Raw genomic sequence first — 56,941 nt, forward strand, 5'->3', positions numbered from 1 at the left:
CGATTGTTTTTGTTGAAACAGGTGGCATCCAGAAGGTCCGCCAGCCGCACCGCGCGGCTCGTCAAGGCAACCAGCCTTCACTTCGCCACGCAGCACGACCGGCGAACCTTCTGAATGCCATGACGGTTGCGCCACTTGATCAGCGTTGCCCTGGATTGCGGCAAGTGTGTCAGCCCGTTAACGTGAGCCGATGAGCGCAACACCCACAGTGGACGCAGGATGAATCTCGCCGAAAGTTCGGGCGTCAGCGTAGGCCGTTTTCGCGCCGCATTGCGGGAATCACCACCTCTACTTTGGGCATTTCTTTACTTTTTCTGCCTGCTCAGCGGCTACTACGTGCTGCGGCCCGTTCGCGAAGCCATGGGGGCATCTGCCGATGTGCAGGCGGTGTTTCCGGCCTGGATGATCGAACTGTTCACGCGGAATGGCCTGTCGATGGGTGCGTTCACCCTGCAGGTCCTGTTCACCTGCACATTTCTGATCATGCTCCTGCTCCAGCCTGCCTATGGCGCACTGGTCAGTCGCTATCCACGCCGCGTATTCCTGCCCGCCGTTTACGGGTTCTTCATCGTCACCCTGCTGCTTTTCTACCTCGCTTTCGACAGCGGCATGCCCGGACGTGGCATGGCCTTCTTTTTATGGATTGCGGTGTTCAATCTGTTTGCCGTCGCCGTGTTCTGGAGCTTCATGGCCGACGTGTTCGACAACGTCGAAGCACGCGCCTACTACGGCTACATTGGCGCGGCCGGAACCCTGGGTGCGTTCCTCGGTCCCCTGCTGACACGCATGCTGGTGGAGCGAATCGGCATCGCCAACCTGATGCTGGTCGCCGCCTCGTTTCTGCTCGTGTGCCTGGGTTGTCAGATGCGCCTGCGGCACTGGGCGGTAGCCCGCGAGCAGGCGCGTGGCAAACGCAACGGCGAGACACCGATGGGTGGTGGAGTGCTTGCCGGATTGACCCTGATCATGCGCGAACCGCTGTTGCGCTGGATGGCTGCGACTGTCGTTCTCGGTGTCGGCGTCGGCACGCTGCTATACAACGAGCAGGCAGCGATCGTGCGCAAGTTCTATCCGGATGCGCAGGCCGCGACCGCCTACTACGCCAACATCGATCTGGCGATCAATGCGCTGACCTTGTTCGTGCAGATGTTTGTGACGCGATGGCTATTGTCGCGATTCGGAATCAGGCCCGCCCTGCTGCTGCCACCGCTGGCGATTTTCCTGGGATATGCCGTCCTCGCCGCACTTCCGCTGCCGGTTCTCGTCGCCATCGTGCAGATTGTCACGCGCAGCAGCGAGTTCAGCCTCAACAAGCCGGCACGGGAGACGATCTACACCCAGGTTGAACGGGAGTGGCGGTACAAGGCAGGTGCGGCAATCGACACGGTGGTCTATCGCGGCGGCGATCTGACGTTCGTGTGGGCGCACAAGTTTGTGTCGGCATTTGGCAGTGCCGCCGTGTTCGGTGCCGGCATGGTGATCGCCTGCGGCTTCGGCTTCAGTGCCCTCAACTTATGGCGCGAACAACGCAAGCTGCCGGCCGCACGCACAATCGCAGAGCCTTGAGCACGCCGGTCATTTCGGCGCGTTCGCGGGGGGTGTCTCGATATAATGCGTCGATGCCAACGCTGTCAGCCGCTTACATCTACCCGATCAAGTCCTGCGCACCACTGGCGTCGGATCAGGCATTTGTCGAAGCACGCGGTCTGCGCGGTGACCGTCGCTGGATGATTGTCGACGCCGACGGCCAGTTCATCACTGCGCGCAAGCATCCGCGGCTGGTCTTGATCCATGCGGTTCCACGCGACGACGGGCTGGCACTCGATGCGCCCGGCATGCCGGCACTGCGCCTGACGCCGCCAGTGCATTCGGCGCAAACATCGGTCGCGATCTGGAAGGATCAGGTCAGTGCACGGGCGGCGGAAGCGCAGGCGGATACCTGGATCAGCAACTATCTCGGCATACCGGCGCGCTTCGTCTACATGGCCGATGAATGCGTACGCCCGGTCGATCCTGACTATGCGCAAGCGGGCGACCAGGTCAGTTTTGCCGATGGTTTTCCGATACTGCTGATTTCGCAAGCGGCGCTGGATGAGCTCAATGGCCGCCTTGATGCGCCGGTGCCGATGCTGCGCTTTCGGCCAAGTCTGGTCGTCAGCAACACGTCCGCTCATGCCGAAGATACCTGGCGTTCAATCCGGATCGGCGCGGTTCGTTTCGATGTGGTCAAGCCCTGCGCGCGCTGCGTGCTGACATTGGTGGACCCCGAGACCGGAATCCCTGATTCCGCCGGTGAGCCGTTGCGCACACTGATTTCCTATCGACGCACGGACAAGGGCGTCATGTTTGGCCAGAACCTGATTCCGCGCGGTACCGGCATGCTCCGAATCGGCGACGAGGTTTCGATCATCGACTGAGGGAGAGAGCTGCTGTTGGAGCATGTGCTCTATTTCTGCCGTTTAGGGTCATGGACCGTTCTCGCGAGTGTTGCAAGCAATGACCTACGATTACGTGATTGTCGGCGCCGGGTCTGCCGGCTGCGTGCTGGCCAACCGGCTTAGCGCGAATCCGGCAACTCGTGTGCTGCTGCTCGAAGCCGGCGGTCGCGACTGGCATCCGTTCATCCACATGCCAGCCGGTATCGGCAAGCTCGCTGAAAGTCCGCGCCACAACTGGAACTACACCACCGAACCGGAGCCGAATCTCGACGGACGTCGACTGTGGTGGCCACGCGGCAAGGTGCTTGGCGGTTCCAGCTCGATCAATGCGATGTGCTACATCCGTGGCGTCGCCGCCGACTACGACGACTGGGCGCGCAAGACCGACGATCCACGCTGGGCCTGGGACAACGTGCTGGGCTATTTCAAGCGATCGGAAAACAACACACGCGGTGCCGATGCCCTGCACGGCGACCAGGGCCCCTTGAGCGTATCGGATCTGAAGCATCGCAATCCGCTCTCACAAGTCTTCCTCGATGCATCGGTAGCGGCCGGCTACACGCTGAACGATGATTTCAACGGATCCGGACAGGAAGGTTTCGGCTTTTATCAGGTCACCCAGAAAGACGGCGCGCGCTGCTCGACCGCAGCCTCGTTCCTGCGTCAGGCGCGGGATCGATCGAATCTCACCATCCGCACTCGTGCCGAGGTCCAGCACCTGCTGTTTTCCGGGTCGCGAGTGATCGGCGTCGACTATCGTCACCACGGCCAACTCAAGCGCGCCGAAGCGGGTGAAGTCATCCTTTCGGGTGGCGCGCTCAACTCGCCACAACTCCTGATGGTGTCCGGGATCGGTCCGGCTGATCACCTGCGCGAACACGATATCGGCGTGCGCCAGGATCTGGCCGGCGTCGGCGCCAACTTGCAGGATCATCTGGATATCTGCACGCTGACCCATTGCACCGAGGCGATCACCTACGACAAGGTCAACGATATCGCGGTCGGTCTTGAATTCCTGTTCAAGCGCAGCGGCATCGGCACCTCGAACATCGCCGAATCCGGCGGCTTCCTGCGCTCGACGCATGCCGAAGACGAGCGCTGCGATCTGCAGTTTCATTTCGTCCCGGCGCTGCTCGACGATCACGGCCGCCACCGCCTCGAAGGCAACGGTTACACCTTGCACGCCTGCGTGCTGCATCCGAAATCACGCGGCTCGCTGCGGCTCAAGTCGAATGACGCCCGGCAACCGGTGGCGATCCATGCGAACTATCTCAGCGATACCGAGGGCCATGATCTGAAGATGATGATCGAGGCTGCGCGTGTGTCGCACAGGATTCTCGGCCAGGCTCCCTTCGACCAATATCGTGGTGCGGAAATATTCCCCGGCACCGACATCAATGATGATGCGGCCGTCGAAGCTTTCATCCGACGCAAGGCGGAAACCGTCTACCACCCGGTCGGCACCTGCCGCATGGGCGGCGATGACGACGCGGTTGTCGACAGCGAACTCAAGGTACACGGAATTGCCGGGCTGCGCGTCGTCGATGCTTCGGTGATGCCGGATCTGCCCAGCGGCAACACCAATGCGCCGACTATCATGATCGCCGAGCGCGCAGCGGACCTGATTCTCGGCAAGGTGTGACCGACGGCGGATTCGAAGCTTTCTGAGTTCCACCCGGATCGCGTACACTTTGTGCGCGCTGGCGTTGCGGTCAGCAAGGGAATCACATGGAAGAACAACTTGTCGCGGTGCCGGCCGTATTGCCGCCGCCGGAGCCCCCTGTCCCGGACGGGTCGCGACCCGCGAGTGCGCCGCCAGTCTTCGAGCATCGTTTCATTTTTGATGGCCGCGCCGGCGAATATTTCCGCATCTGGATCGTCAACCTTGCCCTGACCATCCTCAGCCTCGGCATCTTCTCGGCCTGGGCCAAGGTGCGCACCCAACGGTATTTCTACGCCAGCACCCGGCTCGCCGGCATGCCGTTCGAATACACCGCCAAGCCGCTGCCGATCCTGAAAGGCCGGATCATCGCAGTCACCCTGTTTTCCGCCTACATCCTGGCCGGTCAGTACAGCATTGGCCTGCAACTGGGTCTGGCCCTGTTCATCGCTGTGTTGACCCCCTGGTTGATCGTCCGTGGCGCCGCCTTTCGTGCGCGCTACTCGTCGTGGCGTGGCCTCAATTTTCGCTTTATTCCGGATTACGGCGAAGCCTATATCCGCTTTCTGATTCTCGGTATCCCGCTGATTCTCACACTCGGCTTGCTCTATCCCTGGGTCAAAGGCAAACAAAAGGCCTTCATCGTCGAAAACCACCGCTTTGGTGGAAACTGGTTCAAGTTTCTGCTCAATCCGGGCCAGTTCTATCCGCCCTACCTGATTGCCTGGGGTGCCATTACGGCGTGGATGTTCGTGTTCAGCATGCTCATGTTTGGCGTAATCATGGCCAGTGCTTCGGTGCGCAGTGGTGAGGCGCCTGCCGACTGGCTCGTCATTGGCATGACGGCATTCATGTATCTCGGCTATTTCATCGTCCTCGCCTTTCTCGCCGCCGCCATTGCCAACCTGATCTACCGGCATATCGAAATTGATGGCCGCCGCTTCCACTCGACACTGAAGGGCCAGAAGCTGCTCTGGATCTACGCCAGCAACACCATCGCCATCCTGCTCAGTGTCGGCTTGCTGATCCCCTGGGCGATGGTGCGCCTGGCCCAGTACCGCGCCGATTGCCTGAGCCTGCTGGCCAGCGATGACTTCAACAACATGGTCGCCGAGCGCTCGTTCGGCGTTGATGCAACCGCTGCGGAGGTGGATGGTCTGTTCGACATCGACATCGGCTGGTGAATGCGTTCAAGGCTAGCTATTTCGACGGCCTGACCAGCCGCCAGCATGATGTCGAAGTGCAGCGCGTCGATGCATCGACTGTTCGCGTCATCGGCGACAATATTGATCGCAGTGACCCAATCTCGTCGCTGCGCATCTCATCGCGTCTCGCCCGGACCACGCGCACGATCGCATTCAGCGATGGCGCACGCATCTTCGCCAGCGATCACGAATTGCTCGACCGCTGGTTTCCGGCCGAGGATCGATTGCAGCGCATCGTCGATCGCCTCGAGCGTCACGCCCATGCGGTCGCTGCGTCGATCGTGGTCTGTCTGGCCATGGCCATTTTCACCTTTGCCTGGGGCGTGCCGTGGCTCGCTGACCGCATTGCCGCGCAGGTTCCGCCAAGTGTCGAAACGCGCCTCGGCGACGAAGTACTTGGTCAACTGGATCGCTTTTTCGGATTTTCCCCCAGCACGCTGGATCCCTCGCGCAAAACCGGGCTATCGGCACGCTTCGCCAGACTCTCATCCGAATTGCCTGGCAACGAAAACTATCGACTGGCCTTTCGCAACGCGCCCGGCATCGGGCCGAACGCACTGGCCATTCCCGGCGGCACGATCGTCATCACCGACCAACTGGTCACCTTGTTCGACGATGACCGCGAGTTCGATGCCGTAGTCGCCCATGAACTCGGCCACCAACAACATCGCCATGCGCTGCGGCAGACCCTGCGCAGCTCATTCGTATTGGTTATCGCAGCATTGTTCACCGGCGACGTCAGCTCGGCCAGCGCGATCGTCATCGGTATCCCGACCTTCCTGCTGCAAAGCCATTATTCGCGCGGCTTCGAAGAAGAGGCCGATCAATTCGCTTTCAGCACCCTCGCCGCACACAACACTTCGCCTGCCTGGTTTGCCGCCGCCATGCGCAATCTTGATGAGCATCACGGCGCTGCAAAATCAGGTGACCGCGATATTGCCTACCTGTCCAGCCACCCGAGCACGCCCTCGCGCATCGCCGCCGCCGAAGCATCCGGCGAACAATTCATCGCCAGCCATCCCGAGCTGATCCGGGAAACACCCGGCTACGACGCCTGCGAAGAAGAAGGCATCTGCGCCGAAGACGACCTTGAAGACTGCGACAACGACGATTGCCTCTATCCCGCCGAATCCTTCGAATGGCAAAGCAGCGAAGTCCCCGGCACAGTCGATGACAAGGCCGTGATCGATAGCATTCAGAAGGAATAGCCGCTGCGACCTGGTCGCGAACCCGGAGATTGCGTCTGCGACGCATCCATGATCACGAATTTGCAGCAAATGGTGCCGGCACCCGGATTCGAACTGGGGACCTACCGCTTACAAGGCGGTTGCTCTACCAACTGAGCTATGCCGGCGTTGGGGCGCGCATTCTAGTTCAGTCGGCATGAAATACCAATGCAAGGAACTTTCCGGGTGCCGCACTGCCGCGGCACGTATCGGGTCTGGTCGTCCGAGCGGGGCTCAGAAACAATCAACCGTGCGCTGTTCAAGACCATTGGCGTTGGCAACGTGGGAGCGCCAGTCGAACGTGCTCGCGGAATCGCTGGCGTAGTCGATCCAGTAGACCGGCAGTTCCTCGGTACGCTGGATCAGTTGCGGCTCAAAACCCATCGCGGCGATGTCGGCGAGGCGTCGCTCCGCATTGGATTTCTCCCGGAACAACCCCAGTGAAATCGTGTTGAGCTGCTCGCCAGCGGTGACTACGTAGTAATCGCGAACACCTTGCGCCGACAGACGCCGGGCAACGCCAAGCGCTTCCTCGCGTGAGTTCAGGGCGGCCAGAAATACCCAGTAACCGCGTGATTGCGTGGCGCGTTCATCGCGATACTGGATGCGCCGAACCAGCGGCGTTAGAGAATTGAGTGTTGCGCGCATGTCCGACTGGGTCTGGAATGGGCCGATCGAGTGACAAACATCGCCAGTGTTGGATCGCGTGCCACTTTCATTGCTCTGCGCCGACTTGCTTGCGGCGGTGTGCAATCCATCACGTTCGGACAGCAGGACCAGCTCGGCCACACCCGGATCGCTGGCCGGACGCACATCCTCGACAGCCTGGGGTGCGAAAGCAATCCAGCAGGCGCCGCCGATATTCAGGGCCAGCAGCAGCAGGAACAGAACTCTGGGGAACATCCGGGCTCGGTGTGGATAGCGGGAAAGGGCTCGCGGGGCGCTAATTCTAGCCCAAGCCCGCAAGCGCGACGTCGTTCACGGTGAACTATCGCCCGCCACTCTCCGACCAGAGGGCCAAGCCGCGCACGACCAGATCCCGGCCACGCTCGATATTCGGCAGCAAATGCATCCACTCTTCGAGGCCGCCACCATCCCCGACCACGGCGACGGGCGCGCCAAGCCTGGCAACCACCGTGGCGTGGAATCGTTCAATCAAGGCGACCGCGGAAAGCACACTGCCAGACCAGACCGCATCAGCGGTACAGGTGGCGATCTCGACCAGCTCTCCGTGCTCCTCACCGACTCGCGCCGTGCCGCTGCCGACGGCGCTGCGCATCAAGGCCGGCGACGGTGCGATCAGGCCACCGAGATGACGGCCTTCAGCGTCGATGGCATCGAGTGTGAGTGCGGTCCCGCAACTGACCAGGATCTGCGCGCGCTGCGCTGATGCGTGCAGGGCAGCAAGGCCGAGAAACCGATCGACACCGAGCCGCGCCGGTTCGGCGTAGGCGTTGCGGATGCCGATCGCCGCGGCCGGACTGCGAACGAATTCGGCCTCGCAGTCAAAGTGGACCTTGATCAGTTCGCTCAACTGCTGCTCGAGTTCGGCATTGACCACGCTTGCGACAAGGATCGCTTCGGGCTGGCCCAGGGCCGCCCAGTTGCTGCTCAACGCGGCTTCAAGCGATGTATCGGCGTGGGCGAATACGCCACCCATGCTGTGCTTGGCATCTTTCCAGATCGCCCATTTCAGTCGCGTATTGCCAAAATCGACAAGCAATTTCATGCCGACGCTCCATCGGTCGCGCGCACACTGACTTCACCACTATCCACCAGAAACTCCCCGTCCGCTGCGCATGCGCGCAAATTTCCAACCTGGTCTACCCCTGCTGCCACGGCCGCGCGCCGCTCTCGTCCGTCGAAGATGCTGATCGGGCGCCCGTGCAACACATCGTAGCGGGAATATTCGCTGGCAAACGAAGGAAAGCCGTGGCTGGCGAATTCATCGAGCACGTCAAGCACACGACACAACACGTTTGCGGCGATCTGATTGCGGGGCGGAAGCGGTCCGTCAGACAGTGATGTCAAATCGGTCCAGGGCTGATTGATATGGTCGTCGGAATGCGCATCCAGCCGGACGTTGAGGCCAATGCCGATCACCGCGTGACAAGGCCCGAGGGCATCGCCACCAAGTTCGATCAGGATGCCTGCGAGTTTGCTCCCGTCGATCTGGATATCGTTGGGCCACTTCAGGCCGGGCCCGGCAAAGCCAAGGTCGGCAAGTGCACGCACGACGCCCACACCGACAGCCAGACTCAACCCCGCCAACGACGCCATGCTCGAATTGAAGCGATGCAGAATGGAGAATGCGAGTCCGCCGCCCAGTGGCGTATGCCAGCCGCGACCGCGACGGCCGCGACCCGCACTCTGCATTTCGGCGAAGCAGGCTGCCGTTTGAGTATCGCCCGCCTGGGCGCGGCGCAGCAGTGCGCTATTGGTCGAATCAATCTGCCAGTGCACTTCAAGCGGACAGATTTTCCGTGCCGAATGCATGTTCGCGCTGAGCCGAATCGCATCGGCATCGAGCAAATCGAGCGGAGCACTCAGCCGGTAGCCTTGCCGCCCTTGAGCGACGATCGGCGCACCGAATGCACGCAGGTTTTCCACCTGCTTCCAGATTGCGGCACGGGTTACGCCGAATTGTCGAGCCAGATCATTGCCTGATATGGCCGGTCCTGCGGCCAGCGCCATCAGCAATTCACGCGCAGCGATGCTCACGTCCTTTCACCCATTCGGATACGTGGCTCCTGATGATGCCAGAGACGCTTGAGATTGCTGCGATGGGTAAACACGATGAGGGCGGCGACGGCCAAGGAGAAAGCCAGCAGAGGCCACGAAAACGGAACACCAAACCAGCCCGCACCGAGCACGCACATCGGAAAGCTGATGGCGGCCAGCACGGTTGCCAGGCCGACGTAGCGGGTGATCGAAACGACGAGCAACCAGACTGCGAACATCAACAACGCCAGCAGCGGCGCCAGAACCAGTACCGCACCGACGACCGTGGCGGCACCCTTGCCACCACGGAAACCGAAAAACACCGGCCAGCAATGACCGATCACGGCGGCGAACGAACAGGCGACGGCCTGGATCTGCGCATCGACAGCGAGCGGCGGCGCCGCGAAAACAGCGGGTGACCACAGGCCGAGCAACGCCGCGAGTACGCCTTTGCCAACATCGATCAGAACCACGAGCAAGGCAAATCGCCAGCCAGCGACTCGCAAGGCGTTGGTGCCGCCGGCATTGCCACTACCGGACTGGCGAATATCGAGGCCACGCAGTCGACCGAGCAGAAGACTGCCCGACAATGAGCCTAGCAACCAGCCAATCACCACCTTGACCAACAGGATCGCCATCATCTTCCCCAAAAATCGCGTCGTTCGCGCTCAGCGGATGATGGCATCAGGGGCACGTTTCGGCATTATTGCAACCACGATGGCACCGGGTCCGGCATGGGCTCCGATCGCACTGCCGGCCTCAAGCAGTTCGGAACAGGCAATTTCCGGCCGTTGATCGAGCAAGGCCTGACGCACGGCAGCACCTTCCCGAGGATTGTCGCAATGCATGACCTGGGCTCGCCAGGTTGACTCGCGGTCAAAGGAACGCAGGATCCTGGTCACGAAGCGGTTGGCAAATTCGCGATGATCGCGACCGACGCCAACGATGTGCATGCGTCCATCGCCACCACCTATCCGGACCATGGGCACGAGACTGAGCCACCGCGTGATCGGTAACGCCCAGGCCGGGATTCGGCCGCCGCGCACAGCCGAGGTCAGATCGCGCGCATAGGCGAATGTGCGGGTGTGTTCGCGCAGCTCGATCAATTCAGTCGTGATCGTCGCAGCGTCCGCACCTTCAAATGCGCGCTCGGCAGCGTGCAAGGCCAGCAAGCCCTGACCACCTGAAACATTTTGCGAATCGATGACGCGGACGCGACCACCGAGTGCAGCGCTGGCCGCTTCGCCGGCCTGCAAGGTGCCCGAGATTGCCCGCGACACACCGACATAGACGACCTCTTCATGATGACTGAGAAGAAACTCAAACAAGCGCCGGAAATCGCCTGCTGGCGGCTGCGAAGTGCGCACCGGATGTTCGCTGGTGCGCAACAGCTCGTAGAACGCATCGGCTGATAGCGAAACCTTGTCGAGGAAATCGCGTGGCCCGACATTGATACGCACCGGAACCACATGCAGGGGCAGCGTTTCCAGCGCATCGGCGGGAATGTCGGCCGCCGAATCGATCACCACAACCACCTCGCCCTGCGTATGCGCAGCGCGCTGCTGGGCCTGCATGTCGTCGGCCTTGCATGAGCGCACATCGCCGAATTGCGCCAGGGTATCGAACAACAACGCCGGTTCATCGACATGCATGTGCACGCGCAGCTTTTCCCGGGTGCCGGCAATGACCAGACTCGACCCATCGAGCCGATCGAGCGCCTCGCGCACTGCGGCGCGATCGATCGATCGCGCCGACAGAACGCATTCGCTGCACCAGCGATGCGTCGCGTCCGCCTCGATCTCCGCGCTGACCATCACGCCGTCGAGCGCGGCATGCGCTTCTGTCGTGCCCTGCATTGCCGAGCGCCCGCGCACGATGTAATCGTCAATGCCCTCCAGCAAGTTCAGAAACCCCTGCGCACCGGCATCAACCACGCCGGCCCTGCGCAACACGGGCAGTTGATTGGGTGTATTCGCCAGCGCTTCCCGACTGGCCGCGAGCGCGCGCGAAAAGGCGACCCGCAAATCTTCGGCGCCCTGATCGCAGGCCAGCCGCAGGGCACTGGCGAACGCGCTGATCACTGAAAGCATCGTGCCCTCGCGCGGCTCGGCAATCGCCAGCCGGGCCTGGCTGGCACCGAGGCTCGCGGCATCGGCCAGAGTACCAACCGCAAGCCGGGAATGGCCCACCAGATGCTCACTCAACCCTTGCAGGAACTGGGCAAGAATCGCCCCTGAATTGCCGCGCGCAGCGTCGATGGCCTCGCTGGCCAGGCGTTCGAACAAACTGCCGACGTGGCGTCCTCGCAAGGATTTCAAGCCGTCGCGAACCGTGATCAAGGTAAAACCGAGATTGCTGCCGGTATCACCATCAGGCACCGGAAACACGTTGATCCGGTTGAGCAGGTCACGCTCGGCAAGAACCCGGTTTATGCCGGCCATGAGCGCGTGCTTGAGCACCCGAGCGTCGATATGCACGTGGTTTCTGGATTTCATCCGTGGATTGGCTATGGCGGGGTGAGTTGGAGTCTAGCCAGCAACAGTCAATCTGGTCGCGCTGCGCTGCAGCGCAACGCTGACTTGTTTCAACCGCCGACAGCCCCATCCCTGTTTACGGACACATGACTGTCCGCGACTGTCCGCAAGCGTCCATCGGACAGTCAAACCATATAACAGAAAATTATCAATTCATTGATTCCAATGGGTTTTCTTGATGTGGCATGATAGCTGCTATGACTTTCGGGCCAGTAGCGCATTCCTCGTCCGGGACAACCCCGGACAAGCGGCTGCTGGACTTCGCAAGCGGATCAACGAATGATTCGTTCTTCGCAGAAACCGAACTGCGCAACAATCCGAAGATGTCGATATGAGCCCACGAATTACCAGCCTTGGCGTGATCGGTCTTGTTGCCCTGCTGTTTGCAGTCGCCGCGCAAGCTGGCGAAGTCTCCATGGACGCTCGTGGCTACTCGGCTGAAAACGAACAAGCCGCCGACAGCAGCCAGACGCGCGCCGACGAACCGCTGACGGCAGAAGCTGATATCGCCAGTGTTGAAACCCGGACAAGGATTCGGCCGAAATGGCGCAATGTAACGACCAGCCAGGATCAACCCTTGCTGAGCGACACACTTGATACCGATTCCGCAAAGCCGGAAGAGTCCGCAGGCGGATCTTCGAGCAGCAACATTTCCGTGCCGGCCAAACCGCGCAACCGCTGGCAATCGCTGGTTCCCGGTGCGATCAAGTAAGTCGCCAAGGGACTGATCCTGGCGCAAGATTTCCTGGCGCCTGGCAAAAGAAAAAGGCAGGCTCGAAAGCCTGCCTTTTTTCATTCAAACGACAGCCGATTGGTTACCGCCTGCGGATCGGCATCAATCGATCGAGTAGCTCTGCAGCGAGACCGGCGTTGTCCCGGCCATGATGCCGGCACCGCTGTCGTCGTAGCAATACTGATTGAGCGTGGCCGGGAAGCCGCCGCCACTCGTCGTTGTCAGTGATGCCCAACCGTAGTTTGTTGTCGAAGTCCCTTCGTTGTTGAAGGCAAATCCAACGTAACCGTTGGTCACGCCAACCTCAAACGCGGCTGCATTCAAGACGCCAGTCAGAACAGCCGACGACGAATCGATCATCGTCCCGGGAGCGAGCAGACTGGCCTCGCCAGCGCTTCCAACCACCGCACTTGCGTTCGCCGCACTGGTGCTCGCGAAGAACTTCATGCTTCCGCTGCTTGACCAGATATTGCTATCCCAACCTGGAACCGCGCCGCTCGTGGTTCCGCTAGTGCCGGTGACAAAATTGATATAGAGGCCGTCGAATGTATTCGGAATATCGAGCGCGGCAGGAAGATTTGAGCAGACAACCGCCGCTTCGGCCCGGATGGAACTCACGGTGACGGCGGCAATGGCCAGAAAAGTCAAAAGCGCGGCGCGACTGAAGCAGGCCAGTCTTGTGAACACGGTGCTTACATTTTTCATTGAAATTACCCCGAAATGTTGTGGTTGAGACTCAAGCAACGAGCGCTTTTGGCGGAATGCTCCTCGATTACCGCCTCCAATCATCCTTGTGCAGCCTGAAACCCCGTTCATGGCTGGAATAACTCGATTGACCGACAACTCTATCGCAAGTCGCGCGCATAGTCCCGGATATCTCGGCTTGCCACAATTGTCGGGAAAGCGCGCCACCCAACAGCCAATCAAGATTTGAAAGTACGTTGCCAACCTGCTGACTTGGCGCAGTGCCTCGCGAGAGTTCCCTTGCGCACTTGCTGCGCCATAAAATCCACTTGTTTTGACTCGGCAGGGATTCCCGTGTTTGTGAACGCTTCTGCCCATCGGCTGCGCTTGTGCGTGACATCCAAGTACACTAGCCGATTATTTTCCGGCACCTGATGATGATGTTGGTTTTGAGATCCCGCTTCCTGTTAGCCCGTTCTTGCCTGCTCTCGATCCTGCTGGTTCCCGGCTTGGCGCTCGCATGCCAGGGCAGCCTGGATATCAGGATCGAGCACTCGGGCCTCTATTCGCTGGCCCAGGCCGACATTCTTGCCCACCAGCCCGAACTCGCCAATTGCGCCAGTGCGGATCTGAGCCTGACCAACAAGGGAGTCGAGGTGCCGATTCGGGTCGTCGACGGAAATGACGGTCAATTTGGCCCGGGCGACCACATTGAATGGATCGGCCAGCAGCTTCACGGCCCGATGAGCTGGTTCAACAACTACAGCATCACCAATACTTACGTGCTTTCTGCATCGAGTGGAGCGCATGCGCGCATGCGCGATCAACTGCCTGACTCCGAGCGTGGCTCGGCGAGCCTGGTTCGCTCCCTGCATCTCGAGCAGGAAAACATGATGATCCGCCTCGACCAGAACCAGCAGAAGCCCGGTGAGGAGCCTGATGTCTGGCATTGGGTGAAATTGACCCAGGCCGACCCCGCGCCGTTTTCCACTGAATTCGATTTGCCGGAACTGGACAAGCGCGCTGCCAATGTCGCCGTGCGCATGAATTTTCGCGGCATCTCCAACCTCATCGTGCCCTACGCGGAGCGCGACAACCGGCCGGATGATCATCTTGTCGAAGTCCGCGTCAATGGACAGTTGATCCAGCAGATTTCATGGAGCGGTCGCGACGAGTTCGCGCAATCCTTGTCGATCCCGACCCGCATGCTCAAGGAGGCATCCAACCAGTTGGTGCTTTCCATACCCAAGCGCACACTGCGCTGGGACAAGACCCGGACAGCCGTCGATGTGGTCATGTTCAACTGGATCGAGATTGACTATCCGATCGACCACCGCCTCGAAGCCGGATCGCTGCCGTTCCAGACTGCCGACGACAGCAAACAATCATTCGAGATGAACTGGCTGGGCACTGGCGATGCGCCGGCACTGTATGGCGACGACGGCGTGCGCCGGGTACCAGCGACATCAAGCGCGAATCGCCCGCACTACGCATCGGCACACGCGGGCGTCACCTTGTATCCGGCAACGACATTTGCCAGTCCGCAATCGCTGAGGGCAACAAGCAACGTCAACTGGCGCTCACCTGCGCAGGGTTACGACTACCTGATCGTCAGCCATGCCAGCCTCATCGACGCCGTGCGTCCGCTGGCCGAGTTCCATGAAAAGCGCGGCATGAAAGTGGCGGTGATCGACATCGCCGATGTCTACGACGAATTCAACCACGGCATCACCCATCCCCAGGCCGTGCGCAACCTGGTCGCCAATGCGTTGGAAAACTGGCCACAACCCCATCCGCGCTTCCTGTTGCTGGTTGGCGACGCCAGCTTCGATATTCGCCATGAAACCTACAACGATCTGGCCTATGCCAAATTCGCAAACAATCCGCAGGAACTGGTGCCGGGTCATTTTTCCGGCATCCCGGCGACTTCGTATGACAGCGATGCCAAGCGCATGGGCAATCGCAACCTGATTCCGACCTGGCAATACCCATCCGCGGAAGGTCAGTCGGCCAGCGACAACTGGTTTGCTGCCGTCGATGGCGACGACTACCACCCGGTTATCGCAGTGGGTCGATTCCCCGTCGTCGAACCGGCCGAAGTCAGCGCCATCGTCAACAAGACAATCAATTACATGAGCCAACCTCGCCCCGGCAGTTGGCGTCGCGACGTCATGTTCATTACCGACGAATCGTCTTATTTCAAGAAAGCCTCGGACCAGATTGCCGGAACCATACGCAAACAGGGGTTCCTTGCGGACAAGATCTACGCAAGCCCGGAAGAGGCCGACAACCTGGCTCACCAGAGTGCCATCAAGGACGGTCTCAACAGCGGCCAGTTGCTGGTCCACTTCATCGGCCATGGCGGTCGTTACATCTGGCGCACCGGACCACCTGACCTGCGCAAGAATCACGACCTTTTCACCCTTGATGATGTCAGCGAGCTCGACAATGGCGATCACCTGCCGATGATTTTGTCGATGACCTGCTATTCGGCACCGTTCGACAATCCAACTGAAGACTCGATCGGAGAGCGCTTCCTGCGTGAAGCGGACAAGGGAGCGATCGCGGTATTTGCCGCCTCCTGGCGCAATGCGCCCTCAACCATGTTCAGCGAGAACCTGGTCAAGGAACTGCTGGTTCCGGGTGCCACGATTGGAGAAGCCATTGTGCGCGCCAAGAAGAGCATCGATGACCGCACCCTGGTGGAAATGTACAACCTGCTGGGCGATCCCGCGGTAGTGCTTGAGCGGCCGCGAGACAAGGCGCGAGCCCAGCTCAGCGCTGACCGCTGGAACCCGACCCTGCTGATTGCCCTTCCGCAGCGCGATTTCAGCGGCAATGTTGATCTGAGCTGGCTTGATGATGACGGGAACCCGCTGGACACGATGACTCTGCACGCCAACAGCTCGACTTTCGGCATCCCGATTCCCCGATTCGCCGACGGCAAGATCGCAAAATTCGTCAGCATCTATGCCAGTGATCCGATCAGCGGCCGCGATGCATTCGGTGGGCTCAAGCTCGACGTGAAGCAAGCAAAATCCGAAGGCGCCTTTGGCTGGGCAAACTGGTCACGTCCCGGCAAACGACCAGCACCAGAAGCCGCCGACACCCTTTCGCGCAATGGTTTCGAAGCACCAGCCAATTCCGGGGCCGACGAAAAGAAGCATTGAGCATGGCCCGAATCGGCAACTTCATCGAGCTGGCCAGACCCGGACAGTGGATCAAGAATGGCTTCGTGCTGTTGCCACTGTTCTTTGCCCAGGCCATGTTCGATCCGATCGCCTTCCGCGGTGCCGTGCTGGCGACAGTTGCGTTTTGCCTGGCTGCGTCGTCGGTGTACGCGTTCAACGATACGCGCGATGCGGCGCGCGACCGCCTGCACCCGGACAAGCGCACGCGCCCGGTCGCGCGCGGCGACATCGCACCCGCATCGGCGCTGGCATTCTCGGCGATTCTTTGCATCCTCGCCCTGATCCTTGCAGCAACAATCGATCTTCGGATTGCGGCCGTCTTTGTGCTTTATCTGGTTGTCCAACTCGCCTATTCACTCGGCCTCAAGCGCATTGCCTGGCTCGATGTGTCGATTGTCGCCAGCGGCTTCGCCTTGCGCATCATCGTCGGCGGCCTCGCCGCGATGGTGCCGCTGACGCCGTGGATTCTGCTGATGGGATTCGTGCTTGCGCTGATGCTCGCGCTCGGCAAGCGTCACGGCGATCTGGTCCATGTCTCGGATGCGTCCGCACGTGGCGCAGCCCGATACAGCGTGACCGGTATTGAGCGCGTTCTGGCTGGCCTTGCCGGCGCCATCCTCGTCGCCTACGTGTTCTATGCCATCTCTCCCGAGGTGATGGCCCGCCACGGAAATCGCGCCCTGGTGCTGTCAACCCCATGGGTTGTCCTCGGCATATTGCGCTACATTTTCCTGGTCTTCCGCCGCGGCGCGGGCGGTGATCCGAGCCGACTCGTGGTGCGTGATCCGGTCCTGTTGAGTGCGACGGTCGGTTGGCTGGCGACTTTGGCCTATATTCTCTACCACTGACGATCCCGTCTCGCGATGACCGCGAGCCCTGAACCAACGGAAACAACGTGCCGGCATTCGCCTACCAGGCCCTCGACAACAACGGCAAGACCCAGCGTGGCGTATTGCAAGGCGATACCGCACGTGCCGTGCGTACGATTCTGCGTGAACGCGGACTCAATCCGCTGGCGGTCGACGAGGTGGCCGAGGATCAGAAAGGCGCATCGCCGTTTTCCAGGCGCGGCCTGTCGGCAACCCAGTTGGCCATGCTGACACGACAGCTATCGACCCTGATCGGTGCCGATCTGCCAATTGATGAAGCACTTGCCGCGCTCTCGGAGCAGGATGACAACGAACGTCAGCGCACCCTGACCGTGGCGTTGCGTTCACGGGTCATGGAAGGCGCCAGTCTGGCCCAGGCCATGGCTGACTTTCCGGACAGTTTTCCGGAAATCTTTCGTGCCACGGTGGCCGCAGGTGAGCAGTCCGGTCATCTCGCTCGCGTCCTCGACAAGCTCGCCGACTACGCCGAAGCACGTGATGCCTTGCGCCAGACCCTGCTCGCCGCGCTGACCTATCCGCTGCTGCTGAGCGTTGTCGCAATTGCCGTCGTTGCCGGTCTGCTGACCTGGGTGGTACCGCAAATCATCAGCGTATTCGAGAACATGCAGCAGACCCTGCCGTTTGCAACGCGGCTGTTGATGGGGATGTCTGAATTTCTGCGCCACTGGGCCTGGCTGTTGGTCATTGCCATCGTGGTCGTGGTCCTCGGCATCCGCCTGGCCTTGCGTCGCGAGGCGATCCGCTACCGCTGGCATCGCTTGCTGCTGCGCCTGCCCTTGGTCGGCCGGCTGACACGCGCCGCGAACACGGCACGTGCCGCGCGCACCCTGGCCCTGCTCGCCGGTTCCGCCGTACCCTTGCTCGACGCCCTGGCAATCGCTGCCCAGGTAGTGCCGAACCTGCCGATGCGCGAATCACTGCGACGTGCCGCCTTCAAGGTTCGCGAAGGCAGCGGCTTTGCCCGCGCACTGGCGGAGAGCAAACAGTTTCCGCCGGTTGCGCTGCGCCTGATTGCCAGTGGCGAACGCTCCGGCGAATTGCCACGCATGCTCGAAGAAGCCGCCACCCAGCAGCAACGCGATCTCGATCGCTGGCTCGGCGTACTCTCGGCAACACTCGGCCCGGCGGTTATCCTGCTGGTCGGCGCGATGGTCCTGTTCATCGTCCTCGCCATCTTGCTGCCGATCTTTGATTTGAATCAGATGGTCAAGTAGCCGATAGCGGGAGTGGGGAGTGGGGAGCAGGAAAGGCCTGGTGGGCCGGAACACTTCCGAGTCTCTACAATCCCAGGCAACCGAACGCTCCATCAACCGCTTTTCGCTTTTCGCTTTTCCCACTTCCACTTCCCACTCCCCACTCCCGCTCCCCATGATTCAATTCGACAACGTCAGCAAGCGCTATGTCGGGGGCCATGAGGCCTTGAACGGGCTCAGTTTCGAGGTCACTGCGGGCGAGATGGTTTTCGTGACCGGGCATTCAGGGGCGGGCAAGACCACGCTGCTCAAGTTGCTTGGACTGATCGAGCGGCCGACGCGTGGCGAGATTGTGGTCAACGGTGCGCCGTTGGCGCGCGTGCGCCAGCGGGCCGTGCCGCAGGTTCGACGCGGCATCGGCATGGTCTTTCAGAATCACCGGCTGCTGATGGATCGCAGTGTCTTCGACAATGTCGCCTTGCCATTGTCGATCATCGGGGCCGGGACTGAGGAAACTGCCAGACGCGTGCGCGCCTCACTGGACAAGGTTGGCCTGCTGGACAAGGAAAAATCCGCTCCGGCCACCTTGTCGACCGGCGAACAGCAACGTGTCGGCATCGCCCGGGCCCTGGTCGGCAAACCACCGCTGATCATCGCCGACGAACCGACTGGCAATCTCGATCCGCAGCTCTCGGTCGAGATCATGAATCTGTTCGCCGAGTTCCAGCGCGTCGGCACCACGGTGCTGATCGCCAGTCACGATCTGCACCTGATCCGGCATCTTGGCAAGCGCGTGCTGGTTCTCGATCACGGTCAGTTGATCGATGACTTCAGGCCGCAGGTCAGCTGATGGCGAGGTCACGCAAGCCCTCGAACCGACTTCGCGGCGCACCTGTTGCGAACCAGAGTCTGCCGCGCGAACGACGCTCACTGGGTGCGCGCTGGAGTGCCTGGACGCGCCAGCATCGACAGAGTTTTCAGGCCAGCTTGCGCCGCCTGCTGATACGGCCCTGGTCGACCGCGTTGACGGTTTTGGTCATGGGCATCGCCCTGGCCCTGCCACTGCTGTTGTTTGTGATGCTCGACAATGCGCGCTCGCTTTCAGGCGGTTTGCGCGAGGCGCGCGATTTCACCGTCTTCCTGAAAACATCGCAGAGCATCGAAGCCGCGCAGAAGTTCTCCGAGGAACTCGGCAAGCGCGCTGATGTGGCCGCGACCAGCTTGCGCACGCCCGAACAGGGACTGACCGAATTTCGTCAGCTTTCCGGGTTTTCCGAAGCCCTGGACGTGCTCGAAGACAATCCGCTACCGAGCGTGATCGTGGTCACCCCGCAACGGCTGGAGAGCACACTCGAACCACCATTGCTGGCCGAGCTTCGATCCGACCCCCGCGTCGACATGGTCCAGTACGACGCCGAGTGGCGAAAGCGGCTTTCAGCGATCCTCGGCTTCGGTGAACGCGCCATGCTCAGCCTGACCGTGCTGCTGGGACTGGCCACCTTGCTGGTCGTCGGCAACACCGTGCGCATGGATATCCAGACCCGCGGCGAAGAGATCGCGGTTGTCCAGCTGATGGGCGCAAGTGATGGTTTCGTGCGTCGCCCGTTTCTCTATGCAGGCCTCTGGTATGGCGTGCTCGGCGGGATTCTCGCCGTCCTCGCTGTCGGTATCGTCGAACTGGTCGTGCGCGCGCCCCTGCTCGACCTGATGGCCAGCTATCAAAACCGTTTCAGCCTGCATGGTTTCGGCTGGTGTGTTGCAATGATGGTAATTTCCGCCAGTGCCTTGCTTGGCTGGCTCGGCGCCTGGATTGTCAGTACCCGCCACCTATTTGCCGGACGACCGCAACGTTGAGTAAAAAATCCACCCTGACTCACCACCTTTCCTCCGATGAACCGCGGGTGCTGGTCGTCGACGGGTCGCGCGTGGTCAGGCGACTAATCGAGCAGATGCTGAAAAGCAACTTGCCCGGAGTTACCGTGCTCGCTTGCGAATCGGGTGCCGAGGCAATGGCGCAGCTTTCCGAGGGTGTGGTCGATTTTGTCACCACGGCCTTGCGCTTGCCGGACATGGATGGTCTCGAACTCGCCCGCCAGATCCGCGAGAATTCACCGCAGGCCTACATGCCCATCGTCGTCGTTTCTGGTGATGTGCAGGAGCGACTGGTCACGCGCTCGCTGACCGAAGATGTCACCGATTATTTTGACAAGTCGCTGGGCTTCCAGGCGCTGGCCGAGTTTATCCGTGGCTATGTGCAGCCAACCGAATCGACACCCGGCGAAGTGCTCTACGTCGAGGACAGTCGCGTGGTCGCTCTGGCAACCCGGCGCATGCTCGAAAAACATGGCCTGACCGTACTCCACGTGATCAGCGTCGAAGATGCCCTGGCCATGCTCGAAACCGCTCAATCGATGGATCGGATCGGTGCTGACATCGTTCTTACCGACGTCAATCTGAAAGGTGAACTGACCGGAGGCGATCTGCTTGAACGCATCCGTCACCAACTGGGTTATGGCAAGGGTCATTTGCCGGTGATCGTCATGACCGGTGACGACAACCCGGACAATCAGGCGGCCTTGCTCGGCGCCGGCGCAAATGATCTGGTTGAAAAGCCGATCGACGAGCGCCTGCTCGTGACCAAGCTGCTGTTTCAATTGCGCGTCGGGCGGCACATGCGTGCCAGGGTCAGCGCCGCCGAGTCATGAGCGAGGATCGTTTGAAACTTGAGGCGTCGTGGAAGAGCCGCCTCGCCGGGGTATTTGAATCTGCGCAGATGCAAGAGCTTTCTGATTTCCTGCGCGCCGAGAAAGCTGCAGGCAAGCAAATCTATCCACCGGGATCGCAGATTTTCGCGGCTCTCGATACGACACCGTTCGATGAGGTCAAGGTCGTCATTCTCGGCCAGGACCCGTACCACGGTCCCGGACAGGCGCATGGCTTGTGCTTTTCGGTGGCCCCAGGCGTGGCCGTGCCACCATCACTGCTCAATATTTTCAAGGAAATCTCGCGGGATCTGGATCTGCCACGCCCCACCCATGGCTGCCTGACATTCTGGGCCCGCCAGGGCGTGCTCCTGCTCAACAATGCGCTGACGGTCGAGCACGGTCTCGCCGGTTCGCACAAGGACAAGGGTTGGGAGATCCTGACCGACGCCTGCATCGAGGCGCTCAATCGCGAACGTGAAAACCTGGTATTCCTGCTCTGGGGGAGTCACGCGCAAGCCAAGGGGCGTCTGATCGACAGCAAGCGGCATTTTGTCCTGAAAGCACCGCACCCCTCACCGTTGTCCGCTCATCGCGGCTTTCTCGGCTGCGCCCACTTTTCGAAGAGCAATCGCTACCTTGAAGAGCACGGACGGAGTCCGGTCGACTGGAGCCTGCCCTGAATCGGCTGGCCAGAAGCCCCACGAGGACCACAGCGAGGCCTGGTCCACGGATATTTCACGTCGTTTTGGTGGTCTGCTTACTGCGCGTTAATGGGATTTAGGCTACTATACCGGTCGGTTCAGTTATTTCCGGTTCCCCGATATCCATCCGGGAACTCCCGCCGCTTTTAGCACTCTTACTAGGAGAGTGCTAAAATTTGGCGCAAGTAATGAGGACATTTACATGACCAATGCCGTAATTTCCGCGAATTTTCCGGTTCCAAGCCCGTTGGGAAGTCTGGATGCGTATATTTCCGCCGTCCATCAGGTTCCGATGTTGACCCCGGAAGACGAGCAGGCTCTGGCGCGTGACTATCACGACAACGAAAATGTTGAATCCGCGCGCAAGATGGTCATGTCGCATCTGCGCTTCGTGGTTCACGTTGCACGTGGTTATTCGGGCTATGGTCTGCAGATCGCCGACCTGATCCAGGAAGGCAATATCGGCTTGATGAAGGCGGTAAAACGCTTCGATCCCGATCATGGCGTGCGTCTGGTTTCGTTCGCCGTGCACTGGATTCGCGCCGAGATGCACGAGTTCATCCTGCGCAACTGGCGCATCGTCAAGGTCGCCACGACCAAGGCCCAGCGCAAGCTGTTCTTCAATCTGCGCAAGTCGAAGAAGCGCCTCGGCTGGATGAACCATGAGGAGGTCAACACGGTCGCCCGCGAGCTGGGCGTTCCAGCCGCCACCGTGCTCGAAATGGAATCACGTCTGAGTGGCCGCGATATCGCTTTCGATGCACCAGTCAGTGATGACGAGGACGCACGCCCATCGCCAGTGATGTTCCTTGAGGATCCACAGAACGACGACCCCTACATGACCGTCGAATCCGAGTCCGAGGAAGAGGCCTCGCTGGATACGCTGCATAGTGGCCTGAGCAAGCTTGATGACCGCTCACGCGACATCATTCAGCGCCGCTGGCTGGTCGATGAAGGAAAGGCCACCTTGCAGGAACTGGCTGACGAGTACGGCGTATCCGCCGAACGCATCCGCCAGGTCGAAGCCAACGCGATGAAGAAGATGCGCGCGTTGTTTGCTTGACGGTCGGGATTCGAGATTCGGGATTCGGGATTCGTAAAAGCCAAAGCCAAGAGCAACGGTAAGGCGAAAATCTGGACGAATTTGGGGAGTCGCTCTTGCGAATCCCCGATCCCGAATCCCAAATCCCGTCGCTTTATCCCATCTCCACCGGGTCGACATCGATTGACCAGCGGACCTTTCGCGCTTCCTTGCGTTTACGCAGTTGACCGAGCCACTCGGGCAGGAAGGCCTGCATCGTGCTGCGTTCGATGGATTCGATCAGGACCTGACTGCGCTGGTAGCCGGCTCGCCGCGGCATCGGTGCGGGCAACGGACCATGGGCTGTGATGTCCGGTGCCGAGGCGCGCGCGAATTCGACGGCGATTTTCAGAAAGGCCGTGACATCGGCCTGCTCTCTGGCTTCCGCACGCAACAACGAGAATGTCGCGAACGGCGGCAATCCTGCCTGACGTCGCTCATTGAGCAAGCCACGGGCCAGCGCAGCATAGCCTCCGCCAATCAAGGCGTGTAGCAGCGGATGCTCGGGATGATGGGTCTGCAAGATCACCGCACCCGGACGTTCGGCACGCCCGGCACGTCCGGAAACCTGCACGATCAACTGGCCAAGCCGTTCACCGGCACGAAAATCGACGCTGTAGAGGCCCTGATCAACACCGGTGACGACAACCAGGGTCAGATTGGCCAGATCGTGGCCCTTGGCCAGCATCTGGGTGCCGACGAGAATGCGCGGCCCGGGCACATCGAGCCGCTCCAGAACCTCTTCCCGCCCCGAGCGACTCCGTGTGCTGTCGCGATCCACACGCACTACGGGCGTGCCGGGAAAGCGCTGCTGCAGCACCTCTTCCAGGCGTTCGGTGCCCTGCCCCTGCGGCGCCAATGTCGTGCTCGCACAGGCCGGGCAGGTCGCCGGCACGCGCGCCTCGGATCCACAATGATGGCAGCGCAGACGCGCCACGCCGCGGTGCAGGGTCAGCGGCCGATCGCAGCGCTGACATTCGGCGCTCCAGCCACAGGCATGACAAAACAGCACCGGCGCGTAGCCACGGCGATTGCGAAACACCAGAGCCTGTTCGCCACGCCCGACGCAGGCTTCGATGGCGCTGAGCGATGAAATTGCCAAGCCCTGATCAAGACGCTTGTTGCGCAAATCCATGATCTCAAGCGATGGCGGCCTGGCCACGCCGGCGCGGCGCGAAAGGCGCAACAATCGATAGCGCCTTGATTGTGCATTGGCCAGGCTTTCCAGTGATGGCGTCGCCGAACCCAGCACCAGTGGCACACCGAGTGACCGCGCCCGAAACACGGCCAGATCCCGCGCGTGATAACGAAATCCATCCTGTTGCTTGTAGGAAATATCGTGCTCTTCATCGACCACGATCAGACCCGGCTTCGGCAATGGCACAAAAATCGCCGAGCGCGTCCCGAGCACCACACGGGCTTCGCCACGTGCAGCGGACAGCCAGGCGACGCCGCGTTCGCGCTCCGACAAACCCGAGTGCAGGATCGCGATATCGAATCCGAGACGCTCGCGGAAGCGCCGCGTGGTTTGTGGGGTCAGGGCGATTTCGGGGACCAGCACCAATGCCTGCTGGCCTCTGGCGATGACTTCGCCAATCGCAGCCAGATAGACCTCGGTCTTGCCACTGCCGGTGACACCATCGAGCAGAAACGGGGCGAACCCGCCAACGCCGCTGACGACGGCGTCGACAGCCGCCTGCTGTTCCTCGTTCAAGGCCGGCGCCGCGACCGGACAATCCCCGACAATGGCTCCCTGCAGTCGAACATCCTCCAACCAGCCACGGCTGCGCAGGCTGCGCGCGCTTGCGCGCCACCCAGGCAAATTCTGATCCAGTGCCGCCGTCGCCACTGAGCCCGCCTCAAGGCATTCGACCAGGGCACGAACGCGCGTGCCGGCGCGCGGCGGCGTTTGTGCGCATTCTTGCCGGCCCGTTGGGCTGAGAGCGATTCCGGCAACACCAGCCTGAGGCAGTTCGCGCCCGCCGCGCAGCAAGGCTGGCAGCGCCGTATCAAAGACTTCGCCCACACCATGCTGGTAATAGCGCGAAGCCCATTCCAGGGTCGCGATCAGCTCGCTGGTCAACAGTGGCTGCGCATCGAGAATTTCGGAAACCGGCTTGAGCTGGTCGTCGGCCAGGTCGCTCCGCGAATCGCAGGCGAGCACGATTCCAACAAGATCCCGCCCGGAAAAAGGCACGCGCACGCGACAACCGACGGACGGCATCGAGGACCCGTCGGCAAGGCGATAATCGAACAATCGGGGCAGCGGCACGGGGACCGCCACACGAACTATGCGCGGCATGGGCAGAGTGTAACCGCGGCGCGCCAAGGCGGTTCCATCAACTTGCCGGCACTTCTTCAGTACCAACCGAGATATGAGCTACAAGTAACTGGCCTGCTTAGGGAAAAGCCCTTATCCACAGAGCCTGTGGATAAGTCTGTGGATGAGCTCTTGGCAAAGTCCTCTCTGGCTCAGCCCGATGCGCCTGCCGTCAACTTGGCGAAACTTTGACCACCCATTCTTTCGCTTTTCAATTCAATGACTTGCAGCGCAACACAAGTGCAACAAATGCAGCATCAAGGGGGCTCATGCGAAATCGTGAGGAGTCGGCTTCGCTGTGCAGAACAGTCTTGACAGGGGCGAAAAAGGTCGGTTCCCAGCGCCTGCACGGTCTGCCGCCCGCCACCATCGCGACAGCGGCTGCTTTTCCTGTCCTGAAAGGTGCTCAAGTAAGAGCCAGACTGGCCAGTACGGCGAAAAAGAATGCAATCGACAAGACGAATGTGTAGCTGATGCCGACCATGCCAAATTTGAGAATGGTCATGAACCAACCTTGCCGGTAGACGCGTTTCTGCATCAGCAGCAAATAGGTGAACAACCAGATCCAGGCCAGCCCTGACAACCAGCCCAATGGTGCGGTCAACCAGACCCGCGCGCCGGCCAGGTCGCCGAGCAAACGCAGGCCGAGAATGACCAGGATCGAGAGGAAGATGAAAGCATGGCTGTGCAAGGCCACCAGCAAGTGCTCCATGTACAGTCGCCGCTTGAACACATAGAAAAACATGAGCAGCACGGCAAACAGCGGCATCACGAGAAAAAGCGTTTGCGGAAGAACCGAGATGAAACCAGAAAGCAGACGCGTGGGATCCTTCTTGATGCTTTCGGCGTTTTCCTTCATGTGAATAAATGTGTCGGTGAGCTTGGCGTTGATTCCGTCAGACAACCATTCGATGCGTACCGGGTCATCCTTGCTCCAGTTGTGATCCCACAAACTGATTCTTAGCCCATCATCGTCAGGATCCGGATCGCCAGCCACGGGGGTCGCTGAGGCCACGCCTGCTGCAGGCTCATTCTGCAAGCGCCCTTTATCGTCGCCAACCGAATCTGAAGCCTTGTCGGCGCTGCTCGACGAAGTGCCTGTCGCCGCGCTCAGGGTCTGGATCGCAGCGTCGATGTCGCTCTTCAGCACGCGCAGCCGATCGGCTCCCTTCTGGCGGATTTCGTTTTCCTTTGCCTCAAGTTCGGCCTGCTCGACGGACTGATTCTTTGATGCGCCAAACTTCTTTCTTGCCACTTCAATCTGTTCATCGACGGTTGCCTTGACCTCCTCGGGCGTCGTTGCATCACTGATGCTGGCCACGACGCCAAGATCCTTTGGATCGATCTTGGGCACAGCCAGTTGCATCGAGAAAAACGCAAGAATCGAGAGGAAGAAGAACAGCCGGAACGGAGTGACATAGCGTGCACGGCGACCGGCCAGATATTCGACCGTCAGATAGCCCGGGCGCAGATACAGATCCCACAACGAACGAAAGATTCGCGAATCGACGTTGAGGACGATATCGGCGAACTCCGACATGACCTCGGACAGATGCCGGATCATGCCCTTCTCGGACTGACCGCAGGCGTAGCAATACGGCCCGTGTGCCGGTGCGCCGCAGTTCGGGCAGGTGCGCTCGGGTTCATCCGCCACCGATTCGCTGAATTGCGCATCCGGCTGCAGCGCTGACGGCACCGGTGGTGGCAATGGCGGCAGATCGAAATCGTTGCTCATGGGGCTTTCAGCATTCCCTCTTCGCGCAGCCAGACACAGGTATCGTGAACCAAAACATTCCGTGGTGTTGTCTGGTAGTCCAGCTCGCGAATCGCCTTGGTCGAATCGACCTTGAGATGATGGCAAGTAAACGAGACGGCCTGCGGCGTCAACGAAGGCTCGCGGCCAGTGAGCCGACTCATGGCATCGAGTACGCGCGCGTAGCCGCGGATGAACCCGGCCGGCATGGCCCGAACCGGAGACTTGCGATCGAGCTCGAGCGCAATGGCCTGAATCAGTTCAAGGAAGCTCGCTTGCACACCCCCGAGAAGAAACTGTTCGCCGTGCTGTGGATGGTGCCAGGCGGCGATTTGGGCCTTGGCGACTTCACGCACATCGGCGAAGGCACCCGAGCCCGGCGGCGCGCCGGGCAACTTGCCCTGGTCGATCAGCAGAAACATGCTCGCCCAGTTGTGTCTGTCACCCGGACCGAGGATATGCGCCGGATTGAGCACCATCGTCTCGATCCGGCCTCTGGCGTCTGCCTCGAGTACGAGTTCCTCGGCCATCGCCTTGGTGCGCTCGTAATTGATCCAGGAATTCTTGCCCAGGCGCGGTGAAGTTTCGTTGAGAGTTTGCTCTTGCTGGCCGAACGCGGAGACCGACGAGGTATGCACGAAGCGACGCACACCGGCAGCCTCGGCGGCGGCGAGGACATTGCGCGTTCCCTCGACATTGGTCCGCGTCTGACGTTCGGCATGGCCGCGCCAGGTGCTGGTGTCGGCAGCAATGTGAAATACCGCATCGGTTGGAAGATCCAGTGCCTCACGCAGAATCAGCGGGTCTTCAAGTGAGCCAACGACGCTTCTCACCCCGCGCTCGCCGAGATTTCTGGCCGCTGCCTGACTGCGCACCACGGCGGTGACTTCGACATCGTCGGCAAGCAGCCGACCGAGCACATGCCCGCCAAGAAACCCGGTGGCTCCAGTCAACATGACACGCATGCAGTTCACTCCGTTTGCTGATCTTGCACCAAGGCAACGCTGATCCTGCATCACACCGTTATACTTGGCGGTCGCAGGAAGCACTTCCGATGACCGCCATTCTATCCACCGACCGTCCGCGGTTGCTCTCCGAGTTCAGCGCCACCATCCTGCTCGCCGCACCATTGGTGCTGGGCCAGCTCTCGGCAATCGGCATGAACCTCATCGATACCGTGCTCGCTGGTCATCTCGATGCGCATACGCTTGGTGCGGTCGCGCTTGGCAGCAACGTCTGGGTACTCGCAATCATCACCATCATCGGCATCATGATGGCCTTGCAGCCTTCGATTGCCCAGTTGCGCGGTGCCGGACGCAACGATGAGATTGGTGCAGTCTTCCGTCAGGCCCTGTGGCTGGCCATTCCACTTGGTATCGGCCTCGGATTCGCCGCCGCATTTCTCGGTCCGTTGCTGTTTGGCCTGATCGGTGTTGATGCCGATCTGATCGCCGATGCCACTTCGTTCATGCGCGCAATTGCCTGGGGAGCGCCGGCGCTTTCGGTTTTCTTCGCCTTGCGCGGCCTGACCGAAGGCATGGGCATGACCCGCCCGACCATGTATTTCAGCATGCTCGGCCTGATTCTTCTTGGCCCGATCGGCTATGTGTTGATGTACGGCGCGCTCGGCATTCCACGCCTTGGCGCGTTCGGCTGCGGGCTGGCAACGGCAATCGTGCTCTGGGTGCAGTGCGGCGCGTTTGCGCTCTATGTTGCCCGTCGATCACGCTTTCGCGATCTCAACTTGCTGGCCCACTTTGACAAACCGGATCGGCGCACCCTCAGCGAACTGCTCAATATCGGCGCACCGATTGCAGTAACCCTGCTCATGGAAGCCGGCCTGTTTGTTGCCGTTGCGCTGACCATCGGCAAACTCGGTACCGACATCATCGCCAGCCACCAGATCGCCATCAACATCGCCTCGGTCGTGTTCATGGTGCCACTCGGTATCGCCATGGCGACGACCGTTCGCGTCGGCTATGCGCGTGGACGCAACGATGGCCACGGCGTGCGTCAGGCGGCAGCCGTCGGCATGATGCTGACACTGGCTGTGCAAATCGTTTCGGCGACCCTGTTGTTCACTTTGCCCGAGCGTATCGCCAGCATGTACACCGATGATGCCGCTGTGATTACACTGGCCGCGCAATTGCTGGTACTGGCCGCCATCTTCCAGCTCTCCGACGGCGTTCAAGCCGCCTCCAATGGTGCACTGCGCGGCCTCAAGGACACGCGCCTGCCGATGCTGATTTCGGGTTTCGCCTACTGGGGCGTTGGCATGCCGGCCGGTCTCTGGCTGGCCTTCCGCCACGGCTTGGGCGCAGCCGGCATGTGGATGGGCCTGATTGCCGGACTCAGTGTGGCCGCAATTCTGCTGACGTCGCGATTCTGGTCGATCGCCATGAAACTGCCGGTCCGACGATAAGCCCATGCCAGCCGGCATACATTTCGGCTACCCTGCCCTGACAAGCTATTGAAATTCCAACCAGTCGGTACGATTCGGCGGCGCAACACGCCACAAAATGCTTGTTTGCCGCAGGCAAATTGCATTTTCCCAAGCCGTTTCGCCTTGTCTCGCACTCGCCGGATCGAATTTCAACAACCTGCCAAGCAGAAATTGTTCTGCACGCCGGATACGGAACCAACGCATGTCGACATCCCAACCGGGCTTTTTCGTCCGCTTTCTGCGCGGAATCTGGAATACCCTGAATTTCACCCGCCGCCTGATTCTCAACACGATTCTCGTCATCGTGCTTGCCCTGCTGTTCTCCGCATTTTTTCGATCGACCCCAATCCTCGATGAACAGACTGCATTGGTGCTTGATCCCGAAGGTACGGTCGTCGAGCAATACAGTGCCGATGCAAGTGAACGTGCGCTCGCCGGCCTGACCGGCAATACGGTCAGGGAAATCCAGCTGCGTGACATCTTGCAGGTCATCGATGCAGCCGGGCGAGATCCGAATATCGCTCGCATCGTTCTGGTTCCGGACCAGATGGCCGCCGGGATCTCAACCATGCGCGAGATCGGTCAGGCGCTGGATCGATTCCGCGCCACCGCCAAGGATGTGGTCGTGGTTTCGGAAGGCATGCAACAAGGTCAGTACTACCTCGCTGCACATGCCGACCAGATCTTGCTCGATCCGCAAGGTTCGGTCCTGCTTGAGGGTTTTGCCAACTACCGCAGCTACTACCGCGACGCGCTCGACAAACTCGGCGTCGAGGTGCACCTGATCCGCGTTGGCGAGTACAAATCCGCCGGCGAGCCCTACATTCTCGATCATGCCTCGGACGCCGCCAAGGAAGCCGATCTGTACTGGATGGGCGGCATCTGGAACGAATTCCTCGATGAGATCGCCGCGATGCGAAAGCTGGACAGCGCGGCCATTGCCGATGACATCGCCCAGCTTGATGTGCTGGTGCCGACGTTCAACGGCGACCTGGCCAAGCTGGCTCTCGATCACGGCCTCGTTGACAAGCTCGCGACGCGCCCGCAGGCACGCAAGCTGCTCAGTGATCTTGGCAAACCCGATGACAGCGGCGAGACCTTCCGCCAGGTCAACTGGTCGAACTATCTCGGCATGCAGGTCGCTTCCAGGCTGCCTGATGCGCGGCCCGAGGTCGCCGTGGTCGTCGCCCAGGGCGAGATCGTGCAGGGCGAACAAGCCAAGGGCGATGTCGGCGCGACGACAACCGCAAGATTGCTGCGCCAGGTTCGCGATGACGAGCGGGTCAAGGCTGTTGTGCTGCGTGTCGACTCACCCGGTGGCGATGCCTATGCTTCTGAAATCATCCGTCGCGAAGTCAAATTGATCCAGGAAGCCGGAAAACCCGTCGTCGTATCGATGGGCGACGTCGCTGCCAGCGGCGGTTACTGGATCTCGATGGACGCCGATGAGATCTGGGCGCAGCCAACCACGATCACCGGATCGATCGGTATCTACGGCATGCTGGTGACGATTCCGCAGACTCTGGAGAAACTCGGCATCTACACCGATGGCGTGGCCACCACGCCAATCGCCGGCGCCTTCGATATCCGCCGTCCGCTCGACCCCAAGGTCGAAACGATTCTGACCAGCGTGATCCAGAAGGGCTATCGGGATTTCATCGGCAAGGTGGCTTCAGCGCGCGGCAAGACCCCGGCTGAAATCAATGCAATTGCACAGGGTCGTGTCTGGAGTGGCTCGCAGGCCAGACAACGCGGACTGGTCGACAAACTCGGCGGCCTGCATGACGCTATCAGCGCGGCTGCCGCCATCGGCAAACTCGGCAACGACTTCCAGACCCGCTACGTCGAACGCAAGATGAGTACCTGGGAGCGCTTTGCCTTGTCGCTCAGCAACAGTGACGCCGCAGTCAGCTTCGGTCGCTGGTCAGGACTGACTTCGCTGCCAACCCGTCTGCTCGCCAGCAGCGAATTGCAACGCGTGCTTGGCATGCTCAATCACCTCGGCGGCAATCGGTTCGGCGTGGTCGCGCATTGCAATTGCGGACTGAACGAGTGACTTGAAACGCTGGAATGAAGGCCATCTCGCTTTTCCCGGGACAGCCAGAAGCGATGTCGTCGATGGCCAGCTTGTCGCCTCAAGGCAACGGCCAATCGGTAATCAGCCGCCACTCTGCTCGTCGATTTCCTTGCTGCGCTCGGCCTCTGCCTTCTTCAATGTCGCTTCAACGGCTTTGGCCTTGTCAAGCGCCTTGAGCTGATCATCGAATACCGTGGGCTTGCGTACTTCGGCTGCTGCCGGTTGGTCGGCGGCCTTGTCCGGCACATCAGATGACGGCGACGAACAGGCAGCGAGCAAGCCAAGGACGAGCAGGCTGGCAGTGAATTTCAGGATTTGTCGTACCATGATCATCTCCGAACTGGCAGGGTGCAGTCGCTGAGTCTGCCTCGCCGACCTGACACGGACAAGCGAAACCGCCGACATGAACGCATCCCGCTGGCGACTCGATGGACAACTGGCCCTGGTGACCGGGGCGAGTCGTGGCATTGGCCACGCCTGCGTGCGCGAACTGGCCGGCCTCGGTGCAGACATCGTTCTCGTCGCTCGCGATGAGCCTTATCTTGAACAGATTCGTGACGAACTGGCCGAGGAATTTCCGCGCAACGCGCTGCATACCATTGGCGCCGATGTCAGCGAGGCCGAACAGCGATTTGAAGTCTTCGATTTCATCGCCGACCTCGGCCTCGATCTTTCGTTATTGATAAACAATGTCGGCATGAACACGCCCAAGCCGACGCTCGATTACAACGAAGTGGAAATTCGCGGAATCATCGAAACCAATCTGATCGCGGCATTCGAAATGTGCCGCCTCGCACACCCCCAACTCGCGCAACATGCGAACGCCGGAATCGTCAACGTCGGCTCGGTATCCGGACTGACCTCGGTACGCACCGGATCACCCTACGGCATGAGCAAGGCCGCCTTGCACCAGGTGACCCGCAACCTCGCCATCGAATGGGCCGAAGACGGAATCCGCGTCAATGCAGTCGCACCCTGGTACATCCGCACCCAACGTTCCGAACCAGCCCTGGCAGATCCGGACTATCTGGAAGAGGTCCTCGAACACACGCCGATGAAACGCATCGGCGAACCCGAGGAAGTTGCCGCCGCCATTGCCTTCCTGTGCCTGCCGGCAGCCTCTTACATCAGCGGTGAATGTATTGCTGTTGATGGCGGGTTTTTGCGCTACGGTTTCTGATTTTTTAGACGGGACAAAGCACGCGCCTTCGTCGCGCGGCATCCCTGCTTTTTTCACTCGCCTCCGGGCGAGCGAGTGAAACCCCGGCAGGCATGCCGCGCCGCTAAGCGGCGTAAACATCAAGAACAAAGTCACTGGGCCCCTGCCTGCGCAGGGGCGACGAGAGATTGGGCGGCGAGGAAAAATCCGACAGGGCTGCCATGCCTGAAAACCTCAGTACAAGGATCACCCGGGGATTGATGTCCGAAAACGGCGAGTCCGCCACGACAATCGCTGCTAGATTGCAACCATGCAAACCGAACATTCCTGCGCAGCCCTCGACCCCGCCATCTGCGAACAAGCCCGGCTGACTCGTGACGCGCGCTTTGACGGCCTGTTCTTCACGGCCGTGAAAACCACCGGCATTTATTGCCGTCCGGTCTGTCCGGCGCCGACGCCGAAAGCATCCAATATCAGCTACTACCCAAGTGCTGCCGCAGCTGCTGCTGCCGGCTTCCGACCTTGCTTGCGCTGTCGGCCCGAGGCTGCACCGGGTTCACCGCTGCATCATGCCAGCAGCGAACTGGTCAAGGGTGCCTTGCGCTTGATCGAACAGGGAGCACTCGATGGGCAATCAGTTTCGGACTTCGCCGCGCGCGTGGGCGTCGGTGAGCGCCAGTTGCGCCGCCTGTTTGATCAGGAACTTGGGGCGAGCCCGCTCGATGTCGCCGCAACTCGGCGTTTGCTGTTTGCCAAGCAACTCCTGGCCGATACCCGCCTGCCGATTACCGCGATTGCCGGAGCGGCAGGTTATGCCAGCCTGCGTCGCTTCAACGCCGCGTTCGTCGATGCTTACAAAAAGCCGCCGCGGGATTTTCGCCGTGGCAGCAGCCGCGGCAAGACTGACAATGCGATCGAACTGCGTTTGCCATATCGCGCCCCGTATGACTTCGCCGGCTTGCTTGCATTTTATGAACGCCGGACCATTGCGGGCGTCGAAAGCGTCAATGAGCATGGCTACCGCCGTAGCTTCGTCATTGATGATGAACCGGGCTGGTTCAGCGTCTCGCCGATCTCCGGCGATTCCGCATTGCGTTTGAGTGTGCATGGTGTGCGACCGCTGCAGCTTGGCCATCTGGTCAGCCGTGTGCGTCGCATGTTCGATGTCGACGCCGACCCGGTCACGATCATGCAGACGTTGCAGCGCGACCGGCGCTTGCGGCCTCTGGCGAAGCGCTGGCCAGGTCAACGCCTGCCCGGCGCATGGGACGGCTTCGAACTCGGCGTGCGCGCCGTGCTCGGCCAGCAGATCTCGGTAGCGGCTGCGCGCACGTTGGCAGCGCGTATCGTGAAGCGCTTCGGCACTTCTCATCCGTCCGCTGAGGAGGTCGGGCTCGGAGGCTTGTTTCCGACACCCACAGCACTGGCCGACGCGCCGCTCGAATCGATTGGCGTGACGCGTGCGCGGGCAGCGACGATTCGAAGTCTGGCTCAGGCATGCGTTGACGGCCGCGTCGATTTTTCGGCACAACAAACGCTTGAGGAAACCGTGACGCGATTATGCAGCTTGCGCGGTATCGGCGCGTGGACAGCGCACTACATCGCGATGCGCGCGCACTCGCACCCGGATGCATTTCCTGCAGGAGATCTTGTTTTGCGCAAGATCGCCGGAGACGGCACAGCCATCAACGAAAGCGCCATGCAAGCGCTCGCCGAAGCCTGGCGACCGTGGCGAGCGTATGCCGTGATGTTGCTTTGGCGCAGCGCCGGCTGAAGTGGATGCGGTTAGCGATAGGCGCTTACCGCGAACCGCTAACGGCCTCCAGTCAAATTCCAGGAGAGACAAACCATGTCAGCTAGAAAGAATGAAATGCCGCTTCTCTACGACATCATCGATTCGCCCATCGGCGCGATCGTGCTCGCAGGGACTGACGAAGCCTTGAGTTTCGTCGGTCTTCCGGAATCCCGGCAGCCATTGGTGATACCGCCCGAATGGGTGCGCAAACCGAATGCGTTTTCGCGAGCGAAACGGCAACTCGCTGCCTATTTCGACGGTGAGCTGATCGAGTTTGACCTGCCGCTCGCAGCGCAGGGAACCGAATTCCAGCAACGCGTGTGGAAGGCCTTGCGCACGATCCCTTATGCAACAACGATCAGCTATGGTGAACTCGCCCGACGCATCGGCAATCCGAAAGCGAGTCGCGCCGTCGGCCTGGCCAATGGCGCCAATCCCCTGTCGATCATCGTGCCTTGCCATCGTGTCATTGGCGCGAATGGATCCCTGACCGGGTACGGCGGCGGACTCAAGGCGAAGAAGCATTTGCTCGATCTCGAGCGTCGTCATGCGCCACGAGACCCGTTCAGTCTGGTCTCCTGAAGTCAGCGCGGGCAATCCCTGGCGCGCTGTCGCAACGATTCGAGCTCGCGGCGAACCTGATCACTGGTATCGCTGAACGCATAACGCAAACGACGCTCTGCATCGTCAATACGTTCGCCGAAGAATTGACACAATTGCGCGCCGTTGATTCGCGCGCACGGATCTTCAACCCAGACATATGCCGTGCCGAGCTGGCCGTAGACCGAGCGATCTGTTGGCGGTTTGCGCAAGCCGGGCGCGGAAACTCCAATACCATCGCTTCCGGCATACGCCCCGGCAAGAGAATTCTGCGGAACGCCAAGCATGCCGAGCGGAACCGCTCGCTGCTCTCCGCGCCCGCTCTCACTGAGATAGCGACTGCCGTCTTCGCGTCGGCACAAGATTGCGCTTGCGCCGGGCTTTACAACCGCTCTTGCCCGAGATGGTGGCTGAGTTGGCACCAGGGCTTTCGAATCCGGCTGCGGAACAGGACTTGCCGATGGATTCGCCGTCGATGCACGAGACGGCTCCGGCAACTCGATTTTCCTGCCGCTTTCGTTCCCTTTGCACGCCGTATCCTGAAACTTGATGACGCCGTCTTCGCCCACACAACGGAATACGGTGACCGCACCGGTCGGCCCGGAATGCGTAGCCACGCACAGCAAGGTCAGGATGAGCAGGAAGCGTTGCATGGAACAAGCATAGGCGATCCAGCGGGTCGAAAAGAACAAGGGCGACCGTAGTCGCCCTTGTTGATCACCTCACCCGCTGTTAACGCTTGGTGTCCCTGGCTACGGCCTGCGCATCATCCAGCGCACGCTTGGCATTGGCCTTGGCGATTTCATGAGTTGCGTTTGCCTGATCCTTGCAGACCACAACCTGACCCGAGGCCATCGATTCGCATTTCTCCAGAGCGATCTTGAGATCTGCATCAGCCTTGGCCACGGCAAGGTCGTAATCGGCCTTGGCTTGGGCATGGATCGTATCCGCGCGAACCTCGGCGACATCCTGATTGGCTTCGTCTGCGGTGCTCATCGCTTCATCGGTGGCGGCATTGATCTTTTCGTTGGCCTTGGCGTCAGCTTCGGCCACATCGGCGCGGGCCGCTTCGCGTGCGGCGTCGAGTTTCTGCTGAGCTTCAGCGGAGGTCTGCGCAGCGTCCTGGCGGGCCTCTGCAACATCTTCAGCGGCCTGCTGGCGCGCCTGATCAACATCGCGTTGAGCCTCGACAGCAGAGTCCTGCTGGCTGCAGGCGCTCAGTCCAAGAACGGCAGCAAGGGTAGAAACGAGCAATACAGATTTCATCGTGTTGTTCTCCAATGTGTAAGCGGTTCGCCCGGGCAAATTCGCAACAACCCGGACACCACGCAGCGTATTGGAGCGGTCGAATCGTGAACCTGCTCTGTGCGCGCAAAATCCGGTTCAGCGCGCGGACACATTCAGCCATCCAGGCGAGACGAAATCGAAATGCCAGATGGCTGGCTCTTTCATCAGTGCAGCGTCTTGTAAACCTCGGGATCATACGCATCGACCTGGATCACTTCGTTGCGCGCATCGCGGGCGTCATTGAGGCGATCGTATTCATCCTGAGTGATGACCCCTGCGGCGAGACCAAGGTCATCGAGCATGTGTCCCGGTGCGCGATCCAGATTGCCGGCACGCACGGCATCGCGCAGCTTGGTTTCGATCGGCAAGGCGCCAACCGCTTTGTCCAGCGCAGCTTCGAGAGTTCCGAGACCGGGCTGGTCGGCGGGCGGCAGATAGACATCCTGAGTCAGCGTCTTGCGCGCTTCGCGATCCTCAAGGATGTCGCGGGCGACACGGCCACCGATGCGATCGTTTGGTGGCCGGAAACGTGCGCCAAGCGGAAAGATCAGCACGCTGAGCAAACCGGCCGCCGATCGATTGGGTAAATTCTCCAGCACACCGAGCAAGGCTTCCTGCACGCGATACAGACACAGTTCGACCGACCAGCGCACGAGCGCGTAGTTGGCCGTGGTCTTGGCTTCATCGTGATAGCGCTTGAGTGCGGCCGAGGCCAGATACAGATAAGCCAGGCCATCGGCGAGTCGACCGGAGATTTTTTCGCGGCGCTTGAGCGAGCCACCGAGCGTGCCCATTGCGGGATCCGAAACGATCGTGAATGCCGCCGAGAAACGTGACAGGTGCTGGTAATAGCGGGCGGTATCCTCGGTTTGCGGTACGCCAGCCAGACGCGATCCGGTCAGGGCCAGCAACAGGGTACGCACCGAGCGCGTGACGAGCAGGTTGACGTGACCGAAGATGGCGAGATCGAATCCTTTCAGATCCTTGTTTGCCACCGAGTCGATTTCCTTCTGCACGAAAGGATGGCAGCGGATTGCTCCCTGCCCGTAGATGATCATCGATCGGGTAAGGATATTCGCACCTTCCACGGTGATGCCGATCGGCACCGCATCCCAGGCGCGAGAAAGTTTGTTGCGTGGCCCGCGCTGGATCGCGCTGCCCGCACGGATATCCATGGCGTCGCTGATTACCTGGCGCATCGCTTCGGTCAGATACGCCTTGGCGATCGAGCCGATCACGGCAGGTTTTTCCCCGGCATCGAGTGCGCCGCAGGTGAGATCGCGGGTCGCCGTCATCAGGTAGGTCAAACCGGCAATCCGTGCCAGCGGCTCCTCAATTCCTTCAAAGCGACCAATCGGCGTATCGAATTGCTCACGTACCGTCGCATAGGCACCACAAATGCGCGTAGCCATCTGCGCGGCGCCGATACTCAATGCCGGCAGTGAAATTGAGCGGCCGGCGGCCAGCGATTCCATCAGCATGCGCCAGCCGTGACCGACACCATCCATTTCACCGATAACGGCATCAAATGGAATCCACACATCGCGCCCGACCGTCGGACCATTGTGAAACGGCACGCCCATCGGATCATGACGCTGGCCGATCTCGATTCCTGGCGTATCTCGCGGGATCAGGGCGCAGGTGATGCCGCGATCCTCGACATCGCCAATCAGGTGATCGGGGTCCTTGAGCCGGAAGGCGAGACCAATCAAGGTCGCCACCGGTGCCAGAGTGATGTAGCGCTTCATCCAGTTGCAGCGCAAACCGAGCACTTCCTTGCCATCGATCATGCGTTTCTCGACGATGCCCTCGGATTGCGTGGCGGCGGCGTCGGAACCGGCCTCGGGGCCGGTCAGGGCAAAGCAGGGAATCTCCGTGCCCTCGGCCAGCGGCCGCAGATAGCGTTCCTTCTGTGCCTCGGTGCCGTAGTGCAGGAGCAGTTCGCCAGGGCCGAGTGAATTCGGCACCATCACGGTCACCGCGGCAGTCACCGAGCAACTCGATATGCGCGTGACGATGCGCGATTGGGCAAGCGCAGAAAATTCGAGGCCGCCGTATTTTTTCGGAATGATCATGCCGAACAGGCGAAAATCTTTGATCTGCTGCCAGGTTTCGGGTGACAGATCGCGGCGTTGGTAAACCTCCCAATCATTGACCGTGCGACAGAATTCATTGACCGGGCCGTCAAGAAAGGCCTGCTCTTCGTCGCTGAGCGGTTGCTCTTCGAAATCAAGCAATTTCTGCCAATCCGGCATGCCCGAAAACAGATCGGCATCCCACCAGACCGTACCTGCCTCCAGGGCAATGCGTTCGGTGTCACCGAGTCGCGGCAATACCTTGGCGAAGATTGGCATGACAAAGCGCGAGATCAGGTTTCGACGCAGGGCCGGAATGCCGAACAACACGGCAAATGCTGCGAGCACAACGACGACGATCATGAAGGCGGTCGGCGAAGCGATCCCGGTCAGGCGCCAGCCGATCAGGATGACTGCCGCCGAACCGACCCAGGCCAGAAAGGCAAAACCACGAAATGCCAAAACAAGAAACACCAGCAAGGCCAGCGCGAATGCAATCCACATGGGAAAATCTCCGGGCGAGTATCGTCTGATTATGCGCCAATTGATCAGCGATGCCTTGATGATCCCGTTCGAGAAAACACGCTGACCGTTTATTCCTTGCGCTCGGCATTTCCGCGCAAAAACAATCGATAGGCCGGGTTTTCGCTTTCGTCACAATGCGGATAGCCGAGTTTGTCGAGAAACTTGCGGAATGCCTTGTTGCTTGAATCGGCAACCTGGATGCCGACCAGAATGCGGCCGTAGTCGGCACCTTCGTTGCGATAGTGAAACAGTGAAATATTCCACTCTGGGTTCATCGCCGAAAGAAAGCGCAATAGGGCGCCGGGCCGTTCGGGAAATTCGAAGCGATAGAGACGCTCGCTTTCGGAACTGGCCGAGCGCCCACCGATCATGTGACGCAGATGCTGCTTGGCCAGCTCGTCGTTGCTCAGATCAAGCGTGGCGAACCCTTCGGCTCGCAATGTGCGGGCAACCCGTTTTCGATCATTGCTGCCATTGACTTGCACGCCGACAAACAGGTGAGCCTGATCGAGATCGGCAATTCGGTAGTTGAACTCGGTGATGCTGTTTCCTTCCAGTGCATCGCAAAAGCGCCGAAAGGAGCCGCGTTGCTCCGGAATCGTCACCGCAAACACGGCCTCTCGGGATTCGCCGACCTCGGCGCGCTCGGTGACAAAGCGCAGACGATCGAAGTTCATGTTGGCGCCACAGGCGACCGCGACGACGGAGCTGCCCTTGACACCCTGCTTTGCCGTCCACGCCTTCATCCCGGCGATGGCCAGCGCGCCGGCCGGTTCAAGAATGCTGCGCGTATCCTGAAAAACATCCTTGATCGCTGCGCACACCGCATCGACGTCAACGCGGACAATCTCGTCAACCAGCTCCCGGCACAGTCGAAATGTTTCCTTGCCGACCTGTTTGACCGCGGTACCGTCGCAGAATAATCCGACATCCTTGAGCTTGACCCGTCGACCTGTCTCAAGGGATTGCGCCATCGCGTCGGAATCGCTGGCCTGGACACCAATGATTCGGATCTCGGGGCGTACCGCCTTGATGTAGGCGGCGATGCCGGAAATCATGCCGCCGCCCCCGATCGCCACAAAGACCGCTTCGATCGGCCCTGGATGCTGGCGCAGGATCTCCATGCCGATCGTGCCCTGCCCGGCAATCACATCGGGATCGTCGAACGGATGCACGAACACAAGCTTGTGCCGCGAGGCCAGAACATCCGCATGCGCCTTGGCATCGGAATACGACTCGCCGTGAAGGACGATTTCGACCCACTCGCCGCCAAACGAGCGCACCGCATCAATCTTGAGCTCGGGCGTCGTCACCGGCATCACAATGACCGCTGTGCAGCCAAGGCGCGCAGCGGAAAGAGCGACACCCTGGGCATGGTTGCCGGCCGAGGCCGCGATCACGCCACGCCTCAGCTCCGCCTGACTCAGCCCGGCCATCTTGTTGTAGGCCCCGCGCAACTTGAACGAGAACACGGGCTGGGTGTCTTCACGCTTGAGCAAGACGGTGCATCCGGTTCGCGCGCTCAAACGCGGCGCGAACTCGAGCGCGCTTTCCCGGGCAACGTCATAGACGTGCGTGGTAAGGATTTTTTTCAGGTAATCGACAGGCATGGTCAGCGTTGCCTTGCATCCGGAGGCAGCGCTTCAGATTAGCAGCTCACGCCGATGGAGTCCGACTTCCAGGACAGGAAGTTCATGCGCCGGCTCAGTGGGCCGGTAGCGCGATCCAGCGCAACTCAGTTGGCGCCGGATTCATCCAGCTTGAGATCTTCCATCGCCCAGATGAATTCCAGCGATATCACGTTGGCCTTGCCTGCATCCACGCGCGCCTTGCACTTGAAATTCTGGGTGAACTCCGAGGCAAGGCCGCGATCGAACACGACGGGAGTGGACAGGTGCCAGATATCGGTCGTTCCGGCTTCCTGCGCGGCACTGGCAGCCAACTTGGCCGCATCCAGATCGAAGGTCTTGCCTTGCAGGCGCTGATTGGCCTCGGCGACACAGGCATCGGCGGCCGCTTTTCCGGGCCCGGAACCCGCGCAAGCACTCAACAGAAGGAAAATACAGATCGCAAGAATTGGACGCATGGGCAACCTCGGCTTTTCAGGCACGTAACGTGACGCGAATCACGGCATGAAGATGACTCGAAGTATAGGCCCTGTCCAGTCGATCCCATGTCGCGGCGCAACACGGGATCGCGTGAATCAGTAGCGCGGCACGCTCTGATCGATCTCGCTGGACCAGGCGTCGATTCCCCCGCTGACGTTGTGTACCACGCGAAACCCTTTCTCGCGAAAGTACTCGGCTGCGCGCTGGCTGGAGTTTCCGTGGTGGCAGATGAAGGCGAGTGGGGTCTCCTTCGGCAACTTCAGCAAACGCTCATGCGAATCGGCATCAAGCACTTCGGCACCAGCAAACGCAGCGATCGCGCGCTCCTCGGCCGGGCGTACATCGATGACCGTTATTGCCGCCTCATCGAGGAAACGCTTCAGCCGCTGCACATCAAGCGCATGCACACGCGGCGGCGCGGCGGGCAAGTCAATCGACAAACCCTCGCCCTGCGCGGTTTCTGTCCATCCGATGCGGGCACCCTTGGCACGTTGCGCACTGGCCGGATCGAAGCGCACTTCGATACCGCTGGCCAGCGCGAGGATTTCATTACCCTGGGTTTCGCGAAGCTGGAATTGCGGCTGGAATCGCTCATCGATGGCCAGAAACAACCCCATGCCCTCGGCATCGTTGAGTGCATTGCGAATCTGCACGGCCGCTTCATCGCTGATCGTAATCTCCGGCGGCGTGCGATCCGGTTGCGGCAGCCCAAGCAAACTGTGCAGTTCACCGCTGGCGGCCATGCCCTGGACGATATCGGCGCCGCCGATCAGCTCACCGTCCACATAGAGCTGTGGAACCGTTGGCCAGTTGCCAAATTCCTTGATGCCCTGGCGAATGGTCTCGTCACTGAGGACGTCGAAGGTTTCGTAGTCATCAAGCAAGCCGTTCAGCGCGCTTACCGTTGCAGCTGAAAAGCCGCAACTTGGCGCGTCACGCGTGCCCTTCATGAACAACATCACACGGTGATTGGCGAGCATCGACTCGATGCGCTGACGAACAGGTTCGGCGTTGGACATGATCATTCCTCAAAATCGGCACAAGAATTCGAAACCCAGATGGGTGCTGTTCGTCGGTGGAACAAGGGGCAGCATCGCGACGGTCGCAAATCGCCATTGATCCAAAGGTTTCGTTGACCGCCTAAAATACTGGATAATTCGCGGTCCAGGGGAATATGCCACCGTCAGGGGATACGACATGATTCGCAAGTTGCCGCTCTGCATCGCTTTCGCGCTTTCCGCTACCGCCTATGCACAGCCTGCGTCCGAGCCGGTTTCCGGCGATGCAACCATCCCACTCACCTATGTGGGCTCGAACGCCCGGGTATCGCTGGGCATCAACAATGACGGCGACGTCCTTGGCGAAATCCTCGCCATTCTCGGCAAAACCGACGAATCCGCGTGGCTCGGCGAACTCTGGTTTGGCCAGGGCGGTGCTGGCGGTCTGCAGATTGGCTACAACCGCCTGAGCGGCAATGCCGAGAGCGATTCGGCAACGGTCTGGAAATTCTTTGCTGCCGGCGACCAGAACCGCTTCAAGGATCGCAAGGCCACACTCGGCCTCGGCTGGGAGCGAAATGACCTCTTTTTCAGCACCTACATCAGCCATGCGACCAGCGGCAGCCGCCTGGTCGACGCGCGCCTGCTCAGCGATACCACCACGATCAGCGGCAGCGACGAGATCGGCGACTATACCCAGAGCCAGACCATCGATACCTTGATCAACGCGTTTGAACACCCCTATGAGAACGGCATCGGGCTGCGCTTTGGCTCCTATTTTGATCAGCCACTGTTGCGCGTTCGCGGCGGCTTCGACTACGAAAAGGGCAAGTTCAGTTCGGATCAGTCGACCTTTTCGCTCGGGGTCGACAAGCTGTTCCGCAACAATCCATTCAGTCTTTCGCTACAGGGCGAATACGCGCGCAAATCCGGTGATTTCGAAGTCGACAAGTCCGACACTCGCGGCTGGTTGCTGGTGCGCTACGACTTTGCCAAGAACTACCGCGCTCGCGAGCCGTTCAAACTGGTTGAAGTCAGGAGCCCAGCACCCGCGCCCGCCCCTGCCGAAGCGCGCGTGGTGCGCAATGATGTGCGCCTCGATGGCGATGCCTTCTTCCGCTTCGATCACGACGAACTCAATGCCGACGCGATTGCCGCTCTGGATGCGCTGATCGGCAAGCTCGCCTCGGATGCGCGGGTCAGCCGCGTCAGCGTCGTCGGTCATACCGATTCGGTCGGTCCCGAAGCCTACAACCAGAAACTCTCCGAACGCCGCGCTGCCAGTGCCAAGGCGTATTTGATCAGTCGCGGCATCCCGGCCGATCAAATCGATACTCGCGGCGATGGCGAACTCAATCCCAGTCATCCGAATGACACTGCGGAAAATCGCCAGAAGAATCGTCGCGTCGATGTCGAATTCCTGACCATCGAGGAAACCACGGTGCCGGCGGCCGAGCCCGCAGCGGTGCCCGACAAGGTCGAATGGGTGCGCGAGCCGGTCAAGGCCAATCCCGCCTGGATCGAGCGTGCCTTGCGCAATCCGGGCGAACACAAGCGCACCGTTGATGTGTATCGCTTCGAGGAGTCAACGACCACAACCACGCTGGGCCCGCGCGAATACCTCAACGGCGTGCCAAGCGCGGCCGACGACGCGATCACGGTGGACTTCGAATCGATCGCCAACCTGATCGACGTGCTCGCCAATGACAGCGATCCGGACAATGACCCGCTGACCATCACCGCGGTTTCCTCGCCGGCACATGGCACTGCTGAAATCTCCGCGGGCGGTATCAGCTACACGCCGATGGCGGGCTATTCGGGTGCCGACAGCTTCACCTACACGATCAGCGACGGTCGCGGAGGTACCGCGACGGCCTCGGTTTCGGTGACCGTGAATCCCGCAGCGGAATCGAACCGGCCGCCGATTGCGGTCAACGATGATGACAACGTCCTCAAGGGCTATGACAACGATATCGATGTACTCGCCAATGACAGCGATCCGGATGGCGATCCGCTGACCGTCATCTCGGTCGAGCACACCGGCCCCGGTCTGGCCACCATCACCATCAACGCCGACAACACGATCCACTATCAGTCGATCCACGGTTTCTCCGGCTACGACAGCTTCAGGTACACGATCTCGGATGGCCGTGGCGGGACCTCTACGGCGGCGGTCAGCGTTCTTGTGTTCGAGATTACCCCCGGCTGAGTATGAGCAGGTCCACGATGCGCATGGTCAGGGCAATTGGAATTGCCCTCATGATCACGCTGGCGCCGATCACGGCTTATGCGTGTGGTACGCTTGCCCCTGCGCAACAACGGGAGCTTGATCGAGCCGAACTCGATGCGCTGCGCAAATCCGTAGTCAGAAAGGTCATGACTTCCGACCTGATCTTTGTCGGCACGGTGAGCGCATTGCAGCGTCCAAATTTGAAAACCGATCAGCCAGGGCAAGTGACGTTCGTAGTCTCGGAAACCCTCAAGGGGTCATCTTGCGCAACGATCGAATTACCCTGGATGGTTGAGTTTGTCATTTCCTGCAGACCCGCAGACATGTTCGGCAATGTCGGCTTCGCCGACAAGCTGAGCTATATCGTTTATGTTACAGGCGGTCGAATCACGCGATCGGCAGACACGCGCCGATCGGGCAACTCGAGCTCTTTGAGCTTTGCGGAGGAACGCAAGATCGTCTTAGCAGCCAGCTCTAAAAGCTAGCAGATTGGTTAGCCCAGTCGACTGGCAATTATCGAGTGAGCAACCGGTTCGATGACGTCAACCCACAGGGAGTACTGCGCAGCCGAGGGATGCAGCCCATCACTCGCCAGCAGCTGACGTCCCGCGTCGCGCGAGATTTCGGTTACATCGATCCAGTGGCTGCCACGATCCCGGCAAATGGCCCGCGCCGCCGCGTTGAACGCGTCGATTTCTCCAGCCACCTTGACCGCATCGATGCCCTGGGCCCGGGCAAACGCGGTGGTCGCCCAGTCCGGAATAGAGATGACCATCACCGCCGCTGGTTTGCCTGCAGCGATGCGCACCGCAAAATCCAGCAGTGCGCTGAACTCTTCGCGGTAATTGTCGAGATCGCGGCCACGATATTGATTGTTGACGCCAATCAGCAGACTGACCATCGCATACGGCGGATCGAACTCGCGTGCATCGATGGCTTGCAGCAACTCGTCACTAGTCCAGCCCGTGGTCGCGACGATATCCGGATCGACCAGCTCGACGCCGCGCTCACGCAAGCGAGCGGTCAATTGCGCTGGCCAGCGCATCGATTCGGTCACATCCTCACCGATCGTGTAGGAATCACCAAGGGCGAGAAAGCGCCGCTCGGAATCGGCTACAGCCATTGCAATCTCCGCAAGCGCCTGATCAGGCAACGTGACGTGAGCGCCGATTCGCTTGTGCCGTTCTGCTCAACGCACTCTCGATGCGCTCGAATACATCGGCGATGACGTTCGCCTCGGGGAGCAGTGTAATCCGGAAATGATTCCGGTAGTCCACATTAAAACTCGACCCCGGGACAATCAGGACACTTTCGCTTTCGAGCAAGTGCAAGGCAAACGCCTCGTCATCAAATGCTTCGATCAGATCCGGCTTGATTCCGGGAAACGCGTACAGCGCACCTGCCGGGGCCACCACATCGAGAAATTCGCTGCGCTCGACCGCATCAAGGACGGCTTGACGCGATGCATGCAGGCGTCCGCCAGCGGTGGTCAATGCACTGATCGTCTCGGCGCCTTGCAAGGCAGGCTCGATCGCCCACTGTCCGGTCACATTGCCGCAAAGACGCAGCGCTGCGAGCAGATCGAAGGCATGCAACATGTCGGCAATTCGCGAGTCGCTGCCGGATACGCTGAACCAGCCGACCCGGTAGCCGCAGGCGCGGTGGACCTTGCTCAACCCACCAAAGCTGATGCAGGGCAACTCGCCGGCGAGTACCGCCAAGGGCTGGAAAACCGCATCGCCATAAAGAATGCCGTCGTAAATTTCGTCAGCCATGAGGACCAGCTGATGACGTTCGGCCAGTGCCACCACCTCGGCCAGCAGTTCAGGTGAGTAATTGGCACCGGTGGGATTGTTCGGATTGATCAGCACGATGGCGCGTGTGCGCGGCGTGATCAGCGCCTCCATTTCAACCACATCCGGCCAGTGATTGCGCTCGGCCGGACACGGATAGTGCACGGCCTTGCCGCCATTGAGGATGGTCGCGGCCGTCCACAACGGATAATCCGGGGCAGGAATCAGCACTTCATCTCCGGGTTCGAGCAGAGCGCGCAAGCTGAGGTCGATCAGTTCACTGACGCCGTTGCCGATGAAGACCCGGTCTGCGACTGCAGTCGATGATCCGCGGCTGCGTTGCTGGGCTGCGATCGCTTCTCGCGCCAGCGGCAGGCCTTGTTGCTGGCAGTAGGCTTCGCTGCGCGGCAAGGCGCGGCTGACGGCTTCGCGAACATGCGCCGGTGCCTCGAAACCGAACGCTCCGGGGTTGCCAATATTCAAGCGGACGATGTCGCGGCCTTCGGCTTCCAGCTCGCGAGCGCGATGGCTGAGGGTGCCACGAATTTCATAGCGGACTTCGTTGAGTCGCGAGCTGGTCTTGATGGATCGTTGGGACATGGCCGATGGGAAAAGTGGAGGCTCTTCGGCATCTTAGCAATACCGTTGCTGCGCTGCACACAAGAAAATTCCGGAATTTCCCACGCAACCTTTTCCGCCTTGGTGGCATCTCATTGAGCGCATTACCGGGACAATGCCCATACCTTCGGCAGATGCGAATGCCGCGGCGCAGCATTAAAGTCCCGGCGAAATCCGCATTGACAGAATGAGTTATGGTGTTATAGTCACCTACAACACTAGCCAAACAACACGGTGTATCCATGTTCCGCCTGACCTCACTCCTACCGCTTTCCCTTGCCCTGATGGTTGCCCTCGCCGGCTGCTCAGGCGCCTCTGCGCCGACGGATACCGTCGCGAAGAAGGCCGAAAACAAGGATGTGCAAGCCGTTGAAACGGCCCGTGTGGTCCAGGGAGAGCTGACCGCGCGCTATGCCGCCACCGCGACCCTGCAGGCCGAGCACGAGGCCAAGCTGGTCAGCGAAGTACCTGGCACGGTATTGAAATTGCTGGTCGAGGAAGGAGATCGGGTTACCAAGGGTCAATTGCTGGCGCGCATCGATGCCGAGCGCAGCCGCCTGCAATTGCGCGAGGCCGAGGCCGATCTGCAGCGCCGCAAGAACGATGTTGACCGTGGTGAAAAGCTGCTCGAACGCAAACTGATCGCGGCCAATACCCAGGATCAGGCCGAATCCGATTTCGCCATTCGCCGCGCCGATGTCAATCTGGCCCGCCTTCGCGTTGACAAGAGCGAAATCCGCGCACCATTCGATGGCGTCATTACCCGCCGCTGGGTCAAGCAAGGGCAGCTGATGGCGGCCAACGATGCCGTCTTCGACATCGCCAATTTCGATCAGTTGCGCGCCGAGTTGCGCGTGCCGGAGCGCGATGCGGTCGCCATTGCTGCCGGTCAACCGGTCGATTTCACCGTGGATGCGCTGGGCAATCGTCACTTCCAGGCCAAGGTCGAGCGCGTGGCTCCGGTCGTTGATCGTGATAGCGGCACGGTCAAGGTGACGGTAAACATCGACAATCGGGATCGCAGCCTGCGTCCGGGCCTGTTCACGCGCATGGACATCTCGTTTCTGCACCTGACCAATGCCGTGCTGATGCCGAAAGCCGCCGTCCTCGGTAGCCGGGGTGCCGAAATCGCCTATGTCATTGAAGACGGCAAGGCGCATCGACAGACGATCCGTACCGGCTATGACAGCGGATCGCGCGTCCAGGTACTCGAGGGCCTTGTCGCCGGAGCCGAGGTCGTGGTCACCGGGCAAGCTTCGTTGAGCGAAGGCAGCCTGGTCGACGTACTCAAGAACGAGTCGGACACGCAAATCGCCCAGAACCAGACCCGTGCACTCGCCAAGATCGAAAAAAGCGGCGGCTGAACCCGCCGGGGTGATGATTCGCCGGTAGAATCACGGCGATGAGCGAACCCTCCGAATCCCTGCTTGCCCATATCGGTTGGCGTGGCGAACTACCGAAACCTCCTGCCGATCAACCTGGCTTGCGCGTCGCGCGCGTTATCGCCCAGCATCGCGCCGGCTATGAATTGCACGACGGCGATCACGCCTTCAACGCACAACCTGCCCCGCGCTTCATCAAGCCGGGCATTGATCCGTGCAGCCGACCGGCAGTAGGCGATTTCGTCATGGTCACCTCGGCCAAGCCGCCGATGATCGAACGCATCCTTCCGCGGCGCAGTGAGCTGGCTCGCGCAGCCGCCGGCGAACGTCATCTGCGTCAGTTGATCGCGACCAATATCGATACCGTGATGATCATCAGCGGCCTTGATGGCGACTTCAATCCTTCGCGGATCGAGCGCTATCTGATGCTCGTCGAAGGCAGTGGTGCAAAAGCCGTCGTGGTGCTGACCAAGGCCGACACCTCCGACGCGGTCGAGTCCACGCAGCAGGAATTGCGCAAGCGCGTTTCAGCGAGCACCGCCATCCATGCGATCAATGCAAAATCCGCCGACAGCATCGGCGTCCTTTCCGAGTATTTCGGTCCCGGCACCTCGACTGTACTGGTTGGCTCTTCCGGAGTCGGCAAATCAACCTTGACCAACACCCTGCTCGGCGAGACCCGCCAGGCCACCAATGCGGTACGCGAAACCGACAGCCGCGGTCGCCACACGACCACCTATCGCGCCCTGATCCAGTTGCCGAGCGGCGGTTGTCTGATTGACACGCCCGGCATGCGCGAGATCAAGTTGACCGGCGAGGAAACCCTCGATGGCGACCAATTTGGCGATATCGAGGAGCTCGCCCAGACCTGCCGGTTTGGCGATTGCAGCCATCTCAGCGAACCTGCTTGTGCCGTTCGCGCCGCACTCGAAGATGGCCGCCTCGACAATGCACGCTGGCACAACTACCTGAAACTGCGCGACGAGCTTTCCGTAGCCGCCGACAGCCTCGAAACCCAGCTTCGTCGCAAGACCGAAAACCGCGTACTGACCAAGTCCCTGAGCCGACGCAGCGATGAGAAATTCGAACGCAGATGAACGCACGCGCCACCCCCAGGGCCATGCTGATCCCGTTCGAGTGAAACGCTAACCCCTGGCAATCTCCCATGAGCAAAAGCGCTGACAGCCTCGATCATCATTCCCGCCTCGACGCGCAACTGGTGGCTGCGGTCCGCAGTATCCGCATCCTCGGCTCGATCAGTTGGCCAGCCTCGGCCCAAGCCGCGTTTCTCGCATCATGGCAAACCGGCAAGCCGCAGTTGCCTGAAATCGACTATTTGCCGAGCGACCATTCCGCCGAGCGCGAGCAGATCATCGCGATCCACGATGCAGCGGACCCCGGGCATCCAGTGGGAGACTACATCCGGCGCAATGCGCAATCCTGGCGTGTCGCCACCGAATTGCTCGATGCCGCTGGCACCCACGCGCTGACGACGCACTCGATCGAGCTCTATGGGAAACCTGATTCACGCGTGCCGGGCAGCGAGTTGAGCAATCTCGATGCGGCCAGGCATTTCATCAGCCTCGCCGACGAGCTCGATGGCGAAGTGATGCTCAGCCAGGCCGACTACTGCATCCCCGCAGCGGTTCTGCGCGAGGATCTGCAGCAGCAACTGGACGCCTTTTTCGGCAACGGAACGGTCAGCGTCGAGGTCGATGACCGGCTGATATCGAAAGCCGCAGCCGGCGCCACGCGGATTCGCCTGCGCTCGGCCACCTGCTTTACCGAATACGATCGCAACCAGCTTCTCGAACACGAAGCGTTCGTGCATACGCTGACCGCATTGAACGGTCGACGTCAGCCGAACCTCGCTTCGCTGGGCTTGAGTTCGCCACGCATCACGGCGACCCAGGAAGGCCTGGCCGTGTTCGCCGAGCTGATGACGGGCTCGCTCGATATCGAACGCATCAAGCGCATCAGCCTGCGCATTCTTGCCATTGACATGGCCCTGAACGGTGCCGACTTCATTGAAGTCTTCCGCTTTTTCCTCGATGCCGGACAAACCGAAGCCGAGAGTTTCTCCTCGGCCCAGCGTGTGTTCCGCGGCTCACCGGTCAGCGGAGGCTCGGCGTTCACCAAGGACAGCGTCTACCTGCATGGCCTGCTTTCCGTACATACGTTCTTTCGCTGGGCGTTGAAGAACCAGAAACTGAACCTTTGCCGAAACCTGTTTGCGGGCAAGATGAATCTGCACGATGTGATCGCCCTCGAAGCGGAATTTGATTCCAGCTACATTGCCGCACCGGTCTGGCTGCCGCGCTGGATCCGACATGCCAACGGCCTCGCCACGATGCTCGCGTTCTCGCTGTTTGCCAACAAGATCCGCCTCGATCACGTCGAGGCGGAAGAGTTGGTTCTGGCGCTGTAGCCGCGTTGAATTGCAGGCAGCAAATCAAGCCTGGGCAATGCTGCGTGATATAGTCGAAAACTTCGCCATATCGCCATTCCAGAGGCATCAAATCCGGCCATGACCAGCGAAATCGATCTCCTCAAGCAAGCCGCTCTCGACTATCACCGGCGCGCGCCGGCCGGCAAGATCAAGGTCGTGCCGACCAAGTCCGTGGTCACCCAGCGCGAGCTGTCTCTGGCTTACTCTCCTGGCGTCGCCTTCGCCTGTGAAGAAATCGTCCGCGACCCGAACATGGCCGCCGAGATGACTTCACGCGGCAATCTGGTCGCGGTCATCACCAACGGCACCGCGGTGCTCGGACTTGGTGACATCGGCCCGCTCGCGGCCAAACCGGTCATGGAAGGCAAGGGCATGCTGTTCCAGAAGTTTGCCGGCATCGATGTGTTCGATATCGAGATCAACGAATCCGATCCGCAGAAGCTGATCGAGATTATCGCCAGTCTCGAACCGAGTTTCGGCGGCATCAATCTGGAAGACATCAAGGCCCCCGAATGCTTCATCGTCGAACGCACCCTGCGCGATCGCATGAACATTCCAGTGTTCCACGACGATCAGCACGGCACGGCGATTATCCTCGGCGCGGCCTTCTACAACGCGCTTGAGGTGATCGGCAAGAAACCCAACGAGGTCAAGATCGTTCACACTGGTGCCGGAGCAGCCGGCATTTCGTGCATGGACATGCTCGTCCATCTTGGCGTGCCGAAAGAAAACATCTGGGTCGCCGACCGCAGTGGCGTTATCCATACCGGACGCACCGATCTCGACGAGAACAAGCAACGCTATGCGCGCGACACCGACGCACGCACGCTTGACGACGTCATCGAAGGTGCCGACATTTTCATCGGACTGTCCGGTCCCGGCGTGCTGACCCAGGACATGGTCAAGCGCATGGTCGAACGCCCGATCATTTTTGCTCTGGCCAATCCGACCCCTGAGATCCTGCCGGAACTGATCTGGGAAGTCCGACCCAACGCCATTGTCGGCACCGGTCGCTCGGACTATCCAAATCAGGTCAACAACGCCCTGTGTTTCCCCTATCTTTTCCGTGGCGCACTCGATGTCGGTGCCACCGTGATCAACGAGGCGATGAAGGTCGCCTGCGTCAAGGCGATTGCTGAACTGGCAAGACGCGAGGTTTCCGACGTCGCCCTTCGTGCCTACGGCGGCAAGGCACGTTCGTTCGGAGCCGAGTACCTGATTCCGCAACCGTTCGATCCGCGCTTGCTGGTCGAGTTGTCATCCGCAGTCGCCGTGGCCGCCATGGAATCCGGTGTGGCGACGCGGCCGCTGGACAACATCGAGGCCTATCGCGAACGCCTCAACTCCTTTGTCTTCCGTACCGGCCTGGTCATGAAACCGGTGTTCGAGCGCGCGCGCAACGATTTGAAGCGCGTTGTCTATGCGGAGGGTGAGGAAGAAACTGTCCTGCGCGCGATCCAGCACATCGCCGATGACAAGCTGGCCTGGCCGATCCTGATCGGTCGACCGGCGGTCATCGAGGCACGCATCGAACGCATGCACCTGCGCCTCAAGGCCGGCGAACATTTTGAGGTCTGCAACATCGAGAGCGATCCACGCTTCAAGGAATACTGGATGCTCTACCACAGCCTGCTCGAACGACGCGGGGTGACCCCGGATGCGGCCAAGGCGATCGTACGCTCGCGCTCCACCGTCATTGCGGCGTTGATGGTGCATCGCGGCGAAGCGGATGCCATGCTGGCCGGACTGATCGGTCGATACCACAAGAAATTGCGCTATATCCAGGACATCCTGCCGCTTGATCCGAATGTGCATGCACCTTCGGCCATGACCGGCATGATCAACAACAATGGCGTGTTCTTCTTCGTCGACACCCATGTCAAGCTTGACCCGACCGCCGAACAGATCGCCGAATCCACCATTCAGGCAGCGATCCGCTTGCACCTGTTCGGCGTCGAACCAAAGATCGCCCTGCTTTCGCATTCCAATTTCGGCAGCCACGAAGATGCCTCGGCGACAAAAATGCGCCACGCCCTGGAAATCGTTCGCGAGCGCGCACCGCATCTTGAGATCGAAGGTGAAATGCACGCCGACACCGCCCTCAACGAAGAGGTTCGCGACCGCCTGTTTCCAAACTCGTGCCTCAAGGGCCGGGCCAACCTGTTCGTCTGCCCGAATCTGGACGCAGCCAATATCGGCTACAACATCACCCGGGTCATGACGGAAGGTGTCGGCCTCGGTCCAATCCTCATGGGCGTATCCAAACCGGTACACATCCTGACCCCATCCGCGACCGTGCGTCGCGTCGTCAACATGACCGCGATTGCGGCGGTCGAGGCGCAGATTCGCGCGGCGCAGGTTACCGAAACGACCTGAACGCAGGATCCCTCCTTCGCCTGCATCGTTTCTGCTGCGGGTTTCGCAGCTTGGCGGCTCCTACTCGGCGGGACCGCCAATCTGGCTGGCTGGAGCATGTTTCCACTGGTTTTTGATCCTTCGACCGTCTGTAAGGTCTATTCAACTTCCTTTCGTGGTGAGCGTGTCGAACCATGAGCGGAAATTCGCCTCAGCCGTCATGCAACGTGAGTTCATCCTTCGACAAGCTCAGGACGAACGGTTTTGATTGGGCGTGCCTCGACCAGGAGTTAGGGCAACGCTGATCAAGTGGCGCAATCGTCACGACGCCTGTCTGCGTGCAGATCGCGGCGCGCTGGCGCAGATGCGCTGGCCGTACTTCAAGCCAGCGCAACAAAGAGCTGCGCGCAGACAGGCGTCGCCTAACCGATTGTGTTTGTTGATGCAGGTGGCATTCAGAAGGTCCGCCAGCCGCACCACGCGGCTCGTCAAGGCAACCAGCCTTCACTTCGCCACGCAGCACAACTGGCGAACCTTCTGAGTGCCATGACGATTGCGCCACTTGATCAGCGTTGCATTAGCGGCATTTGGCTCCGTGCCTCCCCCAAGCCGGATCCCTGCTCCTTTGCTAAAACTGTTTTGCGATGCGTAAGGAAAAGCCGCGCAACCCTCAGTTTGTGCCGACGCAACAACGGGCGTACGGTGGAACAATCCAAACAGTAGGGAGACTGTATCGATGTACTGCTCTTGTGCACGACGACGCTGCGCCAGAGCATCGAGGCGCGGGTGGCAATGTACAACTGGCCATGCAGCAGCTGATGGATGAGACGCAACAGGCCATGGTCAATAGCGCCAGCGCGCAAACAGGTTTTCCGTTAGCTGAAGTGAATCTCGTTCATGCGCAAGAGATCTCCCGCAACGCGTCTCAATCGATGTGGAGCGATCTTCTTTACCTTCGAGACGAGAATCCACCTATGGCATTACGCGACTACTGGGCCGCAGACATCGCAATGTTGGTGCGGAAAACACCTGACGGAGGATTGTGTGGACTCGCCTATATTCCTGGCTACGATGCGCCCCAGCCTGCCGGGTTTTCCCCGCTTGCGGTTGGTGTAGCGGTCCATGATTGCACTTTCTCGCCAGCGAATTTCCAACACGAGTTTGCACACCTCCTGGGCGCAAACCACAATCCAGCCAACACCTTGAATACAACGGAGCTGATCTGCTCGGCCTTCGGCCACTGGGCGAACCCGCAGAACGCCAAGAAGAGCGGCAAACGCACAATCATGTCCTATAAAGTCAACAATCCACCGTTGCTGTGTCGCGGCGACTGTACTCAAGTCTTCAATTATTCCAATTCCGAAGTTGACTATATGGGGGACTGGACTTTCCAGACAGGGGTCGTGGACACGAGAGAAAACGCGCGTGTAATTGCTGAAGTTGCACCATTCGCTCGGGACTGGAAACTCAGTGCAGGCCGAATATTCGCCGACGGATTTGAATGAAATGCATGCGGCGCAAATACTGCTTTTGTCTTTCCCCTTCTTGCTGTCGCCCGCACTGGCGGGAAACATCATGGTGCCCGCCGACGTATCGGTGAATCTAGTTGCTGAGCCGAATTCAGGACTGGTTTCTGGTCAGCCGATCACATTTACCCTTTCCGCGACCAATCACGGGCCCGAGCCAGTCGATGTGGTCGCGTTCTCGAGCTCCCAATTTACGAACGAGTTCGAAGTGTTCATCGCGACGACGGATTGCGAAGGTTTGGGGCTTGTCGTCGGGGATACCGAATTCTCCTACTTCTACTATTACGTGTGGGGGTTGACCGATGGGGCACACTTGAAGTCGGTGAAACGCGAATTTGTCATCTCAACCTTGCTTTGAGTCCAAACGCTCCATCCGCCCTGGTATTTGGATTTGAGATGCCAGCTTTTTTCATTGATACCAATCCCAGTAACAACAGCGCCTCGGTGACCTTGCGCCGCGCAGTTGAACCGCCAAAGCCGATCCCCACACTGTCACCACTCGTCTTGATTTTGCTCGCGACACTCCTAGCCTCAGCGGCTTGTCTCCAGCGAATATCACGCGGGTAGTCTCGCCGGCATGGCGCATGGTAGAGACCCACAGGCGTAGCGGAGCAAATCCCCACACCCATCGCACCGCCAAGGTCAGGCACGAATTCTCACCTTCAAGCTCCGGAAAACCCCCGGCGCTCACGTTCGCATGCGGCAATCGGCGCAGACGGTTAAACTAACCGCAAACTGCGTCGCGGCAGCTGCCCGCGCATGGCCATCGTGTCCGGAGAATCCTGAATGAACCAGCTCAACGACATCCTCGATCAAGACCTTGACCCGGTCGAATCAAAGGAATGGATCGAATCGCTGCAGTCGATACTGCAGACCGACGGAACCGAGCGCGCGCACTATTTGCTGCAGCGCATGGTCGAGGAAACCCGGCGTGCCGGTGGCCATTTGCCGTTTCGGCCGACCACCGAGTACATCAACACGATTCCGGCACACATGGAGGCCAAGAGCCCAGGTGATCCGGCGATGGAGTGGCGGATCCGCTCACTGATCCGCTGGAATGCGATGGCCATGGTTATCCGCGCCAATCGCAAACCGGGCGATCTGGGCGGACATATCGCCAGCTTTGCTTCCAGTGCAACGCTTTATGACGTCGGTTTCAATCATTTCTGGCGCGCGCCAAGTGATGAGCACCCTGGTGATCTGATTCTCCATCAAGGTCATTCCAGCCCCGGCATCTACGCGCGCTCGTTCCTTGAAGGCCACATCAGCACCGAGCAACTGGACAATTTCCGCATGGAGGTCCAGGGCAAGGGCAAGGGTTTGCCGTCCTATCCGCATCCCTGGTTGATGCCGGACTACTGGCAGGTACCCACTGTGTCGATGGGTCTGGGACCGCTGCAGGCGATCTACCAGGCCCAGTTCATGAAGTATCTTGAGAATCGCGGCCTGATCGAGAAGAGTGATCGCAAGGTCTGGTGCTTCATCGGTGATGGTGAAACCGATGAGCCGGAGTCGCTGGGTGCGATTTCGCTGGCCGGGCGCGAAGGTCTCGACAACCTGATCTTCGTCATCAACTGCAATCTGCAGCGTCTCGATGGTCCGGTTCGCGGCAACGGCAAGATCATCCAGGAGCTCGAAGGCGTGTTCCGCGGCGCTGGCTGGAATGCGATCAAGCTGTGCTGGGGCAGCTACTGGGATCCGCTCCTCGCCCGCGATACCAAGGGCATTCTGCGCAAGCTGATGATGGAAACCGTCGACGGCGAATACCAGAACTGCAAGGCCTTCGGCGGCGCCTACACGCGCGAACATTTCTTCGGCAAATATCCGGAAACCGCGCAGCTCGTCGCCAGTCTGTCCGATGACGACATCTGGCGTCTGAATCGCGGCGGCCACGATCCGCACAAGGTCTATGCGGCCTACCACCAGGCGGTCAACACCAAGGGCATGCCAACCGTGATCCTGGCCAAGACGGTCAAGGGTTATGGCATGGGCTCGGCCGGCGAGTCGCAGAACATCACCCATCAGCAAAAGAAGATGGATGACACAGCCATCGCTGCGTTCCGCGATCGTTTCAACATCCCGATTTCGGACGACGACCTGCCGAACGTGCCGTACTACCACCCCGGCAAGGATTCGCCGGAGATCGAATACATGCTCGAACGGCGCAAGGCACTCGGCGGCTTTCTGCCGCAACGGCGCATGAAATCCGCATCACTGGAGACGCCGAAGCTTGATGCACTGGCCCAGCTGACCAAGGGCAGCGGCGAGCGCGAAATCTCGACGACGATGGCCTTTGTTCGCGGCATGAACCTGCTCCTGCGCGACAAGGTGCTCGGTCCGCGCATCGTGCCGATCGTCGCCGATGAAGCGCGCACCTTTGGCATGGAAGGCATGTTCCGCCAGATCGGCATCTACGCGCCGTTCGGCCAGAAGTACAAGCCGCAGGACTCCGACCAGCTGCTGTACTACCGCGAGGACCAGAAGGG

The 56,941-nt window shown here is 60.3% G+C and carries 47 protein-coding genes and 1 tRNA gene; 29 read left to right on the forward strand and 19 right to left on the reverse strand.

Annotated elements, in window-relative coordinates; translation table 11 throughout:
• The 6 genes from VFN25_RS01825 to VFN25_RS01850 form a co-directional block, all read left to right on the forward strand.
• Positions 1-194, forward strand: a 194-nt coding sequence (locus VFN25_RS01825) for a hypothetical protein (protein WP_325138202.1), incomplete at its 5' end; no start/stop codon positions are given.
• A 25-nt stretch (positions 195-219) separates the two neighbouring features.
• Positions 220-1,566: an NTP/NDP exchange transporter gene (locus VFN25_RS01830; RefSeq protein ID WP_325138204.1), complete on the forward strand. Its 1,347-nt coding sequence runs from the start codon at positions 220-222 to the stop codon at positions 1,564-1,566.
• A gap of 53 nt (positions 1,567-1,619) precedes the next feature.
• Positions 1,620-2,417 (forward strand): MOSC domain-containing protein, encoded by a 798-nt coding sequence (locus VFN25_RS01835; protein ID WP_325138206.1) that lies wholly within the window; start codon positions 1,620-1,622, stop codon positions 2,415-2,417.
• 79 nt (positions 2,418-2,496) lie between these two features.
• Positions 2,497-4,080, forward strand: coding sequence for a choline dehydrogenase (locus VFN25_RS01840; RefSeq protein ID WP_325138209.1), 1,584 nt, complete (start codon positions 2,497-2,499; stop codon positions 4,078-4,080).
• Positions 4,081-4,166: 86 nt separating this feature from the next.
• Entirely contained in the window at positions 4,167-5,282 is a 1,116-nt protein-coding gene (locus tag VFN25_RS01845; protein WP_325138211.1) for a YjgN family protein, read from the forward strand.
• Positions 5,279-6,511: a M48 family metallopeptidase gene (locus VFN25_RS01850; protein ID WP_325138213.1), complete on the forward strand. Its 1,233-nt coding sequence runs from the start codon at positions 5,279-5,281 to the stop codon at positions 6,509-6,511. Before VFN25_RS01845 ends, VFN25_RS01850 begins: the two co-directional genes overlap by 4 nt.
• Positions 6,512-6,581: 70 nt before the next feature.
• Here the strand turns inward: VFN25_RS01850 and VFN25_RS01855 are convergent.
• The 6 genes from VFN25_RS01855 to VFN25_RS01880 all read right to left on the reverse strand — a co-directional run bounded on the left by VFN25_RS01855 (position 6,582) and on the right by VFN25_RS01880 (position 11,745).
• Positions 6,582-6,657, reverse strand: a tRNA-Thr gene (locus VFN25_RS01855).
• A 106-nt stretch (positions 6,658-6,763) separates the two neighbouring features.
• Positions 6,764-7,432: an SPOR domain-containing protein gene (locus VFN25_RS01860; RefSeq protein ID WP_325138215.1), complete on the reverse strand. Its 669-nt coding sequence runs from the start codon at positions 7,430-7,432 to the stop codon at positions 6,764-6,766.
• 85 nt (positions 7,433-7,517) lie between these two features.
• Complete coding sequence (locus VFN25_RS01865) at positions 7,518-8,258, reverse strand: type III pantothenate kinase (RefSeq protein WP_325138217.1); 741 nt, start codon at positions 8,256-8,258, stop codon at positions 7,518-7,520.
• Positions 8,255-9,250 carry a biotin--[acetyl-CoA-carboxylase] ligase gene (locus VFN25_RS01870; RefSeq protein WP_325138219.1) on the reverse strand — a complete coding sequence of 332 codons (996 nt, stop codon included), beginning with the start codon at positions 9,248-9,250 and terminating at the stop codon, positions 8,255-8,257. Before VFN25_RS01870 ends, VFN25_RS01865 begins: the two co-directional genes overlap by 4 nt.
• Positions 9,247-9,891 (reverse strand): glycerol-3-phosphate 1-O-acyltransferase PlsY, encoded by a 645-nt coding sequence (gene plsY, locus VFN25_RS01875; RefSeq protein WP_325138222.1) that lies wholly within the window; start codon positions 9,889-9,891, stop codon positions 9,247-9,249. Before plsY ends, VFN25_RS01870 begins: the two co-directional genes overlap by 4 nt.
• A 27-nt stretch (positions 9,892-9,918) precedes the next feature.
• On the reverse strand, positions 9,919-11,745 hold the full coding sequence (locus VFN25_RS01880) for a DegV family protein (protein WP_325138224.1): 1,827 nt from the start codon (positions 11,743-11,745) through the stop codon (positions 9,919-9,921).
• A gap of 370 nt (positions 11,746-12,115) precedes the next feature.
• Here VFN25_RS01880 and VFN25_RS01885 point away from each other — a divergent pair, with 370 nt between their 5' ends.
• On the forward strand, positions 12,116-12,496 hold the full coding sequence (locus VFN25_RS01885; RefSeq protein ID WP_325138226.1) for a hypothetical protein: 381 nt from the start codon (positions 12,116-12,118) through the stop codon (positions 12,494-12,496).
• A 123-nt stretch (positions 12,497-12,619) separates the two neighbouring features.
• Here VFN25_RS01885 and VFN25_RS01890 read toward each other — a convergent pair whose 3' ends face one another.
• Positions 12,620-13,222 carry a hypothetical protein gene (locus VFN25_RS01890; protein ID WP_325138228.1) on the reverse strand — a complete coding sequence of 201 codons (603 nt, stop codon included), beginning with the start codon at positions 13,220-13,222 and terminating at the stop codon, positions 12,620-12,622.
• A gap of 413 nt (positions 13,223-13,635) precedes the next feature.
• On the opposite strand from VFN25_RS01890, the gene VFN25_RS01895 reads away from it, so the two are divergent.
• From VFN25_RS01895 to rpoH, 8 genes are all read left to right on the forward strand, one after another.
• Positions 13,636-16,371 (forward strand): C25 family cysteine peptidase, encoded by a 2,736-nt coding sequence (locus VFN25_RS01895; protein ID WP_325138230.1) that lies wholly within the window; start codon positions 13,636-13,638, stop codon positions 16,369-16,371.
• Between the two features lie 2 nt (positions 16,372-16,373).
• Entirely contained in the window at positions 16,374-17,240 is an 867-nt protein-coding gene (locus VFN25_RS01900; RefSeq protein ID WP_325138292.1) for a UbiA prenyltransferase family protein, read from the forward strand.
• 47 nt (positions 17,241-17,287) lie between these two features.
• Positions 17,288-18,496 (forward strand): type II secretion system inner membrane protein GspF, encoded by a 1,209-nt coding sequence (gspF, locus tag VFN25_RS01905; protein ID WP_325138232.1) that lies wholly within the window; start codon positions 17,288-17,290, stop codon positions 18,494-18,496.
• Positions 18,497-18,650: 154 nt separating this feature from the next.
• On the forward strand, positions 18,651-19,325 hold the full coding sequence (ftsE, locus tag VFN25_RS01910) for a cell division ATP-binding protein FtsE (protein WP_325138234.1): 675 nt from the start codon (positions 18,651-18,653) through the stop codon (positions 19,323-19,325).
• The gene (gene ftsX, locus VFN25_RS01915) at positions 19,325-20,329 is read left to right on the forward strand and encodes a permease-like cell division protein FtsX (protein ID WP_325138236.1); all 1,005 of its coding nucleotides are present in this window, start codon (positions 19,325-19,327) and stop codon (positions 20,327-20,329) included. Before ftsE ends, ftsX begins: the two co-directional genes overlap by 1 nt.
• Positions 20,326-21,180, forward strand: coding sequence for a response regulator (locus tag VFN25_RS01920; protein WP_325138239.1), 855 nt, complete (start codon positions 20,326-20,328; stop codon positions 21,178-21,180). Before ftsX ends, VFN25_RS01920 begins: the two co-directional genes overlap by 4 nt.
• Positions 21,177-21,860 carry a uracil-DNA glycosylase gene (gene ung, locus VFN25_RS01925; protein WP_325138240.1) on the forward strand — a complete coding sequence of 228 codons (684 nt, stop codon included), beginning with the start codon at positions 21,177-21,179 and terminating at the stop codon, positions 21,858-21,860. The genes VFN25_RS01920 and ung overlap by 4 nt, the downstream gene beginning before the upstream one ends.
• Before the next feature lie 223 nt (positions 21,861-22,083).
• Positions 22,084-22,944 carry an RNA polymerase sigma factor RpoH gene (rpoH, locus tag VFN25_RS01930; protein WP_325138241.1) on the forward strand — a complete coding sequence of 287 codons (861 nt, stop codon included), beginning with the start codon at positions 22,084-22,086 and terminating at the stop codon, positions 22,942-22,944.
• 133 nt (positions 22,945-23,077) lie between these two features.
• Here rpoH and VFN25_RS01935 read toward each other — a convergent pair whose 3' ends face one another.
• The 3 genes from VFN25_RS01935 to VFN25_RS01945 all read right to left on the reverse strand — a co-directional run bounded on the left by VFN25_RS01935 (position 23,078) and on the right by VFN25_RS01945 (position 28,000).
• Positions 23,078-25,264, reverse strand: coding sequence for a primosomal protein N' (locus VFN25_RS01935; protein WP_325138243.1), 2,187 nt, complete (start codon positions 25,262-25,264; stop codon positions 23,078-23,080).
• Between the two features lie 424 nt (positions 25,265-25,688).
• Positions 25,689-27,017: a DUF3667 domain-containing protein gene (locus VFN25_RS01940; RefSeq protein ID WP_325138245.1), complete on the reverse strand. Its 1,329-nt coding sequence runs from the start codon at positions 27,015-27,017 to the stop codon at positions 25,689-25,691.
• A complete protein-coding gene (locus tag VFN25_RS01945; RefSeq protein WP_325138247.1) occupies positions 27,014-28,000 on the reverse strand; it encodes an NAD-dependent epimerase/dehydratase family protein in 987 nt (328 codons plus the stop codon). Before VFN25_RS01945 ends, VFN25_RS01940 begins: the two co-directional genes overlap by 4 nt.
• Positions 28,001-28,089: 89 nt before the next feature.
• Here VFN25_RS01945 and VFN25_RS01950 point away from each other — a divergent pair, with 89 nt between their 5' ends.
• Positions 28,090-29,457, forward strand: coding sequence for an MATE family efflux transporter (locus VFN25_RS01950; RefSeq protein ID WP_325138248.1), 1,368 nt, complete (start codon positions 28,090-28,092; stop codon positions 29,455-29,457).
• A gap of 223 nt (positions 29,458-29,680) precedes the next feature.
• Positions 29,681-31,534: a signal peptide peptidase SppA gene (gene sppA / locus VFN25_RS01955; protein ID WP_325138250.1), complete on the forward strand. Its 1,854-nt coding sequence runs from the start codon at positions 29,681-29,683 to the stop codon at positions 31,532-31,534.
• A gap of 102 nt (positions 31,535-31,636) precedes the next feature.
• Here sppA and VFN25_RS01960 read toward each other — a convergent pair whose 3' ends face one another.
• Complete coding sequence (locus VFN25_RS01960; protein WP_325138252.1) at positions 31,637-31,882, reverse strand: hypothetical protein; 246 nt, start codon at positions 31,880-31,882, stop codon at positions 31,637-31,639.
• Between the two features lie 76 nt (positions 31,883-31,958).
• On the opposite strand from VFN25_RS01960, the gene VFN25_RS01965 reads away from it, so the two are divergent.
• The 3 genes from VFN25_RS01965 (at position 31,959) to VFN25_RS01975 (ending at position 35,091) form a co-directional block, all read left to right on the forward strand.
• Positions 31,959-32,735: an SDR family oxidoreductase gene (locus tag VFN25_RS01965; RefSeq protein WP_325138254.1), complete on the forward strand. Its 777-nt coding sequence runs from the start codon at positions 31,959-31,961 to the stop codon at positions 32,733-32,735.
• A gap of 289 nt (positions 32,736-33,024) precedes the next feature.
• Positions 33,025-34,488 (forward strand): DNA-3-methyladenine glycosylase 2 family protein, encoded by a 1,464-nt coding sequence (locus VFN25_RS01970; protein ID WP_325138256.1) that lies wholly within the window; start codon positions 33,025-33,027, stop codon positions 34,486-34,488.
• Between the two features lie 96 nt (positions 34,489-34,584).
• On the forward strand, positions 34,585-35,091 hold the full coding sequence (locus tag VFN25_RS01975; RefSeq protein WP_325138293.1) for a methylated-DNA--[protein]-cysteine S-methyltransferase: 507 nt from the start codon (positions 34,585-34,587) through the stop codon (positions 35,089-35,091).
• Positions 35,092-35,093: 2 nt separating this feature from the next.
• Here VFN25_RS01975 and VFN25_RS01980 read toward each other — a convergent pair whose 3' ends face one another.
• From VFN25_RS01980 to grxD, 6 genes are all read right to left on the reverse strand, one after another.
• The gene (locus VFN25_RS01980) at positions 35,094-35,762 is read right to left on the reverse strand and encodes a DUF4124 domain-containing protein (protein WP_325138258.1); all 669 of its coding nucleotides are present in this window, start codon (positions 35,760-35,762) and stop codon (positions 35,094-35,096) included.
• Positions 35,763-35,841: 79 nt separating this feature from the next.
• Complete coding sequence (locus tag VFN25_RS01985; RefSeq protein WP_325138260.1) at positions 35,842-36,375, reverse strand: hypothetical protein; 534 nt, start codon at positions 36,373-36,375, stop codon at positions 35,842-35,844.
• 185 nt (positions 36,376-36,560) lie between these two features.
• A complete protein-coding gene (locus tag VFN25_RS01990; protein WP_325138263.1) occupies positions 36,561-38,975 on the reverse strand; it encodes an acyl-CoA dehydrogenase in 2,415 nt (804 codons plus the stop codon).
• An 89-nt stretch (positions 38,976-39,064) separates the two neighbouring features.
• Positions 39,065-40,606, reverse strand: a complete 1,542-nt coding sequence (ilvA, locus tag VFN25_RS01995) for a threonine ammonia-lyase, biosynthetic (RefSeq protein WP_325138265.1) — start codon at positions 40,604-40,606, stop codon at positions 39,065-39,067.
• Between the two features lie 125 nt (positions 40,607-40,731).
• Complete coding sequence (locus VFN25_RS02000) at positions 40,732-41,082, reverse strand: hypothetical protein (protein ID WP_325138266.1); 351 nt, start codon at positions 41,080-41,082, stop codon at positions 40,732-40,734.
• A gap of 117 nt (positions 41,083-41,199) precedes the next feature.
• Positions 41,200-42,123: a Grx4 family monothiol glutaredoxin gene (grxD, locus tag VFN25_RS02005; RefSeq protein ID WP_325138269.1), complete on the reverse strand. Its 924-nt coding sequence runs from the start codon at positions 42,121-42,123 to the stop codon at positions 41,200-41,202.
• 178 nt (positions 42,124-42,301) lie between these two features.
• Between grxD and VFN25_RS02010 the strand changes: the two genes are divergently transcribed.
• A complete protein-coding gene (locus tag VFN25_RS02010) occupies positions 42,302-44,311 on the forward strand; it encodes an Ig-like domain-containing protein (protein ID WP_325138271.1) in 2,010 nt (669 codons plus the stop codon).
• Between the two features lie 50 nt (positions 44,312-44,361).
• On the forward strand, positions 44,362-44,817 hold the full coding sequence (locus VFN25_RS02015) for a hypothetical protein (protein ID WP_325138274.1): 456 nt from the start codon (positions 44,362-44,364) through the stop codon (positions 44,815-44,817).
• Between the two features lie 8 nt (positions 44,818-44,825).
• Here the strand turns inward: VFN25_RS02015 and VFN25_RS02020 are convergent, their stop codons facing one another.
• A complete protein-coding gene (locus VFN25_RS02020; protein WP_325138276.1) occupies positions 44,826-45,455 on the reverse strand; it encodes an SGNH/GDSL hydrolase family protein in 630 nt (209 codons plus the stop codon).
• A gap of 22 nt (positions 45,456-45,477) precedes the next feature.
• A complete protein-coding gene (locus tag VFN25_RS02025; RefSeq protein WP_325138278.1) occupies positions 45,478-46,725 on the reverse strand; it encodes an aminotransferase class I/II-fold pyridoxal phosphate-dependent enzyme in 1,248 nt (415 codons plus the stop codon).
• Between the two features lie 260 nt (positions 46,726-46,985).
• Here VFN25_RS02025 and VFN25_RS02030 point away from each other — a divergent pair, with 260 nt between their 5' ends.
• The 7 genes from VFN25_RS02030 to aceE form a co-directional block, all read left to right on the forward strand.
• Positions 46,986-48,107, forward strand: coding sequence for an efflux RND transporter periplasmic adaptor subunit (locus tag VFN25_RS02030; protein WP_325138280.1), 1,122 nt, complete (start codon positions 46,986-46,988; stop codon positions 48,105-48,107).
• A gap of 38 nt (positions 48,108-48,145) precedes the next feature.
• Positions 48,146-49,222, forward strand: a complete 1,077-nt coding sequence (rsgA, locus tag VFN25_RS02035; protein WP_325138281.1) for a ribosome small subunit-dependent GTPase A — start codon at positions 48,146-48,148, stop codon at positions 49,220-49,222.
• 68 nt (positions 49,223-49,290) lie between these two features.
• Positions 49,291-50,553, forward strand: a complete 1,263-nt coding sequence (locus VFN25_RS02040; protein WP_325138283.1) for a flavohemoglobin expression-modulating QEGLA motif protein — start codon at positions 49,291-49,293, stop codon at positions 50,551-50,553.
• A gap of 99 nt (positions 50,554-50,652) precedes the next feature.
• Positions 50,653-52,950, forward strand: a complete 2,298-nt coding sequence (locus tag VFN25_RS02045; protein ID WP_325138284.1) for an NADP-dependent malic enzyme — start codon at positions 50,653-50,655, stop codon at positions 52,948-52,950.
• Between the two features lie 623 nt (positions 52,951-53,573).
• A complete protein-coding gene (locus VFN25_RS02050) occupies positions 53,574-54,434 on the forward strand; it encodes a M12 family metallo-peptidase (RefSeq protein WP_325138286.1) in 861 nt (286 codons plus the stop codon).
• Positions 54,400-54,813: a hypothetical protein gene (locus VFN25_RS02055; protein WP_325138288.1), complete on the forward strand. Its 414-nt coding sequence runs from the start codon at positions 54,400-54,402 to the stop codon at positions 54,811-54,813. Before VFN25_RS02050 ends, VFN25_RS02055 begins: the two co-directional genes overlap by 35 nt.
• A 428-nt stretch (positions 54,814-55,241) precedes the next feature.
• A partial coding sequence (gene aceE / locus VFN25_RS02060; protein WP_325138290.1) for a pyruvate dehydrogenase (acetyl-transferring), homodimeric type occupies positions 55,242-56,941 on the forward strand: 1,700 nt, incomplete at its 3' end.

Origin of the sequence: Dokdonella sp. (genome assembly GCF_035703485.1) — a bacterium.
In the GTDB taxonomy this organism is placed as follows: Bacteria; Pseudomonadota; Gammaproteobacteria; order Xanthomonadales; family Rhodanobacteraceae; genus Dokdonella.

What these genes read in the sequence shown, in the direction of transcription:
- VFN25_RS01830 (WP_325138204.1), top strand. Translation starts at nt 220, where the DNA reads ATGAATCTCGCCGAAAGTTCGGGCGTCAGCGTAGGCCGTTTTCGCGCC.
- VFN25_RS01835 (WP_325138206.1), top strand. Translation starts at nt 1,620, where the DNA reads ATGCCAACGCTGTCAGCCGCTTACATCTACCCGATCAAGTCCTGCGCA.
- VFN25_RS01840 (WP_325138209.1), top strand. Translation starts at nt 2,497, where the DNA reads ATGACCTACGATTACGTGATTGTCGGCGCCGGGTCTGCCGGCTGCGTG.
- VFN25_RS01845 (WP_325138211.1), top strand. Translation starts at nt 4,167, where the DNA reads ATGGAAGAACAACTTGTCGCGGTGCCGGCCGTATTGCCGCCGCCGGAG.
- VFN25_RS01860 (WP_325138215.1), bottom strand. Translation starts at nt 7,432, where the DNA reads ATGTTCCCCAGAGTTCTGTTCCTGCTGCTGCTGGCCCTGAATATCGGC.
- VFN25_RS01865 (WP_325138217.1), bottom strand. Translation starts at nt 8,258, where the DNA reads ATGAAATTGCTTGTCGATTTTGGCAATACGCGACTGAAATGGGCGATC.
- plsY (WP_325138222.1), bottom strand. Translation starts at nt 9,891, where the DNA reads ATGATGGCGATCCTGTTGGTCAAGGTGGTGATTGGCTGGTTGCTAGGC.
- VFN25_RS01880 (WP_325138224.1), bottom strand. Translation starts at nt 11,745, where the DNA reads ATGAAATCCAGAAACCACGTGCATATCGACGCTCGGGTGCTCAAGCAC.
- VFN25_RS01885 (WP_325138226.1), top strand. Translation starts at nt 12,116, where the DNA reads ATGAGCCCACGAATTACCAGCCTTGGCGTGATCGGTCTTGTTGCCCTG.
- VFN25_RS01890 (WP_325138228.1), bottom strand. Translation starts at nt 13,222, where the DNA reads ATGAAAAATGTAAGCACCGTGTTCACAAGACTGGCCTGCTTCAGTCGC.
- VFN25_RS01895 (WP_325138230.1), top strand. Translation starts at nt 13,636, where the DNA reads ATGATGATGTTGGTTTTGAGATCCCGCTTCCTGTTAGCCCGTTCTTGC.
- VFN25_RS01900 (WP_325138292.1), top strand. Translation starts at nt 16,374, where the DNA reads ATGGCCCGAATCGGCAACTTCATCGAGCTGGCCAGACCCGGACAGTGG.
- ftsE (WP_325138234.1), top strand. Translation starts at nt 18,651, where the DNA reads ATGATTCAATTCGACAACGTCAGCAAGCGCTATGTCGGGGGCCATGAG.
- ftsX (WP_325138236.1), top strand. Translation starts at nt 19,325, where the DNA reads ATGGCGAGGTCACGCAAGCCCTCGAACCGACTTCGCGGCGCACCTGTT.
- ung (WP_325138240.1), top strand. Translation starts at nt 21,177, where the DNA reads ATGAGCGAGGATCGTTTGAAACTTGAGGCGTCGTGGAAGAGCCGCCTC.
- rpoH (WP_325138241.1), top strand. Translation starts at nt 22,084, where the DNA reads ATGACCAATGCCGTAATTTCCGCGAATTTTCCGGTTCCAAGCCCGTTG.
- VFN25_RS01935 (WP_325138243.1), bottom strand. Translation starts at nt 25,264, where the DNA reads ATGCCGCGCATAGTTCGTGTGGCGGTCCCCGTGCCGCTGCCCCGATTG.
- VFN25_RS01940 (WP_325138245.1), bottom strand. Translation starts at nt 27,017, where the DNA reads ATGAGCAACGATTTCGATCTGCCGCCATTGCCACCACCGGTGCCGTCA.
- VFN25_RS01945 (WP_325138247.1), bottom strand. Translation starts at nt 28,000, where the DNA reads ATGCGTGTCATGTTGACTGGAGCCACCGGGTTTCTTGGCGGGCATGTG.
- VFN25_RS01950 (WP_325138248.1), top strand. Translation starts at nt 28,090, where the DNA reads ATGACCGCCATTCTATCCACCGACCGTCCGCGGTTGCTCTCCGAGTTC.
- sppA (WP_325138250.1), top strand. Translation starts at nt 29,681, where the DNA reads ATGTCGACATCCCAACCGGGCTTTTTCGTCCGCTTTCTGCGCGGAATC.
- VFN25_RS01960 (WP_325138252.1), bottom strand. Translation starts at nt 31,882, where the DNA reads ATGGTACGACAAATCCTGAAATTCACTGCCAGCCTGCTCGTCCTTGGC.
- VFN25_RS01965 (WP_325138254.1), top strand. Translation starts at nt 31,959, where the DNA reads ATGAACGCATCCCGCTGGCGACTCGATGGACAACTGGCCCTGGTGACC.
- VFN25_RS01970 (WP_325138256.1), top strand. Translation starts at nt 33,025, where the DNA reads ATGCAAACCGAACATTCCTGCGCAGCCCTCGACCCCGCCATCTGCGAA.
- VFN25_RS01975 (WP_325138293.1), top strand. Translation starts at nt 34,585, where the DNA reads ATGCCGCTTCTCTACGACATCATCGATTCGCCCATCGGCGCGATCGTG.
- VFN25_RS01980 (WP_325138258.1), bottom strand. Translation starts at nt 35,762, where the DNA reads ATGCAACGCTTCCTGCTCATCCTGACCTTGCTGTGCGTGGCTACGCAT.
- VFN25_RS01985 (WP_325138260.1), bottom strand. Translation starts at nt 36,375, where the DNA reads ATGAAATCTGTATTGCTCGTTTCTACCCTTGCTGCCGTTCTTGGACTG.
- VFN25_RS01990 (WP_325138263.1), bottom strand. Translation starts at nt 38,975, where the DNA reads ATGTGGATTGCATTCGCGCTGGCCTTGCTGGTGTTTCTTGTTTTGGCA.
- ilvA (WP_325138265.1), bottom strand. Translation starts at nt 40,606, where the DNA reads ATGCCTGTCGATTACCTGAAAAAAATCCTTACCACGCACGTCTATGAC.
- VFN25_RS02000 (WP_325138266.1), bottom strand. Translation starts at nt 41,082, where the DNA reads ATGCGTCCAATTCTTGCGATCTGTATTTTCCTTCTGTTGAGTGCTTGC.
- grxD (WP_325138269.1), bottom strand. Translation starts at nt 42,123, where the DNA reads ATGTCCAACGCCGAACCTGTTCGTCAGCGCATCGAGTCGATGCTCGCC.
- VFN25_RS02010 (WP_325138271.1), top strand. Translation starts at nt 42,302, where the DNA reads ATGATTCGCAAGTTGCCGCTCTGCATCGCTTTCGCGCTTTCCGCTACC.
- VFN25_RS02015 (WP_325138274.1), top strand. Translation starts at nt 44,362, where the DNA reads ATGATCACGCTGGCGCCGATCACGGCTTATGCGTGTGGTACGCTTGCC.
- VFN25_RS02020 (WP_325138276.1), bottom strand. Translation starts at nt 45,455, where the DNA reads ATGGCTGTAGCCGATTCCGAGCGGCGCTTTCTCGCCCTTGGTGATTCC.
- VFN25_RS02025 (WP_325138278.1), bottom strand. Translation starts at nt 46,725, where the DNA reads ATGTCCCAACGATCCATCAAGACCAGCTCGCGACTCAACGAAGTCCGC.
- VFN25_RS02030 (WP_325138280.1), top strand. Translation starts at nt 46,986, where the DNA reads ATGTTCCGCCTGACCTCACTCCTACCGCTTTCCCTTGCCCTGATGGTT.
- rsgA (WP_325138281.1), top strand. Translation starts at nt 48,146, where the DNA reads ATGAGCGAACCCTCCGAATCCCTGCTTGCCCATATCGGTTGGCGTGGC.
- VFN25_RS02040 (WP_325138283.1), top strand. Translation starts at nt 49,291, where the DNA reads ATGAGCAAAAGCGCTGACAGCCTCGATCATCATTCCCGCCTCGACGCG.
- VFN25_RS02045 (WP_325138284.1), top strand. Translation starts at nt 50,653, where the DNA reads ATGACCAGCGAAATCGATCTCCTCAAGCAAGCCGCTCTCGACTATCAC.
- VFN25_RS02050 (WP_325138286.1), top strand. Translation starts at nt 53,574, where the DNA reads ATGCGTAAGGAAAAGCCGCGCAACCCTCAGTTTGTGCCGACGCAACAA.